Origin of the sequence: Prevotella sp. oral taxon 306 str. F0472 (assembly GCF_000257925.1) — a bacterium.
GTDB lineage: Bacteria > Bacteroidota > Bacteroidia > Bacteroidales > Bacteroidaceae > Prevotella > Prevotella vespertina.
Map to the genome: position 1 here is coordinate 1 of NZ_AJIN01000057.1, position 57,671 is coordinate 57,671.

The following is a 57,671-nucleotide window of genomic DNA, read 5'->3' on the forward strand; positions in this document are numbered from 1 at the left end:
GCAACCATAATAAGCAATACAGCGAAAGCAAGCGGTTTTAAAAACGTTTTCAATATTAAATAATTACTTTTCATTCTTGATGTCTTTTTTAATTTATAACTCTCATTCTGTAATTCTAAAACTCTATTGTTCCACTCTCAACATCTTCACGTTCCCAATCTGTATCATGGGAATGAGCATCCCATCTATTCTCATCGAAATAGGTGTTATTCTTTGGCTCAAAAGAGCCTGACACTTTGTGGTAAACGGAAGTGCAGACAGGACTTTCTGCCTCAACGAAGAGTATGCAACACGCTGGTTGCAGATAATCCTGTTTTTTAGTTTCTTTGTTTTTTGTCATAATCTCTCATTTTAAGTATTTAAAATCAAATAAAAAGTATAGCTTAATTTCTTTATATTTCAGTTAAGGTACGGACACAAAAAAAGAACAAAGGAAACTCTTAGAAGTCCTTTGTTTTCAGGGGTTACGGCACGCTTCGCGCGCGCGTATGCGAGAAGAAAAAAATGTGTAGTTAACGCCTGCTCTACTAGAGAGAGAGAGAGAGAGAGAGAGAGAGTATACAATTATTTGGAACTACCAAATAATTTGCCATCTTTTTCTCGTTCTTAGATGTTAAAGAATCCAACACAACAGCACATGCATTTACACCTTTATTATGTAAGGCGCAAACGTTAGCTTGATTGAAATTCATTGTTTGTAACATCATTCTTAAGTTGGTTAATTCTCACTCAACGGGCGCAAAGGTAAGAAGAATAAATGGAATGAGCAAGGAAAAGAAAGAAAAAAAGCCTCACCCCCAACCCCTCTCCGCAAGAAGAAAAGCCTCACCCCCAACCCCTCTCCGAATGGAGAGGGGAGTAAAAACTAATGTTTGCCACGCTTTGGAGCAATATAAGAGTCAGGGAGGGGAAGACTTAATAATGGGGAAAATGAGATAAAAGAAGTTCCCATTTGTCGGCGAACTCACGGATAGTTGGGAAGAGGATGTTGGCTCCTTCGTCAAGAAGAGCTGCATCGGGCAATGGTCCACTATTGATTGCTACGGTGAAACAACCAGCTGCTACACCTGCACGAACGCCCAAAGGGGCATTTTCAACAACGATTCCCTCAGATGGAGAAAAGTTGCCCGCCTTCTTCAAGCCCATAAGATAAGGATCAGGATTAGGCTTACCACGCTTCACATCAAAGGCTGTAGTTACCTGATCCCGAGTGATAAAGTCGGCAAAATCATGCGTCACACGCTCTATCAATGGTCGCTGTGCACTACCTGTTACAATACCAATCTTCAGTCCACTACGTTTTATCTTCTGCATGAGATCGAGTACACCATCGAAGATCTTAGCTTCTGGCATCTCATGAAAATAGTGTGCTTTCACATCATACATCCGTTGCGCCTCTTCCTCACTCAGTTCCTTTCCGAGTTGTTCGCGAGCATATTTACGAATGGTATCAACCCCTCTAGCACCTTCAGTTGCATACGAATCCTCCAGCGTGAAGTGTATTCCAAACTCCTTCATAGTACGCTGCCATGCAACACCATGGTTCGGCATTGAGTCATAAAGCACCCCATCCATGTCGAAGAGGACGACTTTGAAGCCTGTCCAAGCCCCTCCAAAGGAAGGGATATTAGGGGAATTGAAGCCTCCCCAAGCCCCTCCAAAGGAGGGGATGTCTTGCTGGAATTGAGATGATATCGTTGTTTTCTTCACATTATTATATATTATTATCCTCAAGTACCACACCTTAGTGCAGGACTTGAGGACACATAAAGAATGTTATAAAATAGTATTCCCCCTAAATCCACACAATTCAGATTGGCTTCAGTTAGGAACTCCTCCCCTTTCGGGGAGGCTGGGTGGGGCTATTATTCCTTAGTCAATCTTTCTTGAATAGCCTTGCTCTCTGCCTCGTAACCTGGCTTATTGAGAAGAGCAAACATATTCTTCTTGTAAGCCTCAACACCTGGCTGGTTGAATGGATTAACCTCTTGGATAAGACCACTAATACCACAAGCCTTCTCGAAGAAGTAGATGAGCTGACCGAGATAATACTCGTTCAATACTGGTACACTCACACGAATATTAGGCACACCACCATCTACGTGAGCCAGACGAGTACCAAGTTCTGCCATCTTGTTAACCTCATCAACACGCTTACCCTCTAAGAAGTTCAAGCCGTCGAGATTCTCATCATCATGTGGGAAGAGCAACTTTGCGTTAGGCTGTTCGATAGAGATTACAGTCTCAAAGATAGAACGCTCGCCCTCTTGAATCCACTGTCCCATAGAGTGGAGATCGGTTGTAAAGTCGCAAGCAGCAGGGAAAATGCCCTTGTGATCCTTACCTTCACTCTCACCATAGAGCTGTTTCCACCACTCTGCAAAGTAATGGAGCTTTGGTTGGAAGTTAGCAACTATCTCAATCTTCTTGCCTGCCTGTGAGTAAAGACCTTGACGAACAGCAGCGTAACGTGCTGCGATGTTGTTAGCAAAAGGAACGTCATTAGCCGTTTCCTTCTCCATTACCTGTGCACCCTCAACAAGTTTCTGAATATCGAAACCAGCTACTGCAATAGGCAACAAGCCAACTGGTGTAAGAACAGAGAAGCGTCCACCAACATTATCAGGAATGATGAATGTCTTGTAACCTTCCTTTGTTGCAGCAGCACGAGCAGCACCCTTGTGCTCATCAGTGATAGCTACAATAACGTCTTTAGCAGTCTCCTTACCACGTTGCTCCTCACATTGCTTCTTCAAAAGACGGAATGCAAGAGCAGTTTCTGTGGTAGTACCAGACTTAGAAATATTAATGACACCAAACTTCTTATCGCTTAAATAGGCTGTAAGTTCAGCGAGATAATCCTCACCAATATTGTTTCCTGCGAACAAGATTGTAGGGTTCTTCTTGTCATTCACAAGCCAAGCAAAACTATTACCTAAGGCTTCGATGACAGCACGAGCACCTAAATAAGAACCACCGATACCAGCAACAACAACCACTTCACACTTCTCACGAAGAGTGTTGGCTACCGCTTGTATCTGACCAAGGAACTCGGCAGTTATACTTGATGGTAAGTGTAACCAACCTAGGAAATCGTTACCTGGACAAGTGCTCTTCTCCAATGCTTCTTGGGCAGCAGCTACGTGAGGAGCATAAGCCTCTACCGCACCCAAATTCAAAAACTGAGCTGCTTTTGAAATGTCTAACTTAATACTTTCCATTTGTGTTTATCTAAATGAATCTGTTAATAATTTAATCTCTACTTGTGGACTTATACGTTCGTAAAGGATGTTATACACGGCATCTAGGATCGGCATATTTACATGTAGACGGCGGTTAATCTCCTTCATGCACTTCGTTCCGAAGTATCCTTCGGCTATCATCTCCATCTCTAATTGAGCCGACTTAACGCTATATCCCTTACCAATCATCGCACCAAAGGTGTGGTTACGAGAGAAGTTACTATATCCCGTTACCAACTGATCACCAAGGTAAACGCTATCTATAATAGATCGTTGGATAGGGTTGATCGTCTTTAAGAAACGATCCATTTCTTGCATAGCGTTCGACATTAACACCGCTTGAAAGTTATCACCATACTTCAGACCAGCACAGATACCAGCTGAAATGGCATATACATTCTTCAAGACAGAGGCGTATTCTATACCTAGAACATCTGGTGATATCTTTGTCTTAACATAATTGGATGCTAACACCTCTGTAAAGCTTCGAGCCTTCTCAAGGTCAGAACAACCGACGGTTAGGTATGTAAGACGTTCCATAGCAACCTCTTCTGCATGCGAAGGACCACCTATCACAGCCAGATTATCATAAGGAACTTTGTATTCCTCATGGAAATACTCTGAGCAAACAAGGTTCTCGTCTGGAACGATTCCTTTGATAGCTGTAACGATAAGTTTCGTATTGAGCTTTGCTTTTAGCTTCTTCAACAAAGCCTTCAGGTAAGGAGATGGGGTCACAAAGACCAATGTGTCATACTCCTGAACAATCTTATTAATATCAGACGAGAAACTTATCTCATCCATATTGAACCTAACACTCGTCAGATAGGTAGGGTTATGTCCTCTCCGTTTAAACTCTTCTATCTTATCATCACGGCGGAAGTACCAACCTATATGATGCGTATGTTCCACAACAATCTTAGCGATAGCTGTTGCCCAGCTACCGCTACCAATGATTGCTATTTTACCTATGTTGAACATTCTTCTTAGGTAGTTAAAGGAGGAAGAGGCAACTCTTCACTTCTTCCAATTACTTTCCAGCCTCGTCAATCCACTTCTGGATCTCATCAACAGAAGGCTTTTCATATCCGAGTTTATACTTCTTATTGATTTCACCCAACTTCTGTTGTAAGCCTTGCGCCTTCTCTCCCTTGATATCAGCAATTAGGTTGAAACCTGCCTTACGCAGCACATATACCCAATCTTCTGATACACCAAGAGCAGCCCAATCTTTGATTGAGTCTTGTGGAATCTTTGGTTCCGGCTTCATCTGAGGGAACAACATTACCTCCTGAATGTACTCCTTGCCAGTCATTAACATCACGAGTCTGTCAATGCCGATACCAATACCTGAGGTAGGAGGCATACCATATTGCAATGCACGCAAGAAGTCTTGATCAATGATCATAGCCTCATCATCACCCTTATCAGCCAAGTGCATCTGATCCAAGAAACGCTCCTCTTGATCTATCGGATCGTTTAACTCGGAGTAAGCATTAGCCAACTCCTTACCATTGACCATTAACTCGAAACGTTCAGTCAAGCCTGGTTTTGAGCGGTGCATCTTAGTGAGTGGAGACATCTCTACCGGATAGTCGGTGATAAAAGTAGGCTGAATATAAGTTCCCTCACAGAACTCTCCAAAGATTTCATCAATGAGTTTGCCCTTACCAAAGCTCTCATCTATGGTCTCCATCTTCAACTTGTTCAATGCAATATCACGTATCTCATCCTCTGATTTACCCTCTAAATCAAAGCCAGTCTTCTCCTTTATAGCCTCAAGAATAGGTAGACGGCGGAACGGAGCCTTAAAGCTTATCACCTTATCACCCATCTTCACCTCTGGTTTCCCATTAACGGCAACACAGATCTTCTCGAGTAACTGCTCTGTAAAAGACATCATCCAGTTATAGTCCTTGTACTGAACATAAAGCTCCATACAAGTGAACTCTGGGTTATGGAAGCGATCCATACCTTCGTTACGGAAGTTCTTACCAATCTCGTAAACACCTTCAAAACCACCAACAATGAGTCGTTTCAAATAAAGCTCAGTGGCGATACGCATGTACATATCAATGTTGAGCGCATTGAAGTGGGTGATGAATGGGCGTGCACTAGCACCACCAGGAATACTCTGGAGGGTTGGTGTCTCCACTTCTGTGTACCCCGCCTCATCAAAGAACTGGCGCATTGTACGCAAGACTGTGGCACGCTTCAAGAAAGTATCTTTAACTCCATCGTTGACAACAAGGTCAACATAACGCTGACGATAGCGTTGTTCGGGGTCTTCAAACTTATCATAAGCCTCGCCATCTTTGTACTTCACGATTGGAAGAGGCTTCAAGCTCTTTGAAAGAAGAGTAATCTCTTTTGCATGAATAGATATCTCTCCCATCTGAGTCTTGAACACATAGCCCTTAACACCGATAAAGTCTCCAATGTCAAGGAGCTTCTTGAAGACCTTATTATACAATTCTTTATCTTCTCCCGGACATATATCATCACGGGTAATATATACTTGTATTCTTCCTTTACTATCCTGAATCTCTGCAAAAGAAGCCTTACCCATAATGCGACGACCCATCATTCGTCCTGCAATCGTTACTTCTCTTTGCTCGTTCTCATCGAATTGCTCTTTTATATCAGTAGAGTAAGCGTTGGTTGGGAACTCTGCTGCTGGGTATGGATTAATGCCCATCTCGCGCAATTCTTGCAGGCTTTGACGACGTCCAATCTCCTGCTCTGACAATTCTAAAATGTTCATCTTTATAATAAATCGAGTATATTCTTATAATGTGCAAATTTACTAAAATATTCGCAAACTATGGTGCTTTTTGCCTTTTTTATAATGGCATTGCATAGGAAAGGGAGGTTAACTCTACCCCTCCCAGCCTCCTTCAAGGGGAGGAATACTTAACGAAAAACAGTTAGGAAAAGCTCCTTTCACTTTGAAGAGGGCGTTCCTTCAACATGAAGAGAGGCTTTCTTTCATGCAAGGAAACGCCTTCGTTCAATGGAAGAAACGCCCTCTTCTATCCCACAATAGAATGATTAGGATAAAAGGTATATATCTTTAAGTTCATATATCCTTGTACCTTACCGTCTACAAATCACGTTACGTGCAGAATAAACTAGGGCTTCTAATCCTACTATCGTGCTGTATTAAAGAGCGACTCCATCCCTTCACACACAAAAACAAACCCTTTCGAAAAGGAATTCCAGTTGTTTTTAGTATCTTTGCAATACATTAAGTAAGATCGACATGAACGTAGAAAAGATTTGGAATAAGATTAAAGATGCTGACGGATTGAGCCGTACTTTGGGCATGGAGTTTATCTCTACTCCCGAACAAGACACGTTAAAGGCTCGCATGGCAGTGGATGATCGAAATAAACAACCCTTTGGTTTTCTTTCAGGAGGAGCTTCGTTAGCCCTAGCGGAGAACCTAGCAGGAGTCGGTTCAATGGCTCTCTGCCCTGGAAAGATGGCTTTGGGAATCAATATAAGCGGTAACCACGTGAAGGCAATGCCGTATGGTGGAACTGTAACTGCCTATGGTAAGCTCGTTCATAAGGGTCACACACTGCACGTTTGGCACATAGATATCAAGAATGATGAGGGTGAACTCATCTCTACTGTGCAAGTTACCAACTACGTTATAGCACCGAAGAAAGATTAAATGGACGCATTTTTTATCTATCGTGAGCCTTTCGAGGAAGTCTGTCATTGCTATTCTCAACAAGAGGAACCCACTCGCTTTGGTTCACTAACAGAACTTGACGGGCATAAGGGGTTTGTGATTGCACCCTTCGCCAACAATACGACTCATCCAATCTACTTACTTGATGGCAAAAGCGGACAATCATCTGTCTTGCCCTTAGATGGTAGTAAGGGCTTTGAAGCCATTCCGAACGGGCAAGATGAGGCTTATTTGGAGACCTCGGAAGTTGACCCTCGTATTCAATACCACAATGACTTCACTTGTTTCCACGATGAATTGAATCGCAACTCATTCCGCAAACTGGTATTGGCACGCACCATCGTGGAGAAGAAAGACGAACAGATGAATCCTAGAGATATCTTTCTCAAGGCATGCGAATGGTATCCACGATCGTACATTGCACTTTTCTACACTGCACAAACAGGTATGTGGCTCGTGGCAAGTCCTGAGATTCTGTTACGTGGAGACGCTACAAGCTACCAAACAATGGCTTTAGCTGGTACGATGAGATATGAGGGAGAGGATATTCAATGGTCTGAAAAGAACCGAGAAGAGCAACAACTGGTTGCCGATTACATCCGAACTTGCTTACAGCCGTTCGCTAGCGACATCACGGAAAGCGAACCTTTCACTTCTCGTGCAGCCCATCTAGCTCATCTAAGAACCGATTTCTCTTTCCAACTCAAGGACACACAACGCCTTGGAAGTTTCCTAACTGCCTTTCACCCAACGCCTGCCGTGTGTGGTATTCCTAAGGAAGAGGCACACAAATTCATCCTTCGTAACGAGCATACTGACCGCCTTTATTATAGTGGCTTCAGTGGGCTGCTGGGGGACAATGGGCTTGCAAAACTCTATGTAACACTCCGTTGTATGCACATCACTCGATCGGCTTGTCAGCTCTATGCGGGTGGTGGATTGTTAAAAGAGAGTATAGAAGAGAACGAATGGCAAGAGACTGAAGCAAAGCTCGCCACAATGCGACAGCTTATTCAGCAATAAAAGAAAGTCAACTAACCTTCAATACAACTTATTGAAAATGTATAGTAACAAGGAGAACGTTAATATATTAACCGCCTTACTGGTAAAGTTTGGAATATCAAAGGCAGTTGTCTGCCCTGGTTCACGTAACTCTCCTATCGTGCATAACCTATGTACTTGCCTTGATATTGAGTGTTTTCCTGTAACGGATGAGCGGTCGGCTGGCTTCGTCGCATTAGGTATGTCATTAGCAGATAATGAGCCCGTTGCACTTTGTGTAACCTCGGGCTCGGCACTATTAAACGTGGCTCCTGCAGTGGCAGAAGCCTTTTATCAGAAACGTCCGTTGGTGATTATCTCTGGAGATAGACCTGCACAATGGATCAATCAACAAGATGGTCAAACGTTACAACAGCATGGAGCTTTAGAACCGAACGTTCGTAAGAGTGTGACACTACCTGAACCACACAACGAAGAGGAACGCTGGTATTGCAATAGACTGGTCAATGAGGCTCTCAACGCAGCCTTATCTCAAGGGTTCGGACCCGTACACATCAATGTTCCTATTAGTGAACCTCTTTTTGAATATGATGTTCCCAACCTCCCTAACGAGCGCAGAATCACATTACATGAACCGGTCGCGAACAATGCTATTAGCTATGAGCTGGCTGCAGAACTACTGCAAAGTGAGCGTCCAATGATTGTTCTTGGACAGATGACTCCTGAGGTTGTTGGGGAGACAATGGAGGCTCTTGAGGTGTTGAAAAGCACTGCTGTGGTCATTCAAGAGAAATTGGCAGACGATAGTATTAGCCCTGCTCTCCCCATTGATGAGGCATTGATAAGGATAGGTAACGATGAGTCTTATCGTCCCGACCACCTTATATATATAGGAGGGACACTGGTTAGCAAACGATTGAAGCAGTTTTTACGAAAGTGCCAACCACAGGTTTCTATCATTGTAAACGAGAGTGGGAATTGTTGTGATACCTTCATGCACCTAACGGACATCATTCAATGCTCGCAGGAAGAGATGATTGGTATCCTTGCTAACGAAGTGAATGACATGAGAGAGAAACCTTTTGTGACGCAATGGAACAACGTTTTCAATGGAGCCTACGCCATTCGAAAGAAGATACAACCCCGCTTTTCACAATTACTAGCCGTTAAAACTTTCCACGAGACCTTCCGAAAAGAAGGTATTGATGGTGAGTTTTTCTATGGGAATAGCTCTGCTGTACGCTTGGGAAACATCTTCTCTGATCAATACACCTATGTGAATCGTGGCGTGAATGGCATAGAAGGCTCGCTGTCAACGGCTGTTGGATATGCTATTGCACATCAGGAAGAAGAGGATGTGTACTGTGTTATCGGTGACTTGAGCTTTTTTTACGATCAAAATGCACTTTGGAACCAATGCTTATCACCAAATCTTGGGATCTTACTACTCAACAATGGAGGTGGAGGAATATTCCATCAATTACACGGACTAGGCTCTTCTCCATTCCGAGATGATATAATTGCAGCACATCATACTACTTCCGCTGAAGCCATCTGTCAAACCCATGACATTGAATACATGGCTGCGCGCAATGCAGAAGAGTTGTCGGAACGCCTCAAGGACTTCTTCAATGCAGAGGAAGGTCCTGTACTCTTGGAGGTTTTCACTAACCCCGAAGAGGATGCACAAGCAATGGAAGACTATTACAAAGCCTTTTCCTAGCCAAGAGAAAACAACTAATTATCATTTAAAAATAAAACTACAAAATAAAAGAAAAGCCTTATGAGCAAAAGAGAATGGAAACCCATCGAGGGCTTCAAGTTTGAGGAAATACGCTTCGAAGAGTTTAATCATATCGCAAAAGTTACCATTAACCGACCTCGCTATCGCAATGCTTTCACGCCAAAGACGGTCTGGGAGATGTCACAAGCATTCAACTACTGTCGCGAAGCACTTGATATTCGAGTGGTCATACTTACTGGTGAGGGTGATAAAGCATTCTGTTCTGGGGGCGACATGCACGTTAAAGGAAGGGGTGGATATGTAGGAGGTGATGGTGTTCCACGCCTTAATGTCCTTGATTTACAGATGCAGATTCGTCGTTTACCAAAGCCTGTTATCGCCATGGTAAATGGTTATGCCATTGGTGGCGGACATGTTCTTCAAGTGGTATGCGACCTCTCCATCGCTTCAGATAACGCCATCTTCGGACAGACAGGACCAAAGGTAGGATCCTTCGATGCCGGTTTCGGTGCTTCGTATCTAGCCCGTATTGTGGGGCAGAAGAAGGCTAGAGAGATATGGTTCTTGTGCCGTCAATACTCTGCAATAGAGGCAGAACGCATGGGATTAGTCAACAAGGTCGTACCCTTCGAACAGCTAGAAGACGAGTGTGTAGACTGGGCTAACACCATGATGGAGCGTTCCCCGTTAGCCTTACGCATGATAAAAGCAGGTCTAAATGCCGAGTTGGACGGTCAAGCAGGTATACAAGAACTAGCAGGAGATGCCACTATGCTCTATTACACACTGGATGAGGCTCAAGAAGGCGGAAAGGCTTTCTTAGAGAAGCGCAAGCCCGATTTCGATAAGTACCCACAATTCCCTTAATTGATAATTAGCCTCATTGGGCTAATTAAAGACCAATGAGGCTAATAAAATAGTTTACTTAATAAGGACTATAGAGGCTGATTGCCCAATTAAACTTATTAGCCTTATAAGCCCAATAATCCAACGGAAACATTATTATCAATAGCCCACAAACACTCATGGAGACACCTTTCTTACCACAAAAAGGCAACTATCGCAACCTAATCGCTTATCAGAAAGCCGAATGTATATATGATATCACCTATTACTTTGCCCACCACTTTTTGAATAGAGGGGACAGAACGATAGACCAAATGATACAGGCTGCCCGATCAGGAAAGCAGAACATCGCAGAAGGATGTGCTGCCTCAACGACCTCTGCAGAGACAGAAATAAAACTAATAAACGTTGCTCGTGCCAGTCTACAGGAGCTATTAATTGATTATGAAGACTATCTTCGTGTCCGAAACCTTACCAAATGGGATGCAGATGATAAGAATGCTATCATTACACGGCGCGTATGTTCCAAACATAATGAGTATTCTTTTTATCGTAATGCCATCCAAATACGCACAGATGAAACCATAGCTAACATTGCTATCACTTTACTTCATCAAGAAGATGTAATACTTAGAAGGTATTTAGACTATATCAAAGATGATTTTATTAAGCATGGTGGAATACGCGAACAGATGACAAGAGCGAGGATTGAATATAGAAACAAAAAATAAAAGAAATTACTATGTACGAAATTAAAATATCCTCCCGCACCCTCCACTTCATCAATCCTGCAGGCACTTCAAGGGGTGTTTACAAAACGAGGAAGAGCTTTTATATTACGCTGTCAGACACCAATAAGCCTGAAGTAATAGGTATTGGGGAATGTGCCACACTCCCTGATTTATCCTGCGATGCCATGTCTGATGATGAATATGAACGTAAGTTGCGAATCTTCTGTGATGACTTTTGCCATACGGGAAGCATTGACACGAATGCAATGAGACCTTATCCGTCTATGCTCTTTGGCTTGGAAACAGCAAAGGTACAACTTGATGCAAACGGAAGTATCGACTTCTTCCACACGAACTTTGGTGCTGGAAAAGAAGGAATCACCATCAACGGACTCGTTTGGATGGGTTCCTTCGAAGAGATGTATCAGCGTTTAGAAGAGAAACTAAAGGCAGGCTATCATTGTGTAAAGCTAAAGATTGGGGCAATAGACTTCGCTAAAGAGATTGAACTTATCCGTCACATCCGACAGTCTTTCACACGCGCTCAAATAGAACTACGCGTCGATGCAAACGGAGCATTCACTCCTGAAAATGCCATGGAACGCTTGGAAGCATTGGCACAATACGATATCCACTCTATAGAACAGCCTATCCGACAACATCAATGGGCACAAATGGCACAGCTATGTACCCTCTCTCCACTTCCAATCGCACTAGATGAAGAACTCATCGGAGTGAATAGCTATAACGAAAAAGAGCAACTACTCGACACCATCCGACCGCAATATATAGTTCTAAAACCTAGTTTGCATGGGGGGATGACAGGTGTGCGAGAATGGGTGAAGATGGCTAATCAACGGGGAATAGGCTCTTGGATCACCTCCGCACTAGAAAGTAATGTGGGGTTAAACAGCATTGCGCAACTTACAGCCGATCTATACGGACCTCACATAACAATGCCCCAGGGACTTGGAACAGGTCTTTTGTTCTCGGATAATATACCCATGCCTCTGACAATCAGAGGTGATCAACTCTGGGTGAAACAATAACGATTAGGGAATCAATCAACGAACAACAATGACGATAGAAGAGTTTCTTACAGAATGGAATAACGCTGACACGAGGGTGTTAGTGCATACCAGTGGATCGACAGGGAAGCCCAAACCACTATGGGTGGAGAAGTCTCGAATGTTGAACTCAGCACGTATCACCTGTGATTTCCTTCGATTGAAAGCTGGTGACACAGCACTCCTTTGTATGCCTCTGGACTATATTGCGGGTAAGATGGTAGTAGTTAGGAGTATTGAAAGAAATTTGCGATTAATCAACGTAAAGCCCTCTGGTCATCCGCTCTCAGACGATTCTCTCCGCCAAGCCAACGCCCTTCAGGAGGAGATAACATTTGCAGCTATGATTCCACTGCAGGTTTATAATTCCCTACAAGTGCCTCAAGAACGAGAGAGGCTACGTAAGATTAGGCAATTAATCATCGGTGGTGGTGCCATTGATGACCATCTCGCCGAAGCATTAAAAGACTTCCCTCATGCAGTGTGGAGCACATACGGAATGACGGAAACGCTCTCCCACATTGCTTTACGACGCTTGAATGGAGATTCTGCAAGCGATTGGTACGAACCTTTCGATAGTGTTGAAGTGAACCTAAATACAGATGGCTGCCTGATTATCAATGCACCCGCTGCATGTTCGAAGCCCTTAGTAACTAACGACAGAGCCGAACTTCAAACCATAAGTCTGTCGAATGACAAACATAAACAAGTACGTTTCCGCATCCTAGGAAGACGCGATAATGTGATTGATTCAGGTGGTATAAAGATACAAATAGAGGAGGTTGAACGTGCCTTAAAAGCTCATCTTACAGAGGAATATGCCATTACAAGCATAAGAGATAAGAAGTTTGGAGAACGTGTAGTACTTCTCACTACGTCTGAAGACACAGACTCTATCAATACAATCTGCCAACGTATCCTCCCTAAGTATTGGCAACCACGCCTCATCCTCCACACTACAAGCATCCCACAAACAGCCACGGGGAAACCTGCCCGTGCAGAGATTAAGGCTTTGGCTGACACACTTTGCCAATAAAAAACGTGCTATCTATTTCACAACATGCCATTCTATTTGCTCTTCCGTCATGGCAACATTCTCCTCTCGGAAGCTAATGTTACGTGCTTTGGGACCCTCAACAACAATTTCAACCTTGGTTTTCACATTTCGTTTCAACGTCAGATCCTTATGCTCTTGCACCACTGTTCCATTCGCTTTAGTCCACTTCATCTCTAAAGGAGCTACCAACTGATAACCATCCTTAGTGGCTTCTACTATCTCACTGAATGCATAAATACTACCACCATCATAGCCAGTTTGACCGCTCTTTTGGGCTAACTTCCATCCAAGATAATTGATCTCTAGCGTTCCTTCCTCTGGTGGTGTAATCTTAAAATGAAGTCCAAATACAGCCTTCCGCATATCTATTGTGAGGTCTTTGGAGGCTTTGGGATCTATGTCTTCCTGCGTTCCATATAGCTTAATCATCCTTGGATAACGCTGAACCTTCGTTTCAGAGATATTCGTTTCACCCTTTTGAAGATTACTCATATTATCCGTTTTCGACATAACAAATTGATTGGTTACTTTCGTAGGAAGATTCTCTCCGTGCAAGAATGGGGCTTGATAGGATTTCTCCTTATTATATAGATGGTCGTCACCTTCCACTACTTCGAGGCATTCAATCTTATATCTGTTGTCTTCAAACATTCTGATTGCAATCTTACTCGGGTCAGAGAACAAGCCATAAGCATACTTCTCATACAACTCCGAACCTACTTTCTTTTCAAAGACATTCACTGCATAGAGTTTTACTTTGCCCTCTTCTGGAACACTGGCGCCCCTTGATTGCACATTTGAAGACTTACTAATAAGTGGTTCTTCCATACTTTCCACACGCAGTTCTGTTGGGTGAATCCTTACGACACGAGTGACTCTATGCCTTGATTTATTGGTGTTCTTTTGTCCATCAGGATTATCTATTACAGACTTCTCACAGGCTACGAATAATAAAGAACATAATAGGATACACATCCAAGTGATTTGTTTCTTCATAATTAAAAGAGTTATTTAGTATTGTTAGACATAATTGATTAACGTTTGCAAGATAAATAATTAAAAGTAAGAACGCAAACGATTCGTTAATTATTTAACGTTAATTAATCCTTTAAAGAGCATTATATGAAGACATCGTAAGCATTAATTCTATTAGAGGCAACAGGCTATAAGACAAGAGACTTCAATAGAAGGAAAACAAAGAGAGCCTTTCTTACATATAAAGAGGGCGTTTCTTGGCATAAAAGAAAGCCTCTCTTCGAGGTAAGAAGGGCGTCTGCTCATTTACACCGACCGCACTCCACTAACCTTAAAAACTTATTCGTTTGTTTGTTCTAACCATTATTTTTTCCTAAATTTGCAGTCGCAAAACCAATACGTAATTATTAAATGGACGATTATCACGCGGAAACTTTCAATCAATAAGCGTGAGGATTGCAACGAGATTGCTAATCCCCACACTTATTAAACATGGAGATTAGCAAATGAAAACATATTGGAATATCAATAGAACCTTGAGCCCCATTAAGGAATGGCAACCTAATTGTTGGATTCAAGTAACCTGCCCAACAGAGCAAGATCAGCAAGAACTAGAAGATACATATCATATCCCTGATTACTTCCTATCGGATATCAGCGATACTGATGAGCGTGCCCGTTATGAGTATGATGACGGTTGGATGCTTATCATCTTACGTATCCCCTACGTTAAAGAAATTCGATCAAGAACACCATACACAACCGTTCCTTTGGGTATTATTCATAAACGAGATGTGACCATCACTGTATGTAACTTCGAGACGAACATGATGCTTGACTTCGTTAGTTATCAGCAGAAGAGAAACGCTGGATTCACCGACTATGTCGACTTAATCTTCCGTCTCTTTCTATCTTCAGCAGTATGGTACTTGAAACGACTCAAGCAGATTAATACACTCATCGAGAAGGCTAAACGCAACCTAGATAAGGGTGTTGATAATGAGAGTTTGATAGGTTTAAGTAGACTACAAGACTCCCTCACCTATTTCATTACATCCATTCGTGGCAACGAGAACCTACTTGCTAAGCTGAAATTCAAGCTACAAGTTGATGAGCTGGATGCCGACCTTATCGAGGATGTAAACATCGAGATGTCACAGGCGAGAGAGACTACTAGTATCTATTCGGACATCTTGGAATCAACGATGGACACGTATTCTAGCATTATTAACAACAACATGAACACCGTGATGCGTACACTTACTTCGGTGTCAATAGTCATGATGTTGCCAACGTTAATATCCTCCCTCTTTGGTATGAACCTTATCAACGGCATGGAAAGAAGTACATGGGGTTTCCCCATAGCGATGCTCTTATCCGTTGTAGTTTCCGCTGCTTCATGGTGGATTTTACGCCGTAAACGCTTACTTTAGAGGCTAGAAACAAAAAAAGAAGATAAAAATTAGGTATATTCAGAGATTTTATCTAAGTTTGCAACTGATATACTTTAATATGGTTGCGAAGGCTCAATATTTATTGAGCCATTCGTTATCTAATTTGCGGAAAACCCGAATCACAAACAAAAAGTGAAATGATGGACTCTCAAGAGAATGCCCTTAATCAGGGTACAGAAGAAGTAAAGTTGTCTGAAGAAGCTGTATCTAAAGCTCCAACAGAGCAGAATGAAGTAACAGATGAAGGCCTAAATCAGTCAACTGAAACACAATCTAAGTGCGAAGCAGAAACCTATTCTGCAAAGACATATAGCACAAAGAAGGAAATCATAGAGCGCCTTAAGGCTATTGTTGATAGTGACGATACCCCTGAGAAAGCTGAGGTTGACCATCTGAAAACTGTATTCTATAAACTACACTTCGCAGAACGTGAAGCGCAGCAGAGGGCTTATATAGAGAACGGTGGCGACCCCGAGAAGTACCAAGTACTTCCAGATGAGGATGAAGAGGTATTTAAGGCGGAGATGACCATCATTAAGGAGAAACGCCAAAAGGCATTCCTTGCACTCGAAGAAGAGAAACAGAAGAACCTCAAGAAGAAGGAGGCTATCATCGAGAAGATCAAAGCGATGGTTACAACTCCTGATGAGGCAAACAAGAACTTCCCAGTATTGAAGACCTTACAACAGGAATGGAAAGAGATTAAAATGGTTCCTGCTGAGAAGGCAAACGAGCTATGGCGCAACTATCAACTCTATGTTGAGCAGTTCTACGACTTGTTGAATCTGAATCGCGAAGCACGTGAATACGATTTCAAGAAGAATCTTGAGAAGAAGACGAAGCTGTGTGAAGCAGCAGAGAAGTTGATAGAAGAGAAGGATGTCATCAGTGCTTTCCATCAGTTACAAGAACTTCATCAAGAGTATCGCGAGACAGGACCTGTTGCAAAAGAACTTCGCGAACAAGTGTGGACACGCTTTAAAGCAGCTAGCACTATTATCAACAAGCGTCATCAACAGCACTTTGAAGCTATCCGCAATAGCGAAGAGGAGAACCTTACAAAGAAGACTGCTCTATGCGAGAAGATTGAAGAGATCATCAAACAAGAGAATAAAACGTCATCCGATTGGGAGAAACATACAAAGGAGATTATCGCTCTTCAACAGGAATGGAAGACTATCGGCTTTGCTCCACAGAAGATGAACGTAAAGATCTTCGAACGCTTCCGTGCGGCTTGTGATGACTTCTTTACACGCAAAGGCGAGTTCTTCAAACAGTTGAAAGCACAATTTGCTGAAAACGCAGAGAAGAAGAAAGTACTCGTTGAAAAGGCACAAGCTCTGACTGATTCTACCGATTGGAAGGCTACATCCGATAAGCTCATCGCATTACAAAAGGAGTGGAAAACGATTGGTATGGTACCTAAGAAAATCGGTGATCAGCTTTGGAACGACTTCCTAACAGCTTGCAACCACTTCTTTGAAGCACGTAATGCAGTACACGCAGGGGCGCATAGTGAGGAACGTGAGAACCTTGGGAAGAAGAAGGAGATTATTGCTCAACTAAAGGAATTGTTTGATAAGACCGAAGAAGGCATCCAAGAGAAGGTTCAACAGCTCACCGAGGAATATAATAAGGTAGGACATGTACCTTACAAGGAGAAGGATAAGTTGTATAAGGAGTATCATGAGGTACTCGATAAGTTGTACAAAGACCTTCACATATCGGCTTCTCGCAAGCGTGTAGATAATTTCCGTAACAACTTGAAAAAGGTGGCTAGCCGAGGTACTGACGCTCTTGATAGTGAGCGTGGTCGTTTGATGCGCCGCTTTGAACAGCTCAAACAGGAGATTAACACTTATGAGAACAACCTCGGTTTCTTGAGTATCAGTTCCAAGAAAGGTAATAGTCTCATTGACGAAATGAACCGCCGTATCGAGAAACTCAAGAATGATATGAACGAAGTAAAGCAGAAGATAAAAGCTATCGACGCAGAGAATAAGTAATTGATTATTGTATGCAAAGATAGTAGAAAATACTAACGAATAAGGAAAGATGGGATATGCCAATAGTAGCATATTCCATCTTCTTTTATGTCCTACTATTATATATATAAGGTGATAAGGCGTCTCTCCATATTAAAGTAGGACTTCGACATGCGTGAGAAATAGTTTATAGTCATTCTATCAACAGGTGTTAGCAATGCAGTATATACCAATTATAAATAAAACTAAATTTATTTTGCACTTCATGCCATTTGCGTTAACTTTGCAACTCATATTATATAACAAGACTGAATGAAAGAAACTAAAAGATTAGTAGAGCTTATTACAAAAGGAATCCAAGATAAGAAGGGACATGGCATAGTAATTGCAGATTTATCAGGGATTGATGGTACCATCTGTAACTACTTCATCATCTGCCAGGGTAACTCAACCCAACAAGTTGAAGCCATTGCTGAATCGGTAAGCGATTATGTGCGTGAAACGATTGGTGAGAAGCCTGTCAACTGTGCAGGACTTGGTAATGATCAATGGGTAGCGATAGACTATGTGGATGTAATCGTCCATGTATTTCTTCCAGAGACACGTACTTTCTATGACATAGAACACCTATGGGAGGATGCTAAGTTGACTTACTTACCAGACATAGACTAGGTATAAAGCCATCTAATCACCCATTTATTATTTCATAATTAATCAAACTTCAACAATGGACAATTCATCCCCCAACAACAATCCCAATATGCCAAAGATGCCTAAGTTCAATATGAACTGGCTGTACGTATTGGTCATCATTGCCCTCGGAGTAGTATTCTTTGCCGGTGGCAATAGCTTCTTGTCAAGCAGCGCAGGCGTTGACAGAGATTACACAACATTCAAGCAATATATTGCCAAAGGCTATGGTACGAAGGTAGTCATCAACAAGAGCGACAATACCTTGCGTATGTATGTTAGTCCAGACCACATCCGTGACATCTTCAAACAAGGTACACAACAGGTAGGAAAGTCCCCATACGTAAATGTTGAGATTGGCTCTGTAGATAAGGTAGAAACCTTCTTGGATCAAGCTGTAACCCAGAAGAAGATAGCCAGCTATAGCTATGAGAACAAGTCAGGCAATGGCTTTATGGATATTCTCATCTCAATAGCACCGTGGGTATTCTTCTTTGGAATATGGTACTTCCTCATTCGCCGTATGGGAGGCGGTGCTGGCGGTGGCGGCGGCGTCTTCAGTGTGGGCAAGTCAAAGGCTAAGCTCTATGAGAAAGCTAACGAGATGGGGATTACCTTTAAGGATGTTGCAGGTCAGACAGGTGCCAAGCAAGAGGTACAAGAGATTGTTGAGTTCTTGAAGAACCCAAAGAAATACACCGACCTCGGTGGTAAGATTCCTAAGGGAGCACTGCTGATTGGTCCTCCTGGAACGGGTAAGACATTGCTAGCAAAGGCTGTTGCTGGTGAGGCTGGCGTACCTTTCTTCTCTATGAGTGGTTCCGACTTCGTCGAGATGTTTGTCGGTGTTGGTGCGAGCCGAGTGCGTGATGTCTTTCGCCAAGCTAAGGAGAAGTCGCCTTGTATCATCTTCATTGATGAGATTGATGCCGTTGGTCGTGCCCGTTCAAAGAACCCAGCAATGGGCGGTAATGACGAACGTGAGAACACACTTAACGCCCTTCTCACAGAGATGGACGGCTTCGGCACGAACTCTGGTGTGATTGTTCTTGCAGCAACCAATCGTGTTGATATGCTCGATAAGGCTTTACTCCGTGCAGGACGATTCGACCGCCAGATTCACGTAGACCTCCCCGATTTACCAGAGCGTAAGGACATCTTCCTCGTTCATATGCGTAACCTGAAGCTCGACAAGAACCTTGATATCGACCTCTTAGCACGCCAGACACCAGGATTCTCTGGTGCCGACATTGCCAATGTATGTAATGAGGCAGCCCTTATCGCAGCCCGCCACGACAGCAAGGAGGTAACAAAGCAAGACTTCCTAGATGCTGTTGACAGAATCATTGGTGGTTTGGAGAAGAAGACAAAGGTAATGACTACCGCCGAGAAGCGCACTATCGCCCTCCATGAAGCAGGTCACGCCACAATCAGTTGGTTCTGCGAACACGCCAACCCATTGGTGAAGGTGAGCATTGTACCACGTGGTCAGGCTCTCGGTGCAGCATGGTATCTACCTGAAGAGCGTCCTATCACAACCAAAGAACAGATGTTGGATGAGATGTGCTCATTGCTCGGTGGTCGTGCAGCTGAGGAGCTCTTCACAGGTCATATATCAACTGGTGCGATGAACGACTTAGAGCGTGCGACCAAGAGTGCATACGGTATGATTGCCTACGCAGGTATGAGCGACCGCTTGCCAAACATCTGCTATTATAATAATGACGAGTACAATTTCCAGAAGCCATACTCTGATACAACAGCAAAGATGATCGATGAGGAAGTGCTGAAGATGATTAACGGACAGTACGATCGTGCTAAGCAGATTCTCACCGAGCACAAGGAAGGGCACAACCGCCTTGCCCAACTGCTCATGGAACGTGAGGTTATCATGGCGGAAGACGTTGAAGAGATATTCGGTAAGCGTCCTTGGGTGAGTCGCACAGACGAGTTGCTAGACCAAGAGGCTAAGTCGCAACCTAAGTTGGAGGATATGCCCGAAGCTGTAAAGCAAGCTCAAGCAGAGCACGAGGCACAGCAGAGAGCACTCAACAACAATGCGACAAAGGCTGAAGATGACACAGAATCAAATAACACAGCAGAATAAATAAGACGCCATGAGTGATAAACTTAAGAACCTAATCGTGCGTGCCCTCACTGGGATCATATTCGTTGCTATTATGGTGACGAGCATCATCAACCCTCTACGACTCACGTGTCTCTTCCTCATCATAACGGGAGCAGCCATGTGGGAATACACGGGATTGGTGAATAAAATAGATGGTGTAAAGGTCAATCGATTCATCTCTACCGTAGCAGGAGCCTACTTCTTCTGCGCTGTGACAGCCCTACAAGTGAATATGGTGAGGGGATTTATCGTCTTCGTACCATATGTTCTCACCCTTATCTACCTCTTCGTTGCAGAACTCTACCTACAGAATAAGAATCCAATGCATAGTTGGGCTTACACAATGTTAGGTCAGATGTACATTGCCTTCCCCTTCTCAATGATGAGCGTGTTAGCCTTCCAGCAGAAAGGCTATGGTATGACAACCTTCGATTATCTCCTACCATTGAGCATATTTATCTTCCTTTGGGCAAATGACACGGGTGCTTATCTTAGTGGCTCACTCTTTGGCAAGCACAAACTCTTCCCACGCATCAGCCCGAAGAAGAGCTGGGAAGGAAGTATCGGAGGGGGTATCCTCGTACTGATTATCGCTGGCGTGATAGGCTATTATGCTAATTCAGGCAATAACACTCACCTCCTCAGTATGCCAGAGTGGATAGGTCTGGGACTGGTTGTCGTTATCTTTGGCACATGGGGCGACCTTGTTGAGAGCTTGCTCAAGCGCACTATCGGTATCAAAGACAGCGGTAATATCCTACCAGGACATGGCGGAATACTCGACCGATTCGACTCCTCGCTCTTAGCAATACCTGCCGCAACGGTCTATCTTTACACCCTGTCTATATGCTAAGAAGACAGATAAAAACCATCTCCGAAGTAGATGTTTAAATACCAATCAAGTAAGGACAAACAGCGCAATCAGTCCTTACTTGATTGCGTTTTATCCGCCTCTTCCAGCCCTCACATCTCTCACTTCGTGCGTTAGCAAATAGGATGAACGGAGGAAGTAAATACCATCTTTCAAGAAATATAACGTCACTTTAACCGATGAAACATACAACTTAGCTTTTTGTACACACTTGTACAATCCATTGTCACGCGTAAGACAATTCATTGTCACGCGTAAGACAATCGATTGTCACACTGAAGACAATCGATTGTAACAATAGGAGACAATCGATTATACAGCTAGTGTATAATTGAGTATCACGTATGTGATACTCGAATATCATCAGTGTGATACCCGAATATCATGCGTATGATACTCAATTATACCGCTGTGTAGAATCCGTTATAATACAGAATTTAACCCATCTAACTAATGACTATTGTCACACATTCAATATGAAACAAAACCTCACAATAGCCTATCTTAAAGAGGCATTCACGCACTATAACCAGCTTATCTTTCACGGGGAACTTCCCTTGCCTGCGCTTAAATTGTCGAGAGGCAAGACCCGTCTCGGGCAGATGGCATGCAAGCGACGAACGTATTGGAGGCGCACCATTTATTCCGATTACACCATTTCCATCTCCACTTACTATGCGTTAAACAAGGAGGAGATAGATGATGTGCTCATTCATGAGATGATACATTATTATATAGCTTACACGGGGCAGAAGGATACTTCGGCACATGGCGTTATCTTCCGTCAGATGATGGATGATATTAATCAGCGTTTCGGCAGGCACATCACCATATCCACACAAACTAAGGATATTCCTACTCGCATTGCACAAAAGCCTAGAAAGTTTCTCGTGTTGGCATTAGAGACGATTGACAGGCAGTACTTCCTCTCTTCTGTTATGCCGTCAGCAGCAAGAAAGGTTGCCCATCTGGTGAGTCGAAGTAAGGATATTATGACGTATAACTGGTATTACACTTACGACGAATACTTCCGTGATATGCCTCGTGTTCGGTCGCTTCGTGGTCGTAAGGTATCGTTGGAAGTATATATAGAAATGAGAAGTAAGATGGAACGCATAGGATAGGTTCCATCTTACCAAACTATTAGGACAAAGGTTAGCGATAACCTTTATTCTGTTTCAAACTCTTATTCAATGCCATAACACGAGTTGGGATGGGGAACACAATAGTGTGCCGATCCGCCTCATTCGTGCTATTTGTCTTCTGGTCATAAGCCCGATGGAACAGGTCATAGCGTATGAGATCGTTCCGCCTCCAGCCTTCCCACATCAGTTCCATCAGTCTTTCGGCTAAGATGTTATCGAGGGTAGCCGGTCTATACCCCATCCCACTGCGTTGGCGAACAGCATTTAGTTCGTTATCAGCAACCTCCCCGTTACGCGCTTTTGCTTCTGCCTTCATCAAAAGCACATCGGCATATCTGAAGAGTACGATGTCGTTATCGGGGCTCTTACCATCGTTATATGCGTTCCTATCCACCTCGTATTTCGCCATACGGGCACCTGCTGTCTTGATAAATGGGCTATTCGTTAAATTCACCTCGACAGCCAATGGCATGTAGACTAGCGGTTCGCCATCTTCAAGACGTACAATCTTCCCATCGACGCGCACCGTGTCAGAATATAAATTAGCTGTATATCGCTTGTCAACCTGGCTTGTTCCGTAACCGAAAGTACGCACAGCGGTAAGCGTTGCACAGGCACCATTCTCAGAGGAAGTGCCCACTGCGCCACCATGCGCATAGTGACGAGAGCGGAAAAGATACTGAAATTGATTCTTATAGAGTATCTTGTTCATCGGAATCACAAATATATTCTCTACTGATGTCTCATTGTGTACGGCGAAGTTACTGCTATAATCGCTTGCTAACGTGTAGCCGTCTGCCGTTATCTTATCGCAATAATACTGGCAAGCCTGCCACGCATTCAGCTGCTGCCCATCAATGGTGAAGAAGATATTAGTCCCGCTTGGACGCTGGTTGTCAGTCCAATCAGCATCCGTATATACCTCCGCATTGAGCATTAACTTAGCCAAAAGGAAGTCGGCGACAGGCTGTGTGACACGCCCATAATAGGCTCCTTCCAAATTACTATGTTCCTTCGGCAGGAATGGTTCGACCTCTTGTAGCTCTTTGACAATGAAGTTGAATACTTCAGGTCGACTACTCTGCTTGCTGTCCTTCATGTTATCAATCGTGCTGGTAGCTAAAGGTACGTTACCAAACATATCCATGATATAGAAGTAGAACAATGCTCTCAAGGCTCTCACCTCTGCCTGATAGGAAGTGTATTGGCTCTCGGTGAGCAAGTCTCGCTTCTTATCTATGACCCTCAAAGCGTCATTACAGAACACAACCACCTTATAAAGATACTTCCATGTGTCGTAAAGCGACTGGTCATCAGCCGTCCAACGATGCAGATAAAGGTTCTCCCAGAAGCCTCCATCGTACCAATCACCCCCTCTAACAGGGATGATTGCCTCGTCAGAAGTCAAGGTGTTGTAATCATAAACGCCCCTATAAGTGCCTTGCAAGCCCTGACTATCGGCATTACCACCAATATAATTATATAACGTGGCAACGGCATTCACATACACATCCTTAGCCGATGTGAATACTTGGTCTTCGCCCAAACTCCCTTTAGAGTGCTCGTTCAAGCAACTAGAGAATGTCAAGATAGCCGCAAAGAGTAGTAAACGTGGAATATATCTCATGCTGTGAAGGGTTTAAAATATTACTAGCTTTCATCAGAACTTAACGCTTAGTCCCACCGAGAAGGTGCGATAAGGAGGATAAGTTCGCTTGTCATCTATGCCTAATGTGTTATCTACTACGTAACTATTTATCATTGGTGTCAATCCACTGTAGCCCGTGATGGTAGCAAGGTTATTGATGTTGAATGATAAACGCAACGACTGGATGTACTTGTTCTTAATAGGAGTATTCCATCCAATGGTGAGATAATCGAAGTTAAGATAGTCTCCCTTCTCCAACCAATAGTCGCTCACATTCTGGTCAACGATGTTCCGCTCTGGTGCAACAGACAGCACATTATAATCAGGGAAGTTAGACATATTGAGGTATGAGAGCGTCGTTCCGTTGAATATCTTATGCCCGAAGGCTCCGTTCATCTGCAAGGTTACATCGATATTCTTATATCTGAAGCTGATATTAGAGCCGAGGGTCATCTTTGGAGTAGCCTGTCCTGCAATATAACGATCACCATGGTCACTAAGATCTATTGTACCATTGTTATCTAAGTCAGCAATGTCATACTTCATGTGCCCATGCCCGTTATCAACGAGTCCCTTGCAGTGAGGAAGATAGAAAACGCCCAGTGGCTGCCCAACAATCTGATACAAGATGTGGTTATTACCCCCATGAAAGCCCGCACCATCCATTGCGCCAATAGGAGTAATCTTCGATGCCGTCATCTCGTGACCCTTATAATTACCACTCAAGGACAATAGTTTGTTCTTCTGCCAAGCCATGTTAACATTGATATTCAGCTCCATGTCCTTTCGAGCAATAGGCACAATACCCACACCAAGCTCAAATCCACTATTCGACATAGAGCCTATGTTCGCCAATAACTTATCAAAGGCAAAGTCAGGAACAGGCACATCATACTCATAGAGCATGGCGGTTGTCTTAGAATAATAGTATTCGGCGGTCAAGAGAAGACGATTATTAAAGAAACCCATATCCGTTCCGATGTTGAAAGTACTGCGTACCTCCCACTTTAAGTCAGGGTTACTATTACGCAATATACCCATTGTCGTGGTGGGAGTTCCATTATACGAAACAACCCCAATAGGTGTATATTGCTTTAAAGAAAGGTAAGAGCTGATAGCTCCAAGGTTACCCGACTTACCATAACCAGCCCTCAGATTGAGTAAGCTAATCGCTCTCACGTTACGCAGGAAAGCCTCTTTCTTCATATCCCACGATGCAGAAATAGAAGGGAAGAAGCCCCATGTGTGGTCTTTGCCCACCATTGATGAGCCATCCGCACGCATTGACATATTCAATGTGTAGCGGTCCAAGAGATTGTAAGAGAGTGTTCCCATGACGGATGCTAAACTAGGATCAGCATAGTTACTGCCTGTTCCCTCATAAAGGCGAACAGCTCCCGCCCCGAGGTTATCATAGCCGAAGAGGTTACTAGTCAATCCCTTTACTTCTGTCCAGAAAGCCCTTGTCTTGCTCTGTTGATATTCGCCCAAAAGGGTGGCAGAGAGGGCTTGATTGTCCCAACTATGCTTCCAATCGAGTTGGAGATTACCTAACAGATCCTCCGTCTTACGCTCTCCTCTATAGGCTCTTCCTTGTGCCCATACCCATGTAGGAGCGAACTTCCCATTCTCTGTTGATGTATAGGAATAAGAGCCCAAAGCCGATAGCTTCAAGTCATGTGACAGCTGATATTGTAATTGCAAATGGGTATTGAAAGTTAGATTCCGCTCATCGTTACGCTCCTTCAACAGCGGTGCGGGTGCAGCAATCTGCGATGAGTTGCTATTGCGTTGCCACCCATCTCCCACCTTATGAAAGGCTAATGTAGGATTCATAGACGCTGCCGAATAGACAAGCATGTGCAGGTCATAGACCTTATTATCCTGTTGAGACGAGCCGAATACACCAAAGTCTATCTTCAACTTCTCATCAAATGCCAACTGAGAGATATCTAGCTTGGCGATGAAGTTGTTGTAGCTTCGATTCTTTATAACGGTCTCTCCACGCATATAACCTAATGACGCACGATAATTCGACTTATCACTACCACCGCTAAAGGCTATATGATGTGTATTTAGGAAGCCCGTTCTGGTAATCTCCTTTTGGAAGTCTGTATCAAAGCCTCCATCATTATAAACCAATCCCAATGCTTTTGCAGCATTCCTATACTCTGTCGCATTCAGCATTCGAAGTTGTTTATAAACTGACTCAAAACCTATAGTTCCATCATAATATATCTGGAACTTACCTCCATGACCGCGTTTCGTCTTTACTTCAATGACACCGGAAGCACCACGAGAACCATACTTTGAGGTTTCTGAAGCATTCTTCAAGACTGTGAAACTCTCAATATCTGCAGGGTAGATAGTTGAGAGTGTGGCTAGGTCGGAAGATACTCCATCAATGATAACGAGTGGGTCATTGCCACCAGTTAATGAAGTAGTACCACGGACACGCACACTTGTGAGCATTGCCATTCGGTCTTGTCCGTTAGATACCATATTAACACCCACAACCCTACCTGATAGAGCGTCAAGTGCCGAACTTACCAATCCTTTATTCATTTGTTCTGCTCCCACCTTTGCCATCGAACCAATGATAGGCAAGGTATCATTTACGTGGAATAAAGGTTGCGTTTGAACTTTTCGAGTGCTCCTATGTCTCTTCTGCGCTTGTGCTACCCCTATTGAATGGGTCAACAAAAGGCAACAAGCAAGTGAGCGTACGATGATGTACCGACTAGTCATATTATGGATAATAAATGTTATGTATGCCGTTATGTGTAGCAAATATACATAAATTTTGATAGATAACACGCTCATTAAAGGATTTTTTGCTAATTTTGTTGGTGCTTACCTCATACGTGTTACGTATATAAGGAGCATAATAAAAAGGAAACCTAAAGTATTGACCAACATGGAAAAGATAATCCTTACAGCTTTATTGCTAGGTTTGTCTGCCTCTGGGTTACATGCTCAACAACCACAGACAGAACCTACCTTCACAGAATGGCACGACTTACAAACAAATGCCGTCAACCGATTTACAACGCACACTGACTTCTTTGCCTTCTCTCCATACGAAGGATTAGCATTGAAGAAGTATGATCGAAAACTCTCAACAAACTATCTCTCATTAGATGGAGACTGGAAGTTTAATTGGGTGGAACATGCTAATCAACGTCCAACTGACTTCTTTCGCACTGATTATGACGATTCGCAATGGAAGACCTTACATGTTCCTGGTATCTGGGAGATGAATGGTTATGGTGATCCCGTGTATGTGAACGTGGGTTTTGCATGGCGTGGTAACTTCAAGAATAACCCTCCTGAGGTTCCGATTCAGGATAACCACGTCGGCTCTTATCGCCGTACTATAACAATACCAGACACCTGGACGGGCAAACAAGTTATTGCTCACTTTGGTTCAGTGACCTCTTGTATCTATTTATGGGTCAATGGTAAGTTTGTTGGATATAGTGAAGACTCTAAGGTCGGACCAGAGTTTGACATCACCAAATACCTAAAGAAGGGTAAAAACCAGCTTGCTTTTCAAGTCTTCAGATGGTCAGATGGCAGTTATTGTGAGGATCAGGACTTCTGGAGACTTAGCGGTGTAGCACGTGAAAGTTACCTTTATGCACGTGATGCAAAGCAACACTTGGATGACATCCGTATTACTCCAGACCTCGTAAATGACTACAAGGATGGTACACTCAGCGTCAACCTTCAGCTTACAGGCAATACAAAAGCCTTCTTGATATTGGAGGATACGGATAATAACCTTGTCTATAAGACGGTCGTAACGCCCAATAAAGCAGGGCAAGCAACGGCTTTGATGGAATTAAGAAACCCAGAGAAGTGGACGGCAGAGACACCTTATCTCTATAATCTCTATGTTCATGTAGAAGATGCCAAGACTGGTAAAGCCATTGAGATTATACCCCTCAAGGTTGGATTCCGTAAGGTGGAGATAAAGAACTCACAAGTACTTGTCAACGGACAACCCATTCTCTTCAAGGGTGCCAACCGACATGAAATGGATCCAGATGGCGGTTATCTCGTTACACGTGAGCGTATGATACAGGATATCCAGATTATGAAACGTCTTAACATCAACGCTGTTCGCACCTGTCACTACCCTGACGACCCATTGTGGTATGACCTTTGTGATGAGTACGGACTATATGTTATAGCTGAAGCTAACCAAGAGAGTCATGGCTTCGGGTACGCTAAAGACGCTCCATCAGGTACTCCTCTCTTTGCGAAACAGATAATGGAACGCAATCAACACAATGTAGGAACTAAGTTCAACCACACTAGTATCGTCTTTTGGAGTTTAGGTAATGAGACATGTTATAGTAAGAACTTTGACGATGCTTACAATTGGATAAAATCACAAGATCAGAGCCGTCCTGTGCAGTATGAACGGGCGGAGAAAGAGGGCTACGCAACAGACATCTTCTGCCCAATGTATTATTCTCCAAAGGACTGCGAAGCCTATTCTAAGGATCCAAACTATACACGTCCTCTGATTCAATGTGAGTATAACCACACTATGGGTAACTCGGGTGGTAACCTCAAAGAATACTGGGATTTGATTCGTAAATATCCTAAGTTTCAAGGTGGATTTGACTGGGACTTCGTTGATCAAGGTCTACATCGTACACCGCACTTCGACGCTTCTCGCACTACAAAAGACTATGAGCAATTAGCCAAAGAAGCGAATGTTGAAACGGAATATACCTATGGTGGCGATTACAACAAGCATGACCCTTCAGACAATAACTTCAACTGCAATGGTATCATCGGACCTGATCGTCAATACAATCCACACGCTTATGAACTTGCATACGAGTATCAGAACATTTGGGCAAAACCGATTGACTTGAAGCAAGGAAAGATACAAGTTTATAACGAATACTTCTTCCGTAACCTCAATAACTATCGAATGGAATGGTCATTGATGGACGAGGGGAAAGTTGTGAAACAGGGTACGATTGAAACGCTGGACATAGAACCGCAGCAGTCTGCTACTTACACTCTTCCAATCAACGGGCAGGACTTTAATGGTGAAGGACTACTGAATATCGACTTTAAACTAAAGTCGGCAGAACCGCTCATGGAGGCTGGTCAGACAGTAGCAAGTATGCAGATGGAGGTGAATCCATGGCAACCAATGCCCAAGATGGAGCCTGTTTCGACTGCAAAGGTTAGGGTTTCTGACAACGTAAAGGCTGGTGAGGTGAGCTTCACAAGTAAGGACTTTGAGATTGTATTCAGCCGTCAGACGGGTCTATTGACACGCTATGAAGTGGAAGGAAGAAACCTCTTGGGCGAAGGTGGAACACTAAAACCTAACTTCTGGAGAGCCGTTACAGATAATGATATGGGGGCTAACTTCCAAAACAAGCTAGCGGTATGGCACAATCCTAAGATGGACTTAAAGCAAGTCTCTGTAGAACCTGCAACAAGACAACTAACAGCTGTTTATGATATGCCCGATGTAGCAGCAACATTACACCTTATATATAATGTAGCACAAGATGGGGCTCTTCATGTGAGCATGGAAATGCAAATGAAAGATGGTTCGAAGGCACCTATCCTACCCCGCTTTGGTGTGTTGATGCAATTACCTTACGACATGGATCAGTCCACTTACTATGGTCGTGGACCTATTGAGAACTATTCCGATCGTAAATACTCACAGCGAATAGGGCTCTACGAGCAGTCTGCTGATCAGCAATTCTTCCCTTACATTCGCCCTCAAGAGACGGGTACAAAGAGTGACATAAGATGGTGGAAGCAGACAGATAACGATAAGTTTGGATTCAAGGTGTACTTCGACGAAGCTCCATTCTACGCTAGTGCGCTACATTACAACATAAGTGACTTGGATGAAGGAAAGGAGAAACACCAACGCCATAGTTACCAAGTTCCAACTTCAGAGTACACTAATCTCACCTTAGATGGTTATATGATGGGAGTCGGCGGAATCAACTCTTGGGGTGAAGAACCACTACCACAATATCAATTACCAGCGGTAAATAGGGCTATACACTTTTGGATTCAACCATGTAAATAAGGCTCTTTGAAACTCCTCCCAACCTCCCTTAAGAAGAGGAGTATCTAATGGAAACTAATAAGGGAGGGCTTTCTTTGTTTTGAAGAGAGCCTCCCCTCATATCAAAGAAACGCCCTTCTCCAATGGAGAAGGGCGTTTCTTTCTTTATTAACTATTGTCCGTTGCTAACAAGGCTGTGCTTCGTTACACTTTACACGTACCTTTATTGTACTATTCCTCCTCATTCCTTTAAGGACAGCCCCTCCTTTCGAAGGGGCTTGGGGAGGCTTTATCAGAGTGGAGAAAACTACATATCCTCCTGGAACAATGGGTCTTCTGGCACCACCATAACAGGTTTCTCTTGTGCAGCCTTCAGTACATTAGCAGGCACATACTTCGTATCAACTACTAGTCGGAACATATAGTCATTGAACCAAGGATTGGTCATTATCAAGTAACCATTCTGTCCGTAAGTAGCTCCCCAAGAGTTTTCTACCTTCCACTTCTTCGGTTGTCCCTGCTCGTCAAGGTCAACAGCTGTAAGTGTCATGGCATGTGTTGAACCGCTATCGAAGGTCGCAATGCGATCCGCCTTATCCATTGGGAAGGTCGTACCATACAATGTTCCGTAATCGTAGTTATCGGTATCGAGGTATCCACGAGTGCGATCCAACTGCTTGCCAACATCGTAACTACTGTACATCTTAGTCGAATCCTTCAACGAAGCAATCGCCATTTTATCAATCTCCTCCATAGGTAGATTAACGTACTTCCAGTTATGTCCATCGTAAGTATGGCGGTCGTAATCAATCTCATAAGTCTTATAATAAGGTCGACGAGGGTCATTCATCACCATAATAAACGTACCATTAAGAGGACCACCAACGGTCTCTTTATAGAATTCCTGCGGTGTATAAGTCTTCACCTTGCCCACTTGTTTACCATTCTTATCCTTGTAGGCATAGCTAAAAGACTTAACTGGTTCGCCAAGAGAAAGCGTCAAGATGTGATAGATGGTACCTAACATCTCTGTCTTACGAGACTTGATGCTCACTTTCGATTTCTTATCTGCTACCATCTTACGAAGCTCCAATCCGAACTCACGTAACTTAGAAGCTATGATGCGAGACATACGTGAGGTGTTCTCTGCCGAGTACGTTTCTGGCATTATTTCCATCGGTACTACGCCATACTTCTCCACGAGGTCTGCAACCCCACAAAACGTCCCTCCGTCCCCGATGGGGTTCTTAAAAAAGAACTGAACACGCGGGTCGTCAATAGCTTTGTCAGCATTATCTATAACGCCCTGGAGCATTAGGTTGGCTTTTTCTAACTGGTCATAAAAGGAGAGATAGACATGCGAATACTCTACATGTAACGTATCCTTATGGGCACGAGCGAACTTAGAACGCAAGACATTAAGCCCCGTAAAGAGCCAACAACGCCCTGAGCTCTTTTGGTTCTGAATGTTTTGTTTAGGTGTTTCAACACTGAAATAGGTATCAATAGGGCCTGCATTGCGAAAGTTTCGAGCCAAGTCATCAATCGAATTAGTGGCTATCGCATTAGATAAAGCACGGTCAGAAGCAGTCAAGCCAGACTTCTGAATCTGCTGTAACATCTGCTTATCAATACCTCCATCTTTGGTTTGTGCTTGTAGAGAAAACGCTATGCTCAATAGCCCACAAGCAATCAACATGTTTCTTTTCATCATTATTTATTGTATTGGTATAGGGTTATTACAATTCACAAAGATAGTACTTATTTCCCAAACCATCTATAAGAACAAATGGAAAAAAGCCTTGCTTTTTTTGCAAAAAAATATTAATTCATTTGGAAGGAAGCGTTTTTTCAACTACATTTGCAGTGTATTATTAAAGTAGTACACCATTACATACGATCAAAACAAGCGTTTAAAGACATTTAAGACATAACCCCCTTAAAACAAGAAGGAACTATGATTCAAGTTAACAACCTCTCTTTCAGCTATCCAAGAAGCAAACACAAGGTGTTTGATGGGCTGAACCTAGAACTCAACGAGAGCCGTATTTATGGCTTATTAGGTAAGAATGGAATGGGTAAAAGTACCCTACTCTACCTCATTGCAGGCTTATTAAAGCCATCAAAGGGCACAGTTATAGTTGATGGATACACTGCTTCACGTCGTTATCCAGCAATGCTACAGGAGATATACATCGTCCCTGAAGAGTATAACTTACCTGACATGAGTCTCAAGAATTACTTAGCTGTACACGAGAAATTCTATCCGAACTTCAGCAGACAGACCTTAGAAAAGTGCTTACAAGACTTTGAGATGCCCACAGATGTAGACATGAAGCAGCTCTCCATGGGGCAGAAAAAGAAGGTGTATATGAGTTTCGCACTTGCCACAGGATGCCGACTTCTATTGATGGATGAGCCTACCAATGGTCTTGACATCCCATCCAAAACACTCTTCCGAAAGGTTGTTGCAGGCAATATGGCTGATGATTCATCATTGATAATATCAACTCATCAGGTGCATGACGTCGAACAACTACTGGACTACATCATAATATTGGACAACTCACAAGTGCTCCTTAACGATTCAACGGAAGCGATTACTTCAAGGTTTCGATTCGATGTTCTCCAACCCAGCGAGATGGATAACTCGGTGCTTTATGCTGAACCTTCTCTACAAGGAAACAGCGTGATCTGTAAGCGTAAAGAGGGTGATAAGGAGACCTACATCAACTTAGAACTCTTATTCAATGCGGCAATTCAAGGTAAACTAAAGTAAATATAAAGGAGGACATCATTATGAAGAAACAATCCAACAAACGGATATCTACTATCCTAACCAGCCTTTTCTTGACTTTAACGATCATCACTCTGTGTTCGTGCATCACAAAGAAACCCGATTACGGACTGCCTACCAAGAAGGATATGAACGTCGAGGCGTTCCAGAATGTAGAGTTAGGAGGAAATGCAGAAGTCTACTTCTTGCAAGGAAACAAGTACCAAGTAGAGATAAAAGGTAGAGAGAAACTACTCGAATATGTGGATATCAAGGTTAAAAATAACACCCTCATAATCCACGAGAGGAATCACCCATCACAAAAAGGGATCATCTTCTTTAATAGTTCTAACGACGGAGCTGATATAATAAAGGTATATGTAACATGCCCACAACTCGTTAGAGTGGATCAAGGAGGTAATACATCCCTCACTTTCCAGGACTCTCTTCAGGTAGACAAACTGACACTTGACATTAGAGGTAACTCTTGCGTCAAACTCAACAAAGTGAAAGTCAGCGAGATGAACATGGATATCTCTGGTAATGCAGACGTTAACATTGCAAAGTTGACGGCACAGACTACAAAATTCAACATCAGTGGTAACGCCAGTGTAAACACCTACTTTGACCATTCCGATAGTGTGACTCTCACTTTATCAGGCAATGCTGACATCACACTCAATGGTAACACACGTCAAAGCATACAACAACGAGTAACGGGAAATGCCTCTGTTACCGATAATACAAGTAGAACAAAATAAATAAAGAAAGGACTTATTAGTTATGAAAAAGTTCGATATTAACCGATTCGGAAGAGTACTCGCTCGACTCGTTCTCGTGCGCCGTCGCAAAATAATTAACCTATTCCTAGGGTTCCTCATTGCCTGCTTCATCTATATGATCTTACGTGTTTGTAACATCTTCACATGGCAGGCAAGCAGTACAGAACAGATACAAATAGATCTCATGGGAAGCGTTGATTTCCCCCTTACGATACTACCGGCAGCATTCTTCATCATGGGTACTTTTGTTATAAATGACCTCAAGTTGCGTCAGTCACGCATAAGTGAGATGATGCTACCAGCTACCAATGTAGAGAAGTTCGTGGCACGTGTAGTACTCGTGTCTATCATCTTCCCCCTCATAGTTGTGGCTGCTTTCCTAACAGCGGACGTGTTACAACAAATTGTTTCCATGCTGGTTAATCATGGTGCAAGGGCATCGATGACTACAATAGCAATAGACTCTCTCAAAACGACAAGCTCCCTTTCCCCTCTTTGGGTACAGTTAGAAGCAATCCTTCTCACCAATGCTTTCACCATATTAGGGGGTATGTTCTTCCGCAAAACAGCATGGTTGAAGACCATCATAAGCCTCGTTTTGATTCTCATGATAGTAGCTGGTTTAATGGCAGGTATCGGTTTTATGCTACTTGCTCACACCGACTATCAACTCTCAATACCGAATGACTTCTTCGGAGATATTACTGGGAACATCATCTGTTTGGCACTCACTATATTAATGTATTGGGCTGCTTACAAGTTATACACACGCTTGCAGGTTATCAACAATCGGTGGATTAACATATAACAAAGTATTAATGAAAGGATAAAAGATTATGACTTTCGAAAATAATAAGGCTATATACGAGCAGATGGCAGACCGCCTTTGCGATGAAATCATAGCCAAAACCTATAAAGCCGACGACCGAATCCCATCCGTAAGGGAGTATGCTGTCACCTTGCAAGTGAACACCAATACGGCGGTTAAGGCTTACGAACTATTGGCAAGAGAGCAGATTATCTATAACAAACGCGGTATGGGCTATTTCGTTTCGGCTGGTGCAAGGGAGCAAATCATGCTTGCACGACGTAAAACCTTTTGTCAGCAAACCCTTCCGTCATTGTTCCGTGAGATGCAACTCTTGGGTATCACAATGGAAGAAGTGGTGCAGGAATATAAATCGAAGGCGCAGTCTTAAACGCTGCCCTTCCATCCTTTAAACTATTAAGGGAGCCGAAAGAATGAAAACAAGTGTGTAGTTTAGCCATAAGATATAAGTTTACTTGGATTCATTCTTTCTACTCCCTTAATACTTTCTAAGCCCTTACAAAAAACATCGTACACATTGATAAAAAACAAAGAGAGGCTCTTCTCAATTTGAAAAGGGCGTTTCTTTCATGCAAAGAGAGGCTCTTTTCATAGCGAAGAAACGCCCTCTTTATCCACTAACACATATTAGTAACATTCCCTTAGGTGGCACCCCTATCCTTTGGAGAGGCTTAGCGAGACAAGAAGAAGAAAGGAACTCGTACAGACCTAACCAATCGCACGATAGAAAGGATTCGTATTTTTTATGCGATAAGACTTGCATATATTGATTTTTTTTACGAATATTGCAAGCGAAAATAGTATCAACTGTAATTTACCAACAGCTTATTAACTAAAGAATAAATCTATGAAGAAAATCCTACTAAGCTTGTGTCTCTGCCTCATGGGAATGACAGTCTATGCACAACACTTTATCTCCGATGCAGCATTCAGACAGAAGGTGAACAATGCTTTCGACGCCAAAATGAAGTTGATTGGATCGAAGTTCTATGATACAAAAGGGCTATCGCCAACCATGGAGGAAGAGGAAGCCTTGCGCTTTCTTTATGCCTATATGCCGATTGCAGATGCGACTGATTACACCACAGCTTACCACTTACGTAATGTGCGAACTGCCCTCGAAACGAGGAAAGAGATGGCATGGGGAAAGAAGGTGCCAGAGCTTCTCTTTAGGCATTTCGTTCTACCGATGCGTGTGAACAATGAGCCTCTTGACAGCTCTCGTGCTATATTCTTTCAAGAACTGAAAGGGCGTGTTAAAGGGCTTTCTATGCAACAGGCAATATTGGAAGTGAACCACTGGTGCCATGAACATGTTACTTATGAACCTTCGGACGCACGCACTTCTTCACCACTGCAATCAATGCGGACAGGACGAGGACGATGTGGGGAAGAGAGTACTTACACGGTGAGTGCCTTGAGAGCCATTGGTATTCCAGCTCGCCAAGTATATACTCCTCGATGGGCACATACCGATGATAACCATGCGTGGGTAGAGGCTTGGGCAGATGGAAAGTGGTACTTCTTGGGGGCTTGTGAGCCTGAACCTGTATTGAATCTGGCATGGTTTAATGCACCAGCATCGCGTGCCATGCTCATGCACACACGTGCCTTTGGCGATTACGAAGGTCCTGAAGAAGTTATGCTACGCACAAATAACTTCACAGAAATCAATCTGATTGATAACTACGGGAGCACTGGTAGGATTGATTTCAGCGTTCTTGATGCTAAAGGGAAGCCCGTACAGGATGCGAAAGTGGACTTTAAAATATACAACTATGCCGAATATTACACCGCAGTTACCAAATACACCGATAAGAAAGGACAAACGTTTCTATCTGCAGGAAGGGGTGATATGCTTGTATGGGCGTCTAAGAACGGACACTACGGATATGCTAAAGTATCGTTTGGAAAGGATAAGAAGGTTGTTATAAGACTCTCTTACGATGATAAAAAGGCGGGGAAAGAGCAGGATATGGATATTATTCCACCTGTAGAGAATGCCATTCTACCTCCTGTAACAGACGCACAACGCAAGGAGAATGAGCGTAGGTTGGCGGAAGAAGATGCTAAACGCAATGCTTACATAGCGACATTCCCTTCAGAGGAGAGCCTGAAAGATTACCCGATTAAGGCCGCTATACCTTATATAATAAGGTCACGTGGTAACTGGAGAACCATCAAAGAATTTGTTGAGAAGTACTCGGCAGATGAGAAACGAGCTATTGATCTGTTGGAATCACTTAGTTATAAGGATCTTCGAGATATGCCAATGGAGATATTGGAAGACCAGATGGCAGCAAAGAGTGACGAGTTATGCCCTCGTGTAGAGAGTGAGATGATTCTCAAACCATTTAAGGTTTTCTTTGAGAAAGCGTTTAGTAATGATGCTAAGAAGTTTAAAGAGAATCCTGCACTATTGGTAAATTGGGTGAGAACAAACATCAAATTGAATCCTGATAAGCACGCTATGAGAATCCCACAAACGCCTATCAGTACGTGGGAAAGTCGTGTGGCAGACGAGAGAAGTAGGAATATTTTCTTTGTGGATGTGGCTCGGAGCCTTGGTATTGAGGCTCAACAAGATGGCGTAACAGGGAAGGTTCAATACAAGAAAGATGGTCAGTGGGTTGATGTTGACTTTGAAACAACGCAACAACAAGTAGCTAAGACGGGGAAGTTGGTGCTTGACTATAAGCCAACGGAGTTCTTGGATGACCCGAAATATTATACTCACTTCACGATTAGTAAGATTGTGAATGGGCAGACCTTACTGATGAATTTTGATGAGTCAGCCGATGGTTCGACCTATGGAGCAACCTGGGCAAATGCGTTCAAGGATGGAGCAACACTGGACGAGGGCACTTACTTGCTCGTTACAGGGCAACGCATGGCAGACGGAAGTGTGATGGCTCATAACCGATTCTTCACTATCAAGCCAGGAACAACAACTCGAATCAACCTCATCATGCGTCAGGAAACGGAGGGAATAAAGGTGATTGGCAGCTTTAATAGCGAAGATCTCTTTGAGAAGGAGGGGCATAATGTGTCCTTACTAAGCCAGACGGGACGCGGTTATTACGTCCTCGGCATACTCGGTGTAGGGCAAGAACCAACGAACCATGCCCTCCATGACATCGCAAAAGTAAAGGAGAAGCTGGATAAATGGGGGCGTCCAATGGTATTGCTCTTCACAAGTGAGGAAGCAAAAGAGAAGTTCGATGCACAGAAGAGTGAGTTTGGTCAACTGCCAGAGAAGGTAATCTACGGTATAGATAAGAGTGGGGAGATTCTCAAGGAGATTGCCAAAGAGATGAAACTGCACAATACGAGTCAGCTACCAGTATTCATCATCGCTGACACCTTCAACCGAGTTGTATTCCTATCACAGGGTTACACCATCGGGTTGGGAGACCAGATTGTGAAGGTAAGTAATAAACTTTAGAATTGAGGAAAGGGCGTTTGACGATAGAAGGATATAAGTATTGAGATGTAAAAGTCCAATAACTCCAATTAACGGAACATTTGTCTTAACTCCCTTTCACTCCTTTCACTCCCTTAACTCCTCTATAATATGATGAAAGAAAACTATGAATTTGAAGTCTGCGCCAATAGTGTTGAGAGTTGTATAGAGGCTCAACGAGGTGGTGCCAATCGTGTGGAACTCTGCATGGGAATACCCGAAGGCGGTACAACTCCTTCTTATGGGGAGATAAAGATGGCACGAGATGTATTGAAAGAAACACGCTTGCACGTGATAATTCGTAATCGCGGAGGCGACTTCCTATACTCAGAAGCAGAGTTGGAACGCATGGCAATGGATATAGACTTGTGTCGGCAACTCGGTGTGGATGGCGTTGTCTTTGGTTGTCTGACGGCTAATGGCGATATTGATAAGCATGCCAACCAATTATTGATGGAGCATGCTAAAGGGATGAATGTCACCTTTCATCGTGCTTTCGATTGTTGTCGAGATCCCGAGAAAGCCTTAGAAGAGATTATTGCAATGGGCTTTCATCGTATTCTCACGTCTGGTCAGCAGCCCACGGCAGAGTTGGGTATTCCTTTACTAAGACGTTTGAATACACTTGCAAAGGATAGAATCATTATCATGGCAGGATGTGGAGTAACGGAAAAGAATATCTTTAAGATTCAAGAAGAGACACAGGTACGTGCCTTTCACTTCTCTGCTCGTGAGGAGAAACGCAGCGATATGCTTTATTCCAACCCTTCCATCTATATGGGAAGCAAAGGAGTTGATGAGAACATCATCATGCAGACTACCGAAAGGAGGGTACGAAATACGATTGAAAGCTTACTGAGAAAGTAAGTAAAGAAGATACTTCTAAAACAAGAAAGAGGCTTAATCCCGTTTGGATTAAGCCTCTTTTATATATGTAGAAGATTATTGTGCCTGGTCAACAATAGCCTGCTTTATTAGTCCTTCGATCTCTTCTGCAAGCTCAGGATTATCCTTCAACATCGTCTTAGTGGCGTCACGTCCTTGTGCAAGTTTGGTTCCGTTATAACTAAACCAGCTACCACTCTTTTGGATAATGTTGTATTGAACACCCAAGTCAACTATCTCACCGATCTTTGAGATACCCTCACCAAAGGTGATTTCAAACTCTGCCTTACGGAAAGGAGGAGCCACCTTATTCTTAACAATCTTAACTCGAACCTGGTTACCAATTACCTGATCACCATTCTTGATACTAGTAACACGGCGGATATCAAGGCGTACGGAACTATAGAACTTCAATGCGTTACCACCCGTAGTGGTCTCTGGGTTACCAAACATCACACCTATCTTCTCACGCAACTGATTGATGAATATACAGCAGGTGTTGGTCTTTGAGATAGTAGAAGTGAGCTTACGCAATGCCTGACTCATCAATCGTGCTTGCAAACCAACAGCCGAGTCGCCCATATCTCCTTCGATTTCTTTCTTTGGAGTAAGGGCTGCTACAGAGTCGACAACGAGGATATCTATAGCAGAAGAACGTATCAACTGGTCTGCAATCTCTAATGCTTGTTCACCATTATCAGGCTGTGATATCCAAAGATTATCTACGTCCACACCGAGCTTCTCAGCATAGAAACGATCGAAAGCGTGCTCTGCATCAATGAAAGCAGCTATGCCCCCTTGCTTCTGTGCTTCGGCTATTGCATGGATAGCAAGCGTTGTTTTACCAGAAGACTCTGGTCCGTAAATCTCGATAATACGCCCACGAGGATAGCCACCAACGCCCAATGCTGTATCAAGAGCCACACTTCCTGTTGGTATAACATCAACATTCTCTATCTGTTCATCACCCATTCGCATGATAGAACCTTTACCAAAGTCTTTCTCTATCTTGGACATTGCGGCTTGCAATGCCTTTAGTTTTCCCTCGTTTGATTCTGACATAGTTGTTTTATAATATTTAAGACCCACCTCAACCCTCCCCAAGTGAGGGAGTTCGATTAGTTAGGAGGGATAAAGTTTACTATTTGTTTATTGATTTCACATTAAATGATCCACTTAGTTCTGCCTTACCTACCGATCTATACTCAAGACCTCGCAACAGAACTATTCAGTCCCCCCTCCCTTGGGGAGGGGAAAGGGGTGGGTTTATAGCTCCAAATCCTTTCCAAACTCTTCATGCCAAGGTAAGCCTTGCTTATTGAGTACCTCCAAGAATGGATCTGGATCAAAGTCTTCAACGTTCCATACACCTGGTTTGCGCCAAAGTCCCTTGAAGAACATCATCGCACCAGCCATCGCAGGTACACCCGTGGTATAGCTGACACCTTGCATTCCCGTTTCGTTATAGGCATCTTGGTGCTTACAATTATTATAAATATAATAGGTTTGCTCCTTTCCGTCCTTAATTCCACGGATACGACAACCTATCGAAGTCTCACCATCATAATTCTCTCCTAAATCTTGTGGATTAGGCAGAACTGCTTTCAAGAACTGCAAAGGAACAATCTTCACCTTAGCTGTCTTACCAGAGCCATCAGCTAATGGTGCTTCATATTCTATCTCATCGATACGACTCATACCAAGATTCTGAATACAATCCAAATAAGTAAGGTATTGCTTACCGAATGTCATCCAGAAACGTGCACGCTTAATTGTTGGATAGTTCTTTACCAATGATTCCAATTCCTCATGGTGCATGAGATAAGAATCACGTGGACCAATATTTGGATAGGTCAAATCTTGATGCACAGCCAATGGTTCTGTCTCAATCCATTTACCATTCTCATAATAAAGCCCCTTCTGAGTTATCTCACGGATATTAATTTCTGGATTGAAGTTCGTTGCAAATGCTTTGTGATGATTACCCGCATTACAATCAACGATATCAAGATAATGAATTTCGTCAAAATGATGTTTAGCAGCATACGCCGTATATGCCTGTGATACTCCTGGATCGAAACCACAACCAAGGATAGCTGTCAGTCCAGCCTTCTCGAATTTATCTTTATAAGCCCATTGCCAACTATATTCGAAGTGTGCCTCGTCCTTTGGTTCGTAATTAGCTGTATCCAAATAATTACAACCGCAAGCCAAACAAGCATCCATGATTGTCAAATCTTGATATGGCAAAGCTAAATTAATAACCAGCTCTGGCTTGAAATCATTAAACAATGCTTTCAATTGCTCAACATCGTCTGCATCAACCTGTGCAGTCTTGATATCAGCTTTATAACCTTTATCATGAATTGCCTTAACTAACTCATCACATTTTTCCTTGCGACGGCTAGCAATCATAAATTCAGTAAACACGTCCTGATTCTGGACAATCTTAAAAGCAGCTACAGTAGCAACGCCACCTGCACCTATCATTAAAACTTTTCCCATATTATCTTATTATTATTTTATCTTACTTTCAATTTCTGGGGAGGAAATTCCCATTGCGTTTAGAATTGAATAACCCAATATCGCTTGCTTGAAATTGCCACCTTCCAAAGGCTGCATCGCAAATAATGTGATATGCTTTAACTCATCATCCACATCATTTAATGTATTTCTAATAGAGCGGAGCAGCGAATCCTCCTCAGCATTCGGAACAAGCATAATCCGTTTTACCTCTTCATGAATACAAAACGTCTTGAGAAGATCAAGCAAAACAGCATCTTTCGCAGTATTTTCATCACCGCAAGCAATACTATTTATAATAAACTCACCGAACCGCTCGTCCATAAAAGCCTGACCGTTGAGTTCTTTATCATAATCGGAAGGAGCAAAATTCTCTAGTTTCTGATTCTTTTTATCATGCAAAAGAATCACTTGTGTCTCATGATCTCCTGGTTTCAATCTACCATCAAGCGCAACATCTACCGCCCACTGACTAAAATCGGCAGCAGGAATACGACGATCTAACATGCGCTCAAAGTTTACGATAATATCAAAAGCCACATGATCAATATAATCACCATCAACGATGATGATGTTTTCACTCCACTTAATATTCTGTGCTTCTTGTGTATTCATAGCCACAAAGATACACTAAATCAAGCGAAATGCAAAGAATAAGGTTGTTTTTATTGCTTTCACTGCTCGCGCCTACATATAATCAAAGGAACTTATGGCAAGAAGAACAATGAAAGAAAGGCATTAAAATAAGAAAATACGTGACCACGGGAGCGAGAGAACCAAATTAATACACTAGTTTTGAAAGACATTAATTTCACAATTAATATAATCGATTGTCTTATTACAGAACGATTGATACCCTGAATCAATCTTAAAATGCTCCCGTGGTATAGGAAGCCTCACCTACCCTGCCTGTGGTCCACTTTCTTCCTCTTTCTTTTTCTTTTCCTCCTTTTTATTATCTGTCTCTTCATCTTTCTTCCTCAACGATTCATAGGAGTTTGCAGCCAACTCGCGCTTCAATTCTGTTCCTGGTGTGAAGACCACACGAGGCTTAATCGTTTCAGTCTTAAAAGCTTTTTCCGTTTCCGCTCCTTTGCTCGACAACGTGACACGCATTGAACCGAAATTACCCAGCTGAATACTAAAGCCATCACGGAGGTAATGTGGCAGACAATCGATAAAGTTATACAACACGTTCGATACATCACCACGTGTCAAGGACGAACGTCCCGCAATGTCACGTGCAATATCATCCAGCGACTTATGCCCTACGTTTACAGGGTTAGCATAAAACTTCACTTCCTCCCGCTTCTGCGGATTCTTCTTTTGAACTAATTTAAATCTCATGATTCTTAGGTTTTTAAATTATTAAATAACTATTGTTTATCATAGCATAGGACAGCACACTTCTGCAGCTTTCCTCATGCATCTTCATGCTGCCCCATTCTATTTTCTTAATTTATTTTCCCCCTCTCACCGCTTCATTTTTCACTCTTTCAGCATCCCCCTCCTGCCAGATACGTATTGCCTTGCTGCCAAATACGTATCTACGTTCTGATAGATGCGGTGAGCGTTGCTGCTGAATGCGGTGAGCGCTGTCACTAAATACGCATCTAACGGCTGCGCAATGCGTATCTACGAGTTGCTAAATACGCATCCGCCAACACGTAGATACGGTGAGCGTAGCTACGGAATACGCATCTAGTAGAAGCCTTGTCCATTAGGTGCGCATCTTCTCTATAAAAGAGAGTTGGAGCGAGGTTTCAACAAGGGATATCGCAAGAACTATTCAAACAATGGTTCTATCCTATTTCCAAAGTAGCGGTAGGGATTAGCAACAGCGACAGAACTACTAGTGAACACCAGACCATATGCGTAGTCGTTATGCCTTGCATCAGCACTAGATGACCAATAGTAGGCATATTCACCAACACCAACCAATAGAGCAGAATAAGAGTAATAACCCAAAGCGGGCAGATAGAAATACTTACTTGCGTCGGCAACATCAGGAAGAGTGTTAGATGTTGACCAGGAACGATACTTAGAAATTATTCTCCAATCGGTACCATCGGCACCTACATTACCGTTGAACCCGATTATATAATCTTTCTTCTTAAACCACATACCGCCTTTATATAAATGACCCATAGTTGTCCACAGTTCGTCAGCGTCCCAACGTGGATCGCCCATTGCAGCATACCACGTCATTTCGTGCACGTTAGGAAGAGTTACGCAAGAATGAATAGCTAAATTACTTATACCCCAACCAGGATAACTTTCGTTATAGTAACGAGGGTCACTATTATTTTGGGCGTAATTGCTATTACTCTGACCGTTCAACACTGGCTGCCATGGATTGGCGCTATTCCACTCGTGACCTGACCAATAATTCTGCTGGGCGTCCCACATATAGTATTTGTCGCCGTCATAGTTCTTTACGTCAAGCGATGCAGTCATGTCGTAGTAAGTGTTAGAAGCATAAGCAGTAGCAGGAAGAGTCTTCGTAATAGTACCCTCCGTACCCGTTGCATTATCTTTTACCCAGTAACGAACTCTTAAGGTATGAGTTCCTGGCTTAATCACCATGTAAGCACCGTTTGTGGTTACACTGGCTGAACTATTGGTTAGTGGAAAACCATTAGGATTGCTACCACCTTTTGTCGTCAAGACAATCTTCTTGCCACCTGTACCTGCAGAAGCATCCAGATTATCCGTGCTTGTGTTGACTGTATAAGTCTCCGCAATATCGTTGTCAGAAGTTACTTCTACCTTGGTTAAGTAACAGTTTTGCAGAATTGTGTTACTTGTGTAAGGCTGGAAAACAAGGTAAGCTGCTTGATGCTCTAATTCAAAAGCAAATTGTTGCTTGTTTGGCACCTTGGTTGCCGTTGCAGTACCATAGTCGCCTGCTGTGCCAAAGTGCTCGGTGTTGTCTGGCTTTGTTTGTGTTTGAGCAGTAGAGATCGTTACTTTTTTATCGGTAGCATTACTGTTCTTACCCAAGTAATAAACCTTATAACTTGTGTGTGCTGTAAACTTGCCTGGAACTTTATACTTAAAAGAAGCTACCTTACTGGTTGGAGCATTGCTGCTCTTCTGTAATACGTTATCATCATCCTTTACGTAGATATAATCGCCTGCTTCCCAATGGAAGTCGCTACTGTTATAATCCAGTGAGGTGCGGGTTTTTGCCTCGTCTCCTGCTACGAAAGTTGTTAGGTTCTTGTCGTTATCCTCGTTGGGGTTCGTTGGGTTCTGTGCTACATCCTCATTAGCACAGGATGCAAAAGCCAAGGCTACACCAAATACGAGTGCCAAGGACTTTAGCTGTGATGTAAATGAATGTTGTTTCATTGTTTTCTTCATCTTTTCTTTGTTCTCTTTGTTAATAACTCTCTGTTAGTCTTCCCATGAAGATGTGTTTTCATCTTCTAAGTCTTCATCATTCCATTGACTTGCCTTAGCAGCAGCTGGACCAGAAGCGTGATTTGCCTTCTTATGCTGGCTCGGGAAAGACGTATCCATCAAATAAGTGGCTTCGTTGACTTGAATTATCATACACTCTGGTGCAGAATAACTCTTCTTTACTTGCTTTTTTCTCATTACTTCATTGATTAAAATAGTTGTTATTTCGTTCTTATTTTGCTCAAAATCGAGTTCACAAAAGGGCATAAAAAAGCGAACAAAGGAAACTCCTAGAAGTCCTTTGTTTACAGGGATTACGGCACGCTTCGCGCGCGCGTATGCGAGAAGAAAAAATGTGTTATTAGACGCTAGGTGCGCATATGTGTGTGTGTGTGTGTGTGTTAGCAAATTATTTGGATTGACCAAAGATAAAGTGCAAAAAGATGCAAAGAATCGAATAATTCTTTGCAGTACGTCATTGCCTTGATATGTCATTGCTAATTGTTTCACGGCGGCAAAGGTAAGAAGATAAAATGAAAGGAGCAAGGAAAAGAAGAAAAAAGTCTCATCCCCGCCTCTTTTCTTGTTGCGGGGATGAGACTGATTAGGGATAAAAGTCTCCCAGTTTACAAACTAAGTAACTCTATTACCTTTTCAACAGCAGCACTGATACCATCGGCATCTTTACCACCTGCTTGTGCATAATGTGGCTGACCGCCACCGCCACCCTTAATGAGTTTGGCTGCTTCACGTATTACTTTTCCTGCATTTAAATCGTGATCTTTCACCATATCGTCACTGAGCATGATTGAAAGCTGTGGACGATTCTCATGTACGGAACCTAATACGCAAACGAGATTCTCTGGTAATGCTTCACGAACCTTGAAGACGATATCCTTAGCAGAAGCAGGATCTACTGGGAGCACTGCCTTAACAACATGTACACCATTCAATGTTTCTGCACGTTCTACCAATGATTTCGCTGTACGATCAACTGCTTGCGCACGGAAACGCTCAACCTCCTTCTTCATCGCATCATTCTCTTCAACAAACTTGATGAGAACTGCCTTAAGATCCTTAGCATTGTTGAACATTGCCTTCAAGTCGCGCAAGGTATCTTCAAGTGCATAGATTGCATTCTCGCAAGTTTCGCCAGTCATTGCTTCAATACGACGAACGCCTGCAGCAACGCTACTTTCGCCTACAATCTTAAAGAAACCGATGCGACCCGTAGATTTAGCATGAATACCACCACAGAACTCACAACTAGGACCGAAGCGTACAACACGAACCTTGTCGCCATATTTCTCACCAAAGAGAGCTACTGCACCCATTTCCTTTGCTTCCTCCATTGGTGTATCACGATGCTCGTCAAGAGGATAATCCTTACGAATCATCTCGTTGACAAGTTTCTCTACTTGGCGAAGTTCCTCATCGGTTATCTTCTGGAAGTGAGAAACATCGAAACGGAGCGTGTCAGGACTTACGTAAGAACCTTTCTGCTCGGCATGCTCACCAAGAACTTGCTTCAAAGCATAATCAAGCAAGTGGGTTGCAGTATGATTAGCTGCCGACGCATCACGCTTATCTGTATCAATACATGCCATGAATTCAGCCTCAACGTCCTTTGGCAATTCCTTGACAATATGGATGCTCTGGTTGTTCTCACGCTTGGTATCAATGACATTGATCGTCTCATCCTCGTTGACAAGTACACCTTGATCGCCAACCTGTCCACCCATCTCACCATAGAATGGGGTATAATCGAGTACAATCTCATAGAAACTATTCTTCTTCTGTGTCACCTTACGATAACGGAGAATATGACATTCGTACTCTGTATAATCGTAACCAACGAATTCCTGTTCGCCTTCACGTACAATCTCCCAGTCACCATTCTCAACAACAGCAGCATTGCGAGCACGTGCTTTCTGCTGTTCCATCTCTTCATTGAATTGCTTCTCATCAACGGTATAACCATTCTCACCGCAGATAAGTTCGGTCAAGTCGAGTGGGAAACCGTATGTATCAAACAAGCGGAAGGCTTCCTTACCATCAAGTTCGGTCTTGCCATGTGCCTTCAATTCATCCATTGCACCATTGAGCAATGTGATACCCTTATCCAATGTGCGCAAGAAAGAATCTTCCTCTTCCTTCATCACACGACCAATCAGTTCACGTTGTGCTGTAAGTTCAGGATAAGCAACGCCCATCTCATGTACCAAAACATTGATTAGTTTATACATGAAAGCCTCTTTCTGATCAAGGAATGTGTAAGCATAACGCACAGCACGACGAAGGATACGACGGATAACATAACCAGCCTTTGCATTGCTTGGCAACTGACCATCGGCAATAGAGAATGCAACGGCACGCAAGTGATCGGCAACAACACGCATTGCGATGTCTACCTTCTGCTCGTCGTTAATGCCTTCGCCATTAGGACCTTCTGGGAAGGTGTGGTTATACTTCTTACCAGAGAGGCACTCAATCTCTTCTATTACTGGTGTGAAGATATCGGTATCATAGTTAGAGTTCTTTCCTTGCATCAAGCGAACCAAACGCTCGAAGCCCATACCCGTATCAATAACGTGCATCTTCAATGGCTCAAGGCTACCATCAGCCTTACGATTGAACTGCATGAAGACGATGTTCCATATCTCAATTACCTGTGGATGATCCTTATTGACAAGTTCCTCTCCAGGCACCTTAGCTTTCTCTTCCTCTGAACGGAAGTCGATATGAATCTCCGAACAAGGACCGCAAGGACCCGTGTCACCCATTTCCCAGAAGTTATCGTGCTTATTACCATTGACGATATGGTTCTTTGGGAAATGCTTCTCCCAGTAGCTTGCAGCCTCATCATCACGTGAGATACCTTCTGCCTTATCACCTTCAAAAACCGTTACATAAAGGTCCTTTGGATCAAGATGCAATACATCTACAAGATATTCATAAGCGTAATCAATAGCACCTTCCTTGAAGTAATCGCCAAAGCTCCAGTTACCCAACATCTCAAACATCGTATGGTGACTGAGAGCAGCATCACGCCCCACTTCTTCCAAGTCGTTATGCTTACCACTAACACGCAAACACTTCTGTGAGTCAGTACGTCGGCGTGGTTCTGGTTCCTTTGTTCCAAGGATAATATCTTTCCACTGGTTCATACCAGCATTCGTAAACATCAGCGTAGGGTCGTCCTTGATAACCATTGGGGCAGACGGTACGATAACATGTCCCTTCGACTCAAAGAACTTCAAATAGGAGTCGCGGATTTCATTTGCAGTCATCATCTTTATTATATATTTAATTCAATTTTCTACCTAAAAGTGTTGCAAAGATACTGACTTTTGCGTATTTTTGCAAGCAATTAAGCTGCTGAATACACAAAATCTTATTTACCATCGTGGGAGTGTAAAGGTGTTTCATCAGCATAACCACATAAACAACTGAATTTAAAGAAACGAGATATGGCAGAGAATCCGCATAAATTGTATTATTCAATAAAGGAAGTAGCGCAACAAATAAACGTTTCGGAGAGTCTGCTGAGATATTGGGAGACTGAATTTCCACACCTTCGTCCTAAGACAACAGGCAACCGTGTGCGCCAATATACAGAGAAAGATATCGAACAAATAAAGGTTATCTACAACCTTGTGAAGGTGCGCGGTTTCAAGATTGCAGCTGCCCGCAAGATGTTACAAGAGAACCGCAATGGTGTTGAAAAGAGTCAGAAGGTTATGGAAACGCTCTTCTCTGTTCGCGACCAACTGAAGGACTTGAAGAAACAACTCGATGGCTTGGTGTAAAGTCAGCCATACCTGAAAGGCATAGTCCTTATTCGTTCTGAAAGAAATACTCATATACAGCATAGGGACAGACGATTTCGTCTGTCCCTATGACGTTTGTAACTCAACTATGTGAACGCTCTCTTACTTCTTCCTCGACAATGAGGCACGCTTCACTTCAAAGTCGGCTGTGGTATTATTATCGTCTACATACTTCTTTCCATCCCACTTCCTTTGCAATGAAAGACCAGAATAAATGGGATAATCGCCCTTCTTCATACTTGAGAAAGACACATCTGTCACGGCATTATAACCACGGTCGAGCTTGCTGGGGCGCATTTGGAACATACGACGAGGACAAATCGTTATACAATCAATGACGCTCTCAAACGGAACCTCTATCGCATAGAAATCGCCGTGAGCACTACTGGTGACGGTGATATAATGCAGATAACCTTTGCTATCCTTTGTTTCGGCATAGTTCTTCTTGAATTCCTCTGGTGTCCAAGGGAGTTTTATCAAGGCTATACCGTTGCTTTCAGACACACGAGAGAAGTCATAAGAAGATCCGATATTATCGCTGGCGTCGGTAGATGTGAGGATAGCACACATATCAGGTACGTTCGGATTGTTCTTCTGTCCGGGGTCATAGTTGATGTTTGTCCATTCAAAGTCGGCTTTACTCAAGTCCAGGAAGTCATCCAGCCCACCATACATACTCAAGTCCTCGCCTTCCAGTTCTGACTCAAACTGCGCCTTATGGTCAATCGCATACTTAGCCACAATGATGGTCTGACCAGGCTTTACGGGATAATCCGCACCCTTACCAGGGAAATAAGAGATGCCCGATGCACCATAATAACGATTGACAAAGTCGTCTTTCGGAGCAAACTGAATCGCCCTACTAGGGTCGATGGCATTGACACACAACGCCAGTCCGTCCAAATACTTCACCTCATTGGTCGGATTAAATATAGCAATGTATTGGTCATCATTATACATCTGATTCTGATTCTTCATACCCCATGCCCTGACATCACGATACCAGTAATGCCCAACGTAAAACACTTCTTTTATGATCAGATGGTCTAACTTCGTCTTAGAAGTAGACTGTTTCACCGGCATCTCATTACGTGTACAGCTACCAAAACATACGAGTATCACGCTCAACAGCAGGTAGGTTATTATCTTCTTACGCATCATTCTTTCTCTTTTATCTTATGAGTTTATAATCTTTAAATATATAGTATGCAACGTTACCACAGCTTAATAATTTCATTACCACAGACTAGTAATTAGTGTTCCATATATTGAAGCGGAGCGTCTCAAAGCCTGAAACGATGTGTATCATAGGCTTGAGACTGTGTGTTTCAGCCCATGAGACTGTGTGTATCATATATCTGATACTCTGTGTTTCACAGGTCTGATACTCTGTGTATCATGGGCTGAGACGATTGGCACATAGCATTTCCTCCGATTCAACCTCTTATTATAAGAACCAGTTACCAAAGCCAGCTCCACCTCCAATACCATGTGTTTGCACATTTTGAGCAGCCTCCATCGCATCCGCCGAGGCAAGTCCTATCTCATGCCCCATATAGAAGTATAACGGGTCGTTAGGGTCGATTGTCGTTGGATCAGTATCGAAGCTACTGCAAAAGACCTTAATAGGTATGTTGAAGCGGAATAGTTCCTTCCACTCAGAATCAGCCCCGTATTCCTTCGGTTCATCAGGGTTATAAGCCTCCGAACAGATGAATGGGCTACGGAACACATAGGTGGAATGGCGGTTGAGATACTCCTCTTTAGGAATGAGAGCCTTCTTGCCCTTCGGACATTTCATCACGCGCACCGACAGATAGAACTTCGGAAGGAGATAAGACGGACGAGTATATCGCCCAGCCTCACCTGTTGCGGGATCCTGCCTACGGGTTATCTCCAAAGGCCACTCCCGATGTAATGCATCGTTCTCATCGGCATCTATATCGAAATTGAAGTGCCCCTTGAGTCCTACTCTATCCTGATCATAAGGTGCAACAGCCCAATCGGCATCCTCACGAGTGAGTGGAGGTAGCAGTCGCTGATTGAATAACTCACGTGCACCATCAGCCATTGCGTCTTGAATCCACGTGTCACGATAGGTATATTCGAATATCTTTGGCGTCAGAGCCGCACGCTCTTTCCATGTCGAGGTATTGGCAAAGAGCGGTGAAGGCACAGGGGTAGTATCTATCGTTCCGCCCTTCTTCCAGTCGCCAAACTTATCCCTCTTAGGCTTCCACGTACCTCGGCAATCCATCACTTCATACGGGTTTCCCTTGTCATCCACCTCACTCACGGTGAAGAATATCTGATATTCATCCGAGTGATTGAGTATCTCGTCATTCATGAGCTTGCCCTCCTTATTGAAGAAATAGAGGCACAATCCCCATCGCTTCAGCTTTCCGCCAATGATACGAATATAGTCTGGGCCTTGCTTTCCATCGTTCTGTTCGAGATAGGTCACCGTACTCTTCCGTTGAACCTCTACCGTTGGCCACTTGCCCGCATTGTTATGTATGAGCACAAACTCCTCTTGCTTCCATGGAGCATTCTGATAAACAAAGTTGCCGTGCATCATGCCATCACCATGCGAGTGACCTTCCTTGAACATGGCAAGGCATGTAGCCCAATCCTTAAAGGCTCCATCAGCATCAGGATTAGCCATTTCGCCCGATACTTTCACATTCGATAAGCTATCAACATAACGGTCGGCACCACTATGCGCAACGCCTTTCGCCGCTAGTGGATTATCATTATAATCAACATGCACATTGCCAAAGACGAAGTCGTCACATGACGTACACAAGCCTAGAACAGCAACGAGCAGGAGAATACTCTTGATTATCTTTTTCATTACTATTAGTCCTTTCTTCTTTTACATCAATACTATGTTCTGTCTATATTGCGTGAAGTAATCCTGTGGATGGGTCAACATCCGCCACAGCTGTGCCTTCTCTACACCAGAATAGAAACGCTTCACGTCTTCATAACACTTCTCTTCGCCATCCTTCACATCAGCGATAATGCGCACTGACAAGGGATAATCAATATCGAAACTGTCCCATCCAGGCTGTATCTCATTGAATGCCCAGAGGAAAGCACCCTCACTATTGTTCGTGTTGCAATACTTCGCTGGCTTCTCAGACTCGCCTGTGTGCTGTTGTCCCTTATTCAAGATATGACAAATGCGAACCTGTAATTGGAAGGCAACATTAGCCCGATGGAACTGCATAACGCCCTTAAAACCGAGCCTGTCTAAGTCTGATCCAACATCCAGACTGCGCTTCTGGCGCAACAGCCCCACGGTGTGTCCGTAGCGTTGTCGGGGCGACTCGGTATCGGGATCGATGAAGTCATCGTTATAAACTTCGGTGAATAGCTTGCCAAGCTCCTCCTCCACAGGGTCGGTGTCGCGGTATTCATAGGTGAAGAGTTCCGGTGTTATCTTGTTCAGAAGGGTCTGGTCTATCGTCTTGTAGAGCCTATAACTCTTCCCATCAAAGGTATGAGGCTTCAAGGCATCAGGCTTACCTGATAGTTCAATAGCCTTCCAAGCGAGGTCTGGCTGATAGCTCACTTCATTCTTACCGAGCTGGAAGTTCTCTGGAGCAAAGATGTTCGACGTAGAGAATTTACTAGCCATCTCCGCTGCACCAGCTTTCTCCCTAAAGGTGTATCGGTCGTAATACGTGGGCGAATCAGCCAACGAACGTGGATAAGCCAACTGTATTCCTTTCTTGCGTTCAGCACTTCCTGTACCCGTAGAAACCTCTTGATCCAATGACGAGTTACCTACTCCAAAGAAGTGTTGATGCACCAGTAAGGTGGCGTTATCCTCGTCTGGTATGCTGTAACCTTCCTTATCTTTCGTGAAAGGATAGCCCGAGAATTGATGATTGATAAGCATTCCGTTGCGGTCATAATACTTGAGTTCTAAACCGTAATAGATATTGTCTGACGCTATTACATCAAAGCAATTACGCTCGGTAGTAATGGTCATCTGCCCATCATCATCACGTGTGATATCAATCTCCTGCATAATGGGTAACATTGTTTCCGGACTAACCACATGATAGGTATTATAGGCTGTGAGCGAGTCATTACCATCTGGTCCGACACCAATCATTCCCCCTTTATACCCCATTCTAAGGATGGCGTGGACAGCATAAATCTGTTCATGTCCCTTCACATCACGCTCTATTGATGAGGGCGGAGCCTGTACTATCTTCTTGAAGAAGTCATCTACTTGATCGTTGGAACAACTCCCGAGCAGGAGTCCCATTAGCATTATGGCAAGTAGCGATAGTATGTTTCTATTTCGTTTCATATACTTTTCGATTGATTAGAACTTAAACAATGTACGTAAGGAGAAGTTGGCTCCACGCTCATGGGCGTAGTAACGGAACCGATCAGTGTACTCCTTATATAATGCGTTAAGGATGTTTTCACCCACAAGCATAAACTTCAATTCTCTTCGTTGCTGTAGTTTGATGCGCAACTCGGCTGTACCATTCAAAAGGAAGTAAGCAGGTGGCGAGTCAGGAACTAAATCCTTATCAGGGTCAAAGCGGGTTTGCTTTGTCACATAAATACCCGATAACGACAACGAACCATGATATTTATCATCCTTCGTAAGTCCTCGTTCGTAGGTAGATGATAGTCCGTAACGATCGGAAGGCATAAAAGGTAGCCAGTCGTTATGCGTCAGATTGCGTGCGAACATCCATTCGCCTTTACCCACAAAGGTGAGTCCTTGCAAAGGTTTAAGCGTTGCCTCAATATCACCACCATATAGTTTCACATCGTCCTGATCGTAGATGAACTTAGGATACTTACCACTCGGATGGTTATGGAAGCGGTCTTTGCCTTCTCCAATGTGGTCATAGATGTAGCTATTAATGCGCTGTAAGAAGAAGCTCGGCTCTACTGACAACCACGCATTGCGGTATCTTGTACCTACCACGAGTTTGTATCCTCGCTCACTGGCAAGGTTCTTATTGCCCACTACCCAGTAAGAACCATCCTGCAAGCCAATGGCATATAACTCGTTAATATCAGGTGGTCTCCATGACCAACCAATGTTAGCTCGGATGTCCCAAAGGTCTGTCAACTGGTAATGAGACGCCAGACTCATGGTGAAGTTACTATACAGCTTGAAGTCATCATAGTAAGTGTAATTACTCAAACTACTATATCCATTCACCGACATTACACGGAAGTCATAACGCATACCCAAGGCACATTGCAATCGACCGAACTCTGCCTTATGCAAGAAGTAACCACCCATTGAGAGGGCAGCGAAGTTCGGAACGAAGGCTGGTTGTTTAGTTCCTGGATAGTTGAAGTTCGTTTGATAGGTATTAGATAAGCCTGCATCTGTGGTCATGTTCCATCGTTTCCACTTAGCATGCCAGAGCACATCAAACTTATAAGTCTTCAATATCAAGTCTTGAACAGGTATCCAACTCCATTGCGCCTTCTTCCTGTTTTCAAACTCCTGACGCAAGTTCTCTTGGAAAGAAAGGGTGAAGTCGAGATGGTGATAAGCGTTAATATCCCACTTCAATTCGCCTTTCAGCGTTACATGTTGCGACTGCTGGAATGGCGGCTTAATGCTATATGAGAAGGGTTTAACGGTCTCTGGGTCTGGACGTCCATACTCGAAGCGTTTGATGAGTTGGTTCAAATCGGATATCTTACTAGCATAATAGATTCCACTTCGTTGGTAATAAATACTCGAGAAGAGCGTCGCTGTCACCTTTCTCCCTTGATATCCTGCAAGTGCAGAGAGGCTTATTGTGTTATAACCAGTATTGTTTAAGACGTAATCGGCAGTGCGATAATCACCGCCTTTTGTGTACATTCCATGTAGGCGCAGACCGATATTCTTGCGTCCAGCTTCTATACTACCTGAACCGCTAAAGCCCCTTGCGTTGGTGTCATATCCCATATTGACATTACCGCTCACCATGGTCTTCTTGTTTCCATAAGGTAGTGGAGCATCATTCAAGAGAACAACTCCGCCCATCGCACCAAAGCCATAACGAATGCACTCGGCACCCTTGACTACCTCAACCATACTCGATCCCGTATAGTCTAACTCGGGTGCATGATCGGCTCCCCAGCTCTGACTTTCGAGTCGAACTCCATTGTTCATCAATAGGATTCGACTACTGTGCATACCCTGAATAACAGGTTTGGCAATCGTGTTTCCTGTGCTAATCGAGCTCACGCCAGGCACCGTCTCAAGTAGTTTGGCTAGTGAGGTTGCACCGCCTTTCTCTAATGCCTCTTGACTAATAGACGCCGATTGTTGCAAGACAGTGGTATGTCCTTTCAAGGCTGTAATCGTCACATTATCCAACTGCTTAGAGTCGTCTTTCATCGTCAAGACCACTTGTCCGTCTGCTGGAACAACTATCAAGCGTGACAAGTTCTTGTAACCTAAATAAGAGACCGAAACCTTTATGCGAGTTACAGGATGTTTGAACTTAGCCACACAACGACCATTAATATCCGTGACAACGGGAGTTGCCAAGCCTTCGCAATGTATCACAGCACCAACGAGGGGCTCTTGAGATTGTTCAGCAACTACGGAAAAGGTGATTGAAGAACCTTCATTCTTATCATCATCACCAACATGTTCCCTCCCATGCGCCGTTATCGAGGCTAAGAGTGGAGGCGAGAAAAGTAACAAAGAAGACATTAGGATTGTAGATGACAATAATCTAACATGCCTTCCAAAGTTCATCTTTAATTTAATCATATATTATCAGATTGTGAGTAGTTTATCACTTAAGTTTATGCAATTCTCCCACTCTTTGCAGGAGAAATAAGTATCTTTTAATATGCTACTCAGTTCATAAATTAAGCTTAGAGATCTATTGGCTATTGCCTACAGGTCCGCAGATTCGTAGATGTTTGTTTGTAGATGAAGTCCTATTCAGTACTTTATTCTATACAACACCTTAATCGTTTGCAAAGGTATAGATATTTATTTATTACTGCAATACTTACTTTTAGCGATTTACATATTACTTATTTTTGGGTAAGAACATGGTTATTTCAACTACAAAACACTATTTTATGGTATGTTAGATATAGGATTTTAGGGTGGAGAAGTTCGTGTCTTTCGTATTCTAACATATTGAGTTACGTGAGACATGACAATGAGGATAAAAGAAAGAAATGCCCTTCTTCATAGAAGGAAGGCGTTTCTTTGCAACGAAGAGAGGCTTTCTTCAAAACGAAGAAAGCCTCTCCTTTACTTGTATCCATTAGTCACTTCTTCCCTACAAGGAAGCTACATGGTGACTTCTGGAAACCTTCTTACCTATAAAACAGATTGTACTTCTTGTACACCTTTTATATTCTTCATACTCTCAACAATCACTTCTACATCATTGCGATCATGTACTTGCATCTCTATTGTACCATCAAATATGCCATTATCACTCGTGATTGTGATCTTACGAATATTGATTCCTAGCTGATCAGAAAGCACATCGGAAATATCGTGTAACATACCACTTCTGTCAATACCACGTATCTGTATAGCTGCTTCAAAGAATAGACTGCGGTGCATATCCCACTTTGCATCCAATATACGAGTACCATAACTGGCTTTCAATTTAGCTGCTACTGGACATGAACGTTTGTGTATCTCAATGTGATTCTTATTATCGATATACCCCAAGATATCGTCCCCTGGTATGGCATGACAGCAATGTGGGAATACATAACGATAGACATTATCCTCATTGATGAAGATTGGCTTCTTCTTATTTAAGTCCTTTGTTACAACGATCAAACCTTCAGAACGCTCCGAGTCATCCGTGTTCACGGCTTGCATCTCCTTCTTTCCACTTGTCTTCAAGAATGGCACATAACGACGCCAACCACGCCCTTCTGTAGGCTTCTCTGACTTATTCTTCCCTCGAAGTTCATTAAGATCTGTATCTCCAAGGATGACTGTCTTATCCCCAATAGACAAGAAGAGACTATCGTGCTTCTTAAGGTCGTGCAACTCACAAAGCCTATCTAATACGACCGTTGTCATCTCTAAGTCGTTTGCTCTCAACCATTGCGACAATCGCTCTTCACCATTCTTCTGCACCTCACGACTCTCCCTACGAAGGATTGCTTGTATCTTTGCTTTTGCCTTAGCAGTCGATACGAAGTTAATCCAAGAGGGGTCAACATGCTGTGACATAGACGTGAGTATCTCAACTTGATCACCACTTTGTAACTTATGACTAAGCGGTACTAGCTTGTGATTAACCTTTGCTCCAATGCAGTGACTACCAAGGAATGTGTGTATCTGAAAGGCAAAGTCGAGTGCAGTACAGCCTGCTGGCATTGTTTTAATCTCCCCTTTTGGAGTAAAGACAAATATCTCTGAGGCAAAGAGATTGAGCTTAATAGCATCTAAGAAGTCCATTGCATCAGGCTGAGGATCATCCAGAATCTCCTTGATTGTACTAAGCCATTCATTCAATTCACCCTCATCTTCTGTTATTTCTCCACCATCCTTATACTTCCAGTGGGCTGCAAATCCTTGTTCAGCAAGCTCGTTCATGTGTTCAGAACGAATCTGCACCTCTATCCATCGACCCTTTGCTGACATCAAAGTGACGTGTAATGCCTGGTAACCATTAGCCTTTGGATGGTTCACCCAGTCACGAAGTCGATCGGGATGACTCTTGTATATCTGACTGATGGCGACGTAGATTTGGAAGCAGTTATTGATTTCCTCTTCCTTAGACTTAGGCTTATAGATGATTCGAACAGCAAGGATATCATAGATCTCTTCGAATGTTACATGTTTAT

43 protein-coding genes (1 of these 43 running past the window's edge) are annotated in these 57,671 nt (G+C 43.2%); 21 read left to right on the top strand and 22 right to left on the bottom strand.

All coding sequences use genetic code 11. From position 1 onward, the window contains the following. Positions 1–115: 115 nt before the first annotated feature. The 6 genes from HMPREF9969_RS08200 to lysS all read right to left on the bottom strand — a co-directional run bounded on the left by HMPREF9969_RS08200 (position 116) and on the right by lysS (position 6,006). A complete protein-coding gene (locus HMPREF9969_RS08200; RefSeq protein ID WP_009435399.1) occupies positions 116–340 on the bottom strand; it encodes a hypothetical protein in 225 nt (74 codons plus the stop codon). A 187-nt stretch (positions 341–527) separates the two neighbouring features. Continuing rightward, positions 528–707, bottom strand: coding sequence for a hypothetical protein (locus HMPREF9969_RS13220; protein WP_036895548.1), 180 nt, complete (start codon positions 705–707; stop codon positions 528–530). 208 nt (positions 708–915) lie between these two features. Beyond that, the gene (locus HMPREF9969_RS08210; RefSeq protein WP_009435385.1) at positions 916–1,710 is read right to left on the bottom strand and encodes an HAD family hydrolase; all 795 of its coding nucleotides are present in this window, start codon (positions 1,708–1,710) and stop codon (positions 916–918) included. 155 nt (positions 1,711–1,865) lie between these two features. After that, the gene (locus HMPREF9969_RS08215; protein WP_009435394.1) at positions 1,866–3,221 is read right to left on the bottom strand and encodes a glucose-6-phosphate isomerase; all 1,356 of its coding nucleotides are present in this window, start codon (positions 3,219–3,221) and stop codon (positions 1,866–1,868) included. A 6-nt stretch (positions 3,222–3,227) separates the two neighbouring features. Beyond that, positions 3,228–4,223 carry an NAD(P)H-dependent glycerol-3-phosphate dehydrogenase gene (locus tag HMPREF9969_RS08220; protein WP_009435380.1) on the bottom strand — a complete coding sequence of 332 codons (996 nt, stop codon included), beginning with the start codon at positions 4,221–4,223 and terminating at the stop codon, positions 3,228–3,230. A gap of 49 nt (positions 4,224–4,272) precedes the next feature. Then, a complete protein-coding gene (lysS, locus tag HMPREF9969_RS08225; protein ID WP_009435376.1) occupies positions 4,273–6,006 on the bottom strand; it encodes a lysine--tRNA ligase in 1,734 nt (577 codons plus the stop codon). A gap of 498 nt (positions 6,007–6,504) precedes the next feature. Between lysS and HMPREF9969_RS08230 the strand changes: the two genes are divergently transcribed. The 7 genes from HMPREF9969_RS08230 to HMPREF9969_RS08260 all read left to right on the top strand — a co-directional run bounded on the left by HMPREF9969_RS08230 (position 6,505) and on the right by HMPREF9969_RS08260 (position 13,368). Continuing rightward, on the top strand, positions 6,505–6,921 hold the full coding sequence (locus HMPREF9969_RS08230) for a PaaI family thioesterase (RefSeq protein ID WP_009435383.1): 417 nt from the start codon (positions 6,505–6,507) through the stop codon (positions 6,919–6,921). After that, positions 6,922–7,965, top strand: coding sequence for an isochorismate synthase (locus tag HMPREF9969_RS08235; protein WP_009435398.1), 1,044 nt, complete (start codon positions 6,922–6,924; stop codon positions 7,963–7,965). Between the two features lie 37 nt (positions 7,966–8,002). Next, entirely contained in the window at positions 8,003–9,667 is a 1,665-nt protein-coding gene (menD, locus tag HMPREF9969_RS08240; protein WP_009435388.1) for a 2-succinyl-5-enolpyruvyl-6-hydroxy-3-cyclohexene-1-carboxylic-acid synthase, read from the top strand. Positions 9,668–9,727: 60 nt separating this feature from the next. Then, positions 9,728–10,555 (top strand): 1,4-dihydroxy-2-naphthoyl-CoA synthase, encoded by an 828-nt coding sequence (menB, locus tag HMPREF9969_RS08245; protein ID WP_004382423.1) that lies wholly within the window; start codon positions 9,728–9,730, stop codon positions 10,553–10,555. Between the two features lie 158 nt (positions 10,556–10,713). Next, positions 10,714–11,265: a four helix bundle suffix domain-containing protein gene (locus tag HMPREF9969_RS08250; RefSeq protein ID WP_009435372.1), complete on the top strand. Its 552-nt coding sequence runs from the start codon at positions 10,714–10,716 to the stop codon at positions 11,263–11,265. 11 nt (positions 11,266–11,276) lie between these two features. After that, positions 11,277–12,314 carry an o-succinylbenzoate synthase gene (locus HMPREF9969_RS08255; RefSeq protein WP_009435353.1) on the top strand — a complete coding sequence of 346 codons (1,038 nt, stop codon included), beginning with the start codon at positions 11,277–11,279 and terminating at the stop codon, positions 12,312–12,314. A 28-nt stretch (positions 12,315–12,342) separates the two neighbouring features. After that, a complete protein-coding gene (locus HMPREF9969_RS08260; RefSeq protein WP_009435374.1) occupies positions 12,343–13,368 on the top strand; it encodes an AMP-binding protein in 1,026 nt (341 codons plus the stop codon). Between the two features lie 12 nt (positions 13,369–13,380). Here the strand turns inward: HMPREF9969_RS08260 and HMPREF9969_RS08265 are convergent, their stop codons facing one another. After that, a complete protein-coding gene (locus HMPREF9969_RS08265) occupies positions 13,381–14,385 on the bottom strand; it encodes a hypothetical protein (RefSeq protein ID WP_036895549.1) in 1,005 nt (334 codons plus the stop codon). Between the two features lie 485 nt (positions 14,386–14,870). Between HMPREF9969_RS08265 and HMPREF9969_RS08270 the strand changes: the two genes are divergently transcribed. The 6 genes from HMPREF9969_RS08270 to HMPREF9969_RS08295 all read left to right on the top strand — a co-directional run bounded on the left by HMPREF9969_RS08270 (position 14,871) and on the right by HMPREF9969_RS08295 (position 22,616). Further along, entirely contained in the window at positions 14,871–15,797 is a 927-nt protein-coding gene (locus HMPREF9969_RS08270) for a magnesium transporter CorA family protein (protein WP_004382418.1), read from the top strand. Between the two features lie 158 nt (positions 15,798–15,955). Continuing rightward, positions 15,956–17,824 carry a DUF349 domain-containing protein gene (locus HMPREF9969_RS08275; RefSeq protein ID WP_009435391.1) on the top strand — a complete coding sequence of 623 codons (1,869 nt, stop codon included), beginning with the start codon at positions 15,956–15,958 and terminating at the stop codon, positions 17,822–17,824. Between the two features lie 291 nt (positions 17,825–18,115). Then, entirely contained in the window at positions 18,116–18,475 is a 360-nt protein-coding gene (rsfS, locus tag HMPREF9969_RS08280) for a ribosome silencing factor (protein ID WP_009435382.1), read from the top strand. A gap of 55 nt (positions 18,476–18,530) precedes the next feature. Further along, positions 18,531–20,600, top strand: coding sequence for an ATP-dependent zinc metalloprotease FtsH (gene ftsH / locus HMPREF9969_RS08285; protein ID WP_036895550.1), 2,070 nt, complete (start codon positions 18,531–18,533; stop codon positions 20,598–20,600). 10 nt (positions 20,601–20,610) lie between these two features. Further along, positions 20,611–21,474: a phosphatidate cytidylyltransferase gene (locus tag HMPREF9969_RS08290; RefSeq protein ID WP_009435392.1), complete on the top strand. Its 864-nt coding sequence runs from the start codon at positions 20,611–20,613 to the stop codon at positions 21,472–21,474. A gap of 494 nt (positions 21,475–21,968) precedes the next feature. Further along, positions 21,969–22,616 (top strand): SprT-like domain-containing protein, encoded by a 648-nt coding sequence (locus HMPREF9969_RS08295; RefSeq protein WP_009435378.1) that lies wholly within the window; start codon positions 21,969–21,971, stop codon positions 22,614–22,616. Between the two features lie 31 nt (positions 22,617–22,647). Here the strand turns inward: HMPREF9969_RS08295 and HMPREF9969_RS08300 are convergent, their stop codons facing one another. Together HMPREF9969_RS08300 and HMPREF9969_RS08305 are read right to left on the bottom strand one after the other, a co-directional pair. Then, complete coding sequence (locus HMPREF9969_RS08300; RefSeq protein ID WP_009435361.1) at positions 22,648–24,264, bottom strand: RagB/SusD family nutrient uptake outer membrane protein; 1,617 nt, start codon at positions 24,262–24,264, stop codon at positions 22,648–22,650. A 33-nt stretch (positions 24,265–24,297) separates the two neighbouring features. Continuing rightward, positions 24,298–27,033, bottom strand: coding sequence for a SusC/RagA family TonB-linked outer membrane protein (locus HMPREF9969_RS08305; protein ID WP_198005085.1), 2,736 nt, complete (start codon positions 27,031–27,033; stop codon positions 24,298–24,300). A gap of 169 nt (positions 27,034–27,202) precedes the next feature. Here HMPREF9969_RS08305 and HMPREF9969_RS08310 point away from each other — a divergent pair, with 169 nt between their 5' ends. Further along, complete coding sequence (locus tag HMPREF9969_RS08310; RefSeq protein ID WP_009435397.1) at positions 27,203–30,370, top strand: glycoside hydrolase family 2 TIM barrel-domain containing protein; 3,168 nt, start codon at positions 27,203–27,205, stop codon at positions 30,368–30,370. 286 nt (positions 30,371–30,656) lie between these two features. Here HMPREF9969_RS08310 and HMPREF9969_RS08315 read toward each other — a convergent pair whose 3' ends face one another. Then, complete coding sequence (locus tag HMPREF9969_RS08315; RefSeq protein ID WP_036895552.1) at positions 30,657–32,060, bottom strand: C1 family peptidase; 1,404 nt, start codon at positions 32,058–32,060, stop codon at positions 30,657–30,659. A gap of 246 nt (positions 32,061–32,306) precedes the next feature. On the opposite strand from HMPREF9969_RS08315, the gene HMPREF9969_RS08325 reads away from it, so the two are divergent. The 6 genes from HMPREF9969_RS08325 to HMPREF9969_RS08350 all read left to right on the top strand — a co-directional run bounded on the left by HMPREF9969_RS08325 (position 32,307) and on the right by HMPREF9969_RS08350 (position 39,066). Further along, positions 32,307–33,128: an ATP-binding cassette domain-containing protein gene (locus HMPREF9969_RS08325; RefSeq protein ID WP_009435401.1), complete on the top strand. Its 822-nt coding sequence runs from the start codon at positions 32,307–32,309 to the stop codon at positions 33,126–33,128. Positions 33,129–33,148: 20 nt separating this feature from the next. Then, positions 33,149–33,886: a GIN domain-containing protein gene (locus HMPREF9969_RS08330; RefSeq protein WP_009435367.1), complete on the top strand. Its 738-nt coding sequence runs from the start codon at positions 33,149–33,151 to the stop codon at positions 33,884–33,886. A gap of 22 nt (positions 33,887–33,908) precedes the next feature. After that, entirely contained in the window at positions 33,909–34,715 is an 807-nt protein-coding gene (locus HMPREF9969_RS08335) for a hypothetical protein (RefSeq protein ID WP_009435377.1), read from the top strand. A 28-nt stretch (positions 34,716–34,743) separates the two neighbouring features. After that, positions 34,744–35,106: a GntR family transcriptional regulator gene (locus HMPREF9969_RS08340; RefSeq protein ID WP_009435364.1), complete on the top strand. Its 363-nt coding sequence runs from the start codon at positions 34,744–34,746 to the stop codon at positions 35,104–35,106. A 477-nt stretch (positions 35,107–35,583) separates the two neighbouring features. Continuing rightward, the gene (locus tag HMPREF9969_RS08345; protein ID WP_009435359.1) at positions 35,584–38,181 is read left to right on the top strand and encodes a transglutaminase-like domain-containing protein; all 2,598 of its coding nucleotides are present in this window, start codon (positions 35,584–35,586) and stop codon (positions 38,179–38,181) included. A gap of 129 nt (positions 38,182–38,310) precedes the next feature. Next, positions 38,311–39,066: a copper homeostasis protein CutC gene (locus HMPREF9969_RS08350; protein WP_009435354.1), complete on the top strand. Its 756-nt coding sequence runs from the start codon at positions 38,311–38,313 to the stop codon at positions 39,064–39,066. Positions 39,067–39,141: 75 nt separating this feature from the next. Here HMPREF9969_RS08350 and recA read toward each other — a convergent pair whose 3' ends face one another. From recA to alaS, 7 genes are all read right to left on the bottom strand, one after another. After that, on the bottom strand, positions 39,142–40,146 hold the full coding sequence (gene recA, locus HMPREF9969_RS08355) for a recombinase RecA (protein WP_009435396.1): 1,005 nt from the start codon (positions 40,144–40,146) through the stop codon (positions 39,142–39,144). Between the two features lie 204 nt (positions 40,147–40,350). Continuing rightward, positions 40,351–41,589 (bottom strand): saccharopine dehydrogenase family protein, encoded by a 1,239-nt coding sequence (locus tag HMPREF9969_RS08360; protein WP_009435362.1) that lies wholly within the window; start codon positions 41,587–41,589, stop codon positions 40,351–40,353. 12 nt (positions 41,590–41,601) lie between these two features. Further along, positions 41,602–42,222 carry a DUF6621 family protein gene (locus tag HMPREF9969_RS08365; RefSeq protein ID WP_009435366.1) on the bottom strand — a complete coding sequence of 207 codons (621 nt, stop codon included), beginning with the start codon at positions 42,220–42,222 and terminating at the stop codon, positions 41,602–41,604. 285 nt (positions 42,223–42,507) lie between these two features. After that, entirely contained in the window at positions 42,508–42,954 is a 447-nt protein-coding gene (locus tag HMPREF9969_RS08370; RefSeq protein ID WP_009435395.1) for an HU family DNA-binding protein, read from the bottom strand. A gap of 438 nt (positions 42,955–43,392) precedes the next feature. Beyond that, positions 43,393–44,973 carry a hypothetical protein gene (locus HMPREF9969_RS08375; protein WP_009435369.1) on the bottom strand — a complete coding sequence of 527 codons (1,581 nt, stop codon included), beginning with the start codon at positions 44,971–44,973 and terminating at the stop codon, positions 43,393–43,395. Positions 44,974–45,006: 33 nt separating this feature from the next. After that, positions 45,007–45,210, bottom strand: coding sequence for a hypothetical protein (locus HMPREF9969_RS13045; RefSeq protein ID WP_036894819.1), 204 nt, complete (start codon positions 45,208–45,210; stop codon positions 45,007–45,009). Between the two features lie 428 nt (positions 45,211–45,638). Then, complete coding sequence (gene alaS / locus HMPREF9969_RS08385; protein ID WP_009435400.1) at positions 45,639–48,305, bottom strand: alanine--tRNA ligase; 2,667 nt, start codon at positions 48,303–48,305, stop codon at positions 45,639–45,641. A 177-nt stretch (positions 48,306–48,482) separates the two neighbouring features. Between alaS and HMPREF9969_RS08390 the strand changes: the two genes are divergently transcribed. Continuing rightward, positions 48,483–48,821, top strand: a complete 339-nt coding sequence (locus tag HMPREF9969_RS08390; protein WP_009435381.1) for a MerR family transcriptional regulator — start codon at positions 48,483–48,485, stop codon at positions 48,819–48,821. A 123-nt stretch (positions 48,822–48,944) separates the two neighbouring features. On the opposite strand, the gene HMPREF9969_RS08395 is transcribed toward HMPREF9969_RS08390, so the two are convergent. The 5 genes from HMPREF9969_RS08395 to HMPREF9969_RS08415 form a co-directional block, all read right to left on the bottom strand. Continuing rightward, a complete protein-coding gene (locus HMPREF9969_RS08395; protein ID WP_009435360.1) occupies positions 48,945–50,003 on the bottom strand; it encodes a DUF4876 domain-containing protein in 1,059 nt (352 codons plus the stop codon). Between the two features lie 286 nt (positions 50,004–50,289). Next, positions 50,290–51,696, bottom strand: a complete 1,407-nt coding sequence (locus tag HMPREF9969_RS08400; protein WP_009435365.1) for a hypothetical protein — start codon at positions 51,694–51,696, stop codon at positions 50,290–50,292. Between the two features lie 21 nt (positions 51,697–51,717). After that, positions 51,718–53,169, bottom strand: a complete 1,452-nt coding sequence (locus HMPREF9969_RS08405; protein WP_009435375.1) for a hypothetical protein — start codon at positions 53,167–53,169, stop codon at positions 51,718–51,720. Positions 53,170–53,184: 15 nt separating this feature from the next. Then, on the bottom strand, positions 53,185–55,608 hold the full coding sequence (locus HMPREF9969_RS08410) for a TonB-dependent receptor domain-containing protein (protein WP_198005086.1): 2,424 nt from the start codon (positions 55,606–55,608) through the stop codon (positions 53,185–53,187). Positions 55,609–56,175: 567 nt separating this feature from the next. Beyond that, on the bottom strand, positions 56,176–57,671 hold the 3' portion of the coding sequence (locus tag HMPREF9969_RS08415; protein WP_009435352.1) for a RelA/SpoT family protein. It continues 805 nt past the right edge of the window; only the last 1,496 of its 2,301 coding nucleotides appear in the window; its start codon lies off the right edge, out of view — the gene reads right to left on this strand; it ends in the stop codon at positions 56,176–56,178.

Excerpts from the sequence above, each read along its gene's own strand:
- HMPREF9969_RS08295 (WP_009435378.1), top strand. The coding sequence starts at position 21,969 with ATGAAACAAAACCTCACAATAGCCTATCTTAAAGAGGCATTCACGCAC.
- alaS (WP_009435400.1), bottom strand. The coding sequence starts at position 48,305 with ATGATGACTGCAAATGAAATCCGCGACTCCTATTTGAAGTTCTTTGAG.
- HMPREF9969_RS08410 (WP_198005086.1), bottom strand. The coding sequence starts at position 55,608 with ATGATTAAATTAAAGATGAACTTTGGAAGGCATGTTAGATTATTGTCA.
- HMPREF9969_RS08310 (WP_009435397.1), top strand. The coding sequence starts at position 27,203 with ATGGAAAAGATAATCCTTACAGCTTTATTGCTAGGTTTGTCTGCCTCT.
- HMPREF9969_RS08315 (WP_036895552.1), bottom strand. The coding sequence starts at position 32,060 with ATGAAAAGAAACATGTTGATTGCTTGTGGGCTATTGAGCATAGCGTTT.
- HMPREF9969_RS08335 (WP_009435377.1), top strand. The coding sequence starts at position 33,909 with ATGAAAAAGTTCGATATTAACCGATTCGGAAGAGTACTCGCTCGACTC.
- HMPREF9969_RS08305 (WP_198005085.1), bottom strand. The coding sequence starts at position 27,033 with ATGACTAGTCGGTACATCATCGTACGCTCACTTGCTTGTTGCCTTTTG.
- HMPREF9969_RS08250 (WP_009435372.1), top strand. The coding sequence starts at position 10,714 with ATGGAGACACCTTTCTTACCACAAAAAGGCAACTATCGCAACCTAATC.
- HMPREF9969_RS08395 (WP_009435360.1), bottom strand. The coding sequence starts at position 50,003 with ATGATGCGTAAGAAGATAATAACCTACCTGCTGTTGAGCGTGATACTC.
- HMPREF9969_RS08370 (WP_009435395.1), bottom strand. The coding sequence starts at position 42,954 with ATGAGATTTAAATTAGTTCAAAAGAAGAATCCGCAGAAGCGGGAGGAA.
- HMPREF9969_RS08235 (WP_009435398.1), top strand. The coding sequence starts at position 6,922 with ATGGACGCATTTTTTATCTATCGTGAGCCTTTCGAGGAAGTCTGTCAT.
- rsfS (WP_009435382.1), top strand. The coding sequence starts at position 18,116 with ATGAAAGAAACTAAAAGATTAGTAGAGCTTATTACAAAAGGAATCCAA.
- HMPREF9969_RS08290 (WP_009435392.1), top strand. The coding sequence starts at position 20,611 with ATGAGTGATAAACTTAAGAACCTAATCGTGCGTGCCCTCACTGGGATC.
- HMPREF9969_RS08300 (WP_009435361.1), bottom strand. The coding sequence starts at position 24,264 with ATGAGATATATTCCACGTTTACTACTCTTTGCGGCTATCTTGACATTC.
- HMPREF9969_RS13220 (WP_036895548.1), bottom strand. The coding sequence starts at position 707 with ATGATGTTACAAACAATGAATTTCAATCAAGCTAACGTTTGCGCCTTA.
- HMPREF9969_RS08360 (WP_009435362.1), bottom strand. The coding sequence starts at position 41,589 with ATGGGAAAAGTTTTAATGATAGGTGCAGGTGGCGTTGCTACTGTAGCT.
- HMPREF9969_RS08220 (WP_009435380.1), bottom strand. The coding sequence starts at position 4,223 with ATGTTCAACATAGGTAAAATAGCAATCATTGGTAGCGGTAGCTGGGCA.
- HMPREF9969_RS08405 (WP_009435375.1), bottom strand. The coding sequence starts at position 53,169 with ATGAAACGAAATAGAAACATACTATCGCTACTTGCCATAATGCTAATG.
- HMPREF9969_RS08270 (WP_004382418.1), top strand. The coding sequence starts at position 14,871 with ATGAAAACATATTGGAATATCAATAGAACCTTGAGCCCCATTAAGGAA.
- HMPREF9969_RS08255 (WP_009435353.1), top strand. The coding sequence starts at position 11,277 with ATGTACGAAATTAAAATATCCTCCCGCACCCTCCACTTCATCAATCCT.
- HMPREF9969_RS08340 (WP_009435364.1), top strand. The coding sequence starts at position 34,744 with ATGACTTTCGAAAATAATAAGGCTATATACGAGCAGATGGCAGACCGC.
- recA (WP_009435396.1), bottom strand. The coding sequence starts at position 40,146 with ATGTCAGAATCAAACGAGGGAAAACTAAAGGCATTGCAAGCCGCAATG.
- HMPREF9969_RS08325 (WP_009435401.1), top strand. The coding sequence starts at position 32,307 with ATGATTCAAGTTAACAACCTCTCTTTCAGCTATCCAAGAAGCAAACAC.
- HMPREF9969_RS08345 (WP_009435359.1), top strand. The coding sequence starts at position 35,584 with ATGAAGAAAATCCTACTAAGCTTGTGTCTCTGCCTCATGGGAATGACA.
- ftsH (WP_036895550.1), top strand. The coding sequence starts at position 18,531 with ATGGACAATTCATCCCCCAACAACAATCCCAATATGCCAAAGATGCCT.
- HMPREF9969_RS13045 (WP_036894819.1), bottom strand. The coding sequence starts at position 45,210 with ATGAGAAAAAAGCAAGTAAAGAAGAGTTATTCTGCACCAGAGTGTATG.
- HMPREF9969_RS08265 (WP_036895549.1), bottom strand. The coding sequence starts at position 14,385 with ATGAAGAAACAAATCACTTGGATGTGTATCCTATTATGTTCTTTATTA.
- HMPREF9969_RS08365 (WP_009435366.1), bottom strand. The coding sequence starts at position 42,222 with ATGAATACACAAGAAGCACAGAATATTAAGTGGAGTGAAAACATCATC.
- lysS (WP_009435376.1), bottom strand. The coding sequence starts at position 6,006 with ATGAACATTTTAGAATTGTCAGAGCAGGAGATTGGACGTCGTCAAAGC.
- HMPREF9969_RS08330 (WP_009435367.1), top strand. The coding sequence starts at position 33,149 with ATGAAGAAACAATCCAACAAACGGATATCTACTATCCTAACCAGCCTT.
- HMPREF9969_RS08200 (WP_009435399.1), bottom strand. The coding sequence starts at position 340 with ATGACAAAAAACAAAGAAACTAAAAAACAGGATTATCTGCAACCAGCG.
- menD (WP_009435388.1), top strand. The coding sequence starts at position 8,003 with ATGTATAGTAACAAGGAGAACGTTAATATATTAACCGCCTTACTGGTA.
- HMPREF9969_RS08275 (WP_009435391.1), top strand. The coding sequence starts at position 15,956 with ATGATGGACTCTCAAGAGAATGCCCTTAATCAGGGTACAGAAGAAGTA.
- HMPREF9969_RS08260 (WP_009435374.1), top strand. The coding sequence starts at position 12,343 with ATGACGATAGAAGAGTTTCTTACAGAATGGAATAACGCTGACACGAGG.
- HMPREF9969_RS08215 (WP_009435394.1), bottom strand. The coding sequence starts at position 3,221 with ATGGAAAGTATTAAGTTAGACATTTCAAAAGCAGCTCAGTTTTTGAAT.
- HMPREF9969_RS08375 (WP_009435369.1), bottom strand. The coding sequence starts at position 44,973 with ATGAAGAAAACAATGAAACAACATTCATTTACATCACAGCTAAAGTCC.
- HMPREF9969_RS08350 (WP_009435354.1), top strand. The coding sequence starts at position 38,311 with ATGATGAAAGAAAACTATGAATTTGAAGTCTGCGCCAATAGTGTTGAG.
- HMPREF9969_RS08230 (WP_009435383.1), top strand. The coding sequence starts at position 6,505 with ATGAACGTAGAAAAGATTTGGAATAAGATTAAAGATGCTGACGGATTG.
- menB (WP_004382423.1), top strand. The coding sequence starts at position 9,728 with ATGAGCAAAAGAGAATGGAAACCCATCGAGGGCTTCAAGTTTGAGGAA.
- HMPREF9969_RS08400 (WP_009435365.1), bottom strand. The coding sequence starts at position 51,696 with ATGAAAAAGATAATCAAGAGTATTCTCCTGCTCGTTGCTGTTCTAGGC.
- HMPREF9969_RS08390 (WP_009435381.1), top strand. The coding sequence starts at position 48,483 with ATGGCAGAGAATCCGCATAAATTGTATTATTCAATAAAGGAAGTAGCG.